Genomic DNA, 54,293 nt, shown 5'->3' with positions numbered 1-54,293 from the left:
CAGCAAACCGTGGGGCTGGATCGCGCCGGGAAAGCGGATCGGCTCGTCGGCGCAGTTGGCCAGCAACTCTTCAAAGGCTTCTTTGTCTTGCGGGGTCATACCAGAACCTCCTGGCTTTCGAGCCAGCGCTCGAAACAGCTGAATGTGGTGTGAGCGGCCGCCACGACGGCTTCACGCTCGTCGGCGTCCATCGGGCGGCTGCCCAGGTATTCGATGAAGTCGCGCCAGCGCCGGCCGGTGGCAGCGCCGTAGATGTCCAGAAATGCCGCGCCGTTGTCCGCGCCCAGGTTCAGCCGTGTGGCGATTTCCCGGCGCAGGATTTGCCCGCCGAGGGTCGCGCCTTCCAGCACGTACAGCACGCCCAGACCTGCAGCGGCGGAGTCGATGGCGGGCAACTGGCGGCAGATTGAGGAAACCTCCGGATTTGCGCCCAACGCTTGCAGATCGCGTTGCAGGGTCGGCGCCTTGAGGCGTGAAACCAGATCGAAATCGGCGGGGATCGCGCCGCTGTCCTGCAACGCGGCTTCCAGTGGCTCATAGAAGCCGTAATAGGCGCGCATCAATCGCTCGAAAGCGTGCAGATCAAGGGTGTCGGAGAAAAAAGGAAGGCGTTTTTCCAGGGCGATGTGCAGTTCGGCGGTGCCGGCGCGCAGGTCCTGCAACACCGGTGGCACATGAACCTCGCGGGCCTTTGCTTGCATGTAGTCGCTCGTACAGTGGGCCGCCTGGGGCCATTGGGGAATGAAAACGCATGGCGCGAAAGCTTACACGGCAATTGTCCTTTCTGACCCGGCAGATGATTTTTTCTGGCGGATTCATCACCCTGTGACGGTTTCAGAGTTGACGGGGCGGCGGAAAGTTCGAACGGATTCACGCCCGAAAATCGCTGTACCGCGACTCCGCAGCCTGACTGTACGGTTCCGGCCCGCCATCAGCATGATAAAAATAGCCGTCCCGCCACCGGAGCCCGCGCCATGGATCTCGCCACCCTTTCCCTGTTTCTGCCCGCCTGTTTCGCCTTGAACATGGCGCCCGGCCCGAACAACCTGCTGTCGGTCAGCAACGCCACCCGTTACGGCTATCGCCGCGCCTGCGTGGCCGGGGTCGGCCGATTGCTGGCGTTCGCCGGAATGATCGCCCTCGCGGCGGCGGGGCTGGCGGTGGTGCTGCAAACGTCCGAGCTGTTGTTCTATGGAATCAAGATTGTCGGCGCGGGGTATCTGCTGTATCTGGCGTGGCAGCTTTGGCGAGCCAATCCTGCCGCTGAAGACGCCGTTACGGCGCCGGCGAGTGGGTTGCTGGCACTGGCACGTCAGGAATTCCTGGTGGCCGCAGGAAATCCAAAAGCAATACTCATCTTCACCGCATTCTTGCCGCAGTTCGTCGACCCGAACCGCGCCATCACCCCGCAGTTCATGCTGCTGGGGGTGCTGTTCCTGCTGCTGGAATGGATCGCGATCAGCGCCTACGCCTACATGGGCCTGCACATGCGCCGCTGGTTCGCCGAGCCGCGCGGCAAGCGGATTTTCAATCGCTGCTGCGCGGGGCTGTTGTCGGCGGCGGCATCGGTGTTGTTGATGGCCAAGCGGGCCTAAGCTTCGGACGGGCCTTTGAGCTCGACCTGATTGCCGTCCGGGTCGAAGCAGTACAGCGACAGGCCGTTGCCCTCGGCGCCAAAACGGGTGGCGGCCTTGTCGACGGTCAGGCCACAGGATTGCAGATGGCTGATCAGCGCCGCTTCATCGAACGGCTCGATGCGCAGGCAGAAGTGATCGACATTGCGCCGTTCGCTGCCGGCAGCGGCGCCGCCCTTGCGGCCGATTTCGCCGTCGAGGTCGACCAGATCGATCATCGACGTGCCGGCGCGCAGGTGCACCAGACCGAATTTTTCGTTGCGCTTGACCACTTCGGCGCCGAAGACCCGGTCGTAGAAATCAATGCTGCGTTGCAGATCGGCGACGCGCAGCACGATGTGATCGATGTGGTGAATCGTGAACGGTGGCATACCTTCATTTCCCGAGTTGTAGCGACCCGATCACTGTAGTGCAGCGGCCCGAAAATTCACTGTCGATTTTTCGGTGGAGCCATCGAATAACTGGTTTTATCCTCGGCCCATGAACATACAGACCGCTGTCCTGCCCCCTCACGCCGAAATGGTTCGCGCCATGCTCGCAAGCGACACTGCCTATGAAGGCGTGTTCTTCACGGCGGTGAAAACCACCGGGATCTTTTGCCGCCCGACCTGCACGGCGCGCAAACCGAAACCGGAAAACGTCGAATTCTTCGCCCACGCTGACGACTGCCTGTCCGCCGGTTATCGCGCCTGCCTGCGCTGCAAGCCGCTGGACGCTGCCGCCATCGCCCCGGACTGGGTACAACGGCTATTGAAAGCCGTCGACGCCGATCCGGAGCTGCGCTGGAGCGATGCACAATTGCTCGCCGAAGGCATCGAGCCGCTGAAACTGCGGCGCTGGTTCAAGCAGCATTTCGGCATGACGTTTCATGCGTGGCTGCGCACCCGTCGGCTCGGCGTGGCCTTGGGCGGGATCAAGCAAGGCACCTCCATCGACCACGCGGCGTTCGACTCCGGTTATGAATCCCTCAGCGGCTTTCGCGATGCGTTCCAGAAGTCATTCCACATCACGCCAGGCCGTGCGGCGACCAGCGAACCGCTGCTGTTCACCCGCCTGACCACGCCGTTGGGGCCGATGATCGCCATGGCCGAACGACGCGGACTGGTGCTGCTGGAGTTTCTCGACCGCCCGGCGCTGACCCGGGAAGTCGAAGAACTGCAGAACCGCTACGGCTACGTGGTCGCGCCGGGACACAACGCGCATTTGCAGCAGATCGAAAACGAACTGACGCTGTACTTCGCCGGCAAACTGAGCGAATTCAGTGTGCCGCTGCACCTGCCCGGCAGCGAGTTTGCCCGTCAGGTCTGGGCCGAACTGCGGCAAATCCCCTACGGCCACACCAGCACCTACGGCAGCATCGCGGCGCGGTTGGGCAAACCCGGCGCCAGTCGCGCGGTGGGTCTGGCCAACGGGCACAATCGGCTGTCGATCGTGGTGCCGTGCCATCGGGTGATCGGTGCGGACGGCTCGCTGACCGGCTATGGTGGTGGGCAACCGCGCAAGGCGTTTCTGCTCAGGCTGGAAAACGCTGCCGTGCAACTGACGCAACCGCTGGCTTTCTGAACGACGACAAGAAGGGATTTCGATGAACGCGCTCGACACACAGTTTCACCAGTTGCACCACGATGGCCTGCTGATCCTGACCAACGTCGCCGACGCCACCGGCGCGCGGCTGGTCGAGCAGCTTGGTGGCAAAGCCGTCGCCACCAGCAGTGCCGCCGTGGCCTGGGCCCATGGTTACCCGGATGGCAACACCCTGCCGCTGGAGCGTTTGATCAACACCGTGGAATCGATTGCCCGTGTCATCAAGGTGCCGCTGAGCGTGGACATCGAGGCCGGTTATTCCGATGACCTTGACCGGGTCGCTAAAGTGATCGACGCGGTGGTCGCGGCAGGCGCAGTCGGGATCAATATCGAAGACGGCAGCGGCACGCCGGAACTGCTGGCGCGCAAGATCGAAGTGGCGCGCAAGATTGCCGACAAACGCGATGTGAAACTGTTCATCAATGCCCGCACCGACGTTTATCTGAAAAGTCTGGTGCCGGCCGAGGATCGCGTCGCCGAAACCCTGCACCGCGCCGCGCTGTATCAGGCGGCCGGGGCCGATGGACTGTTCGCCGCCGGGGTGACGTCCGCCTACGAAATCGAAGCGATCTGCAAGGGCACGATCCTGCCGGTCAACGTTCTCGGCTTCGCCGGCCTGCCCTCCCCCGACGAACTGAAATCCCTCGGCGTACGCCGCTTGAGTGCCGGCTCCGGCATCGCCGAGTTCATGTACGGCGCCATGGGTTCGCTGGTGAAAAGCTTCCTCGCCAGCGGCAAGCTCGATACCCACGACCTCAAGGCCTTCACCTATGGCGAAGTCAACAGTCTGCTGAAGTAAGCCATGCCCGATCCTTATCAACCGGCCAGCGAGTTTCTGGCCAGCCTCGACGCCGACTGGCAGCGCCACATCGCTGCGGTCGGCCCATGTCTGCATCAACCACATCCGGCGCGGGATCCTTATGAATCGCTGGTGCGGGCGATTGCCTATCAGCAACTGCACGCCAAGGCTGGCGATGCGATTGTCGGGCGGCTGGTGGGGCTGTTTCCCGGGCAGACGTTTCCGCGTCCGAAGCAGATTCTGGCGACGGACTTTGATCGGCTGCGCAGTTGCGGGTTTTCGGCGGGCAAGATTGCGACGATTCAGGGGATTGCCCGGGCGACACTGGATGGTGTGGTGCCGGATTATTTGACTGCGCTGGCGATGGAGGATGAGGCGCTGATTGAGCGGTTGGTCAGTTTGCGCGGGGTTGGGCGCTGGACTGTCGAAATGTTGCTGATTTATAGCCTGGAGCGGCCGGATATTTTGCCGGCGGATGACTTTGGCGTGCGTGAGGGGTATCGGCGGTTGAAGGGGCTGGAGATGCAGCCTGCGCGCAGGCAGATGGTTGAGATCGGGTTGGGGTGGAGTCCGTATCGCACCGTGGCGGCTTGGTATTTGTGGCGGGTGCCAAAAGCGCCCTCACCCTAGCCCTCTCCCGGAGGGAGAGGGGACCGATCGGGGGATATTGCCGAAGTCAACCGAGCTGAAACAGCAACTGTGAATCCAGCATCGCCAAGACTTTTTTGAATTCATAATCGACTCGATTTTTCAGGTCGATGTATAACCCGAGACACCTCGGTCAGCTCCCTCTCCCTTTGGGAGAGGGCTGGGGTGAGGGTTGACTTTTCAGAGACCAGACTTCAGCTTACTGAACGCCCGAATCAAAGCCCGGTTGAACACCTTCCCATTATCATTCTTGCTATACAACGAAGCCCTCACCGCCTCCGGCGGATAAGTCCCCGGATCATTGCGAATCGCCGGATCAATCAACCCGTCCGCCGCCGTGATCGCGTTGGCATAGTGAATGGTGTCGGTGATCGGCGCGATCACCTCAGGCGTCATCAAATAATCCATCAATGCCAGGCCAGCCTCAGGATGCGGTGCATCCTTGGGAATCACCATGGCATCAAACCAGATCAACGTGCCCTCCTTCGGAATCCGGTAATTCAACTTGAACGGCTTTTTCGCCGCTTCGGCCTGCCCCGCTGCAATGGCAACGTTGCCGTTCCACGACATCGCCACGCAGGTGTTGCCGTTGGCCAGGTCGCTGATGTTCAGGTCGTTGTCAAAGTAGCGGATGTACGGGCGGATCTTCGCCAGTTGCTGTTCGGCGAGTTTCAGGTCATCGAGGCTCTGGCGATTAATGTCCAGGCCCATGTACTTCATGACCGCCGCGAACACTTCGTTCGGATCGTTGAGCAGGCTCACCCCGCAATCGGCGAATTTCGACACCACTGCCGGATCGAACAGCATCGCCCAGCTGTCCCGTGGCGCCTCCGGCAGGCGCTGCTTCACGGCCTCCTCCTGATAGCCGACGCCGGTGGTGCCCCAGGCGTAAATCCCGGCGTAGCGGTTGCCCGGATCGAACACCGCCATGTGCTGACGGAACTCTTCACCCACACCGGCGAAATGCGGGAGCTGCTGCTTGTTCAGGGTCTGGATCGCGCCGCTCTCGATGGCCCGCGACAGGTGCTGGCCGGCGCTCAGCACCAGGTCGTAGCCGCTGCGGCCGGTGAGCAGTTTGGTCTCGACGGTTTCCAGTGAATCAAAGTGATCGGCGACCACCTGAATCCCGGTTTTCGCCTCGAAATTCTTCAGGGTATCCGGGGCCAGGTACTCGCCCCAGATATACAGATTGACCACCGGTTTCGCCGGCTCGGCGGCCTGCACACACAGGGGTGCAAGCACCAGCAATAACGCTTTACTCAGTTTGTGCAGGCCCATGCTCAGGCTCCTTTTTTCTGGCCGGCGTATTGCGGCATGGTGATGCACGCGACGTTGCCGCCACCGAGCAGGATTTCCCGGGAGTTTTCGATGCCGACGATCTTGTGCTGCGGGAACAGTTCGGCGAGGGTCGCCAGCGCCACCTGATCGTTGCGATCACCGAACAGCGGCACCACGATCGAGCTGTTGCCGGCGTAGTAGTTGATATACGACGCGCAGATTTTGGTGCCGGCCTGACGGGTGTGGGTACTGTCCTGCTGATCGAGGCCTTCGGCTTCTTCGGCGGTCCACTCCAGCACGTCCGGTTGCGGCAGTTTGTGCACGATCAGTTCGCGGCCACGGCTGTCGCGGGCGCTGCGCAGGATGTCGTAGGCCTCTTGGTAGATTTCCCATTGCGGATCGTCGCGGTTGTCGGTCCATTGCAGCACCACTTCACCGGGACGCACGAAGCACGCGAGGTCGTCGACATGGCCGTCGGTTTCGTCGAACTTGCAACCCCGTGGCAACCAGATCACTTGCTCGGCGCCGAGGTAATCGGTGAGCCGGCGGGTGACTTCGTCCTTGCCCAGATGCTGGTTGCGATTGCGGTTGAGCAGGCACTGCTCGGTGGTGAGGATGCTGCCCTGGCCGTCGCTCTGGATGCCGCCGAGTTCGGCGATCAACGGCGCGCGATAGCGGTCGAAACGCTCGATTTCGAGGATCTTGCTGGCGATCTGATCGTCCTTGTCCCACGGGTAGTAGAGCCCGCCATCGAGGCCGCCGTAGGCGTTGAATTCAAAATCGACGCCACGCACTTCACCACTCTGATCGCTGACCACGAAGCACGGGCCGCTGTCGCGGAACCAGGTGTCGTTGCAGGTCATCTCGACTACCCGCACTTGCGGCGGCAACTGGCGGCGGGCGGTGGCGAACTGGGCCGCCGAAGCGCAGACCGTCACCGGTTCGCTATGGGAGATCGCGGTGACGATCTGCACCCAGACTTTCTGTGCAGGCTTGGCGCCGTTGCGCCAGACGTCGGTGCGCTCCGGCCAGCCGAGCCAGCAACCGGACTTGGCTTCGAATTCGCCGGGCAGACGGAAGCCGTCCTGTTTCGGGGTGGTGTCGAGCAAACGTGCCATGGTCAAACCTCGTCATCGGGATAGGAATGACCTCAGGCTACGGTCGCGGGCGGTCGCGCCGCCAACGATGATTATTTCGGAACAGTTGAATTCAACTCATCAATCCGCCAGTTGATCGTTGAACCATTCCAGCATCTGCGCCACCGCCGGACGCTCCAGCCGCACCCGCTCGCAGACCAGCGCGTATTGGCCCAGCGCGGTCATGCTGGAGGTGAACGGGCGCACCAGACGCCCGTTCTGCAAGTCTTCCTGCGCCGTGAGGTTGTCGCCCATCGCCACGCCCTGCCCTTGCGCCGCCGCCTCCAGCGCCAGGCCGGCGTGGGCGAAATACAACTGGCGTTCCGGGCGCAGGTCGCCGGCATGGCTGGTCAGCCACGCGGTCCAGGTCTTGCCGTCCTGATCGTCGTGCAGCAGGCAATGCCGGGCCAGGTCCTTCGGGGTTTTCAGGTTGCCCTGGTTGAACAGGCCGGGGCTGCACACCGGGAAGAACTGCAACGCCGGCAACGGGCGAACGAAATACGCACTGCTGTCCACCGGACCGGTGCCGTAGGTGATCGCCAGATCGATGTCTTCGCCGGGTGCGGTGGCGTCGATCGGCTGTTCGTAGAGGTGCAAGGTGATGTGCGGATAACGCGCATAGAAATCGGTGAGGCGGTTCATCAACCACTTCTGCGCCAGCTCCGCCGTGACCGCCAGCCGCAACACGGCGAGCGAGGACGGATCGCGCAACTCGTCGCAGGCATCGCCGATCAGTTCGAAAGCCTGTTGCAGGCTTTGCATCAGGCGCCCGGCGGCGATGGTCGGGCGAATCTGCCGGCCCTCGCGGATGAACAACGACACGCCCAGTTGCTCTTCGAGCTGGCGGATCTGATGACTGACGGCGCTGTCGGTGACGCACAGCTCGGCGGCGGCGCGGCCGAAATGTGCGTGGCGGGCGGCGCACTCAAAAGTTCGCAGGGCGGCCAGAGAAGGTAGTCGGCGCATGGGGTGATTCCCTTTTTTTGCGGACATGCTGACCGGGCTTTTCGTGGTCGTCCAGTTGTGCCGCGAATGCAGCGGCACAGGCGCAACATCTCTTCTAGGCTGAACCGCATCGACAACACCAAACCGGAGGCCACCATGCACCTCGAAGGCTCCTGCCACTGCGGCGCGGTTTCATTCTCTCTCGACAGCGCACACCCTTACCCTTATCAGCGCTGCTACTGTTCGATCTGCCGCAAGACCCAGGGTGGTGGCGGCTATGCGATCAACCTCGGCGGCGACGCGGCCAGCCTCAAGGTGCGCGGGCGCAAGCACATCACGATCTACCACGCGAAGATGAAAGACGAAGGCGATGCCCGCGCCCATCGCAGCACCGCCGAACGACACTTCTGCTCGTTGTGCGGCAGCGGACTGTGGCTGTTCAGCCCGGAATGGCCGGAGCTGATCCACCCGTTCGCCTCGGCCATCGACACACCGTTGCCGGTGCCGCCGGAGCACACCCACCTGATGCTCGGCTCGAAAGCGCCATGGGTCGAAGTGCAGGTGAGCGCGAAGGACCGGCAATTCGAGGTCTACCCCGAAGAATCCATCGCCCAATGGCACGAACGGCTGGGATTGAGCCGATAGCCGCCTTCACAGTCTTTGACAGTTTCCCGACAAAGCTGCCAAAGATTGCCGAACGGCACCCGCCTAGCATGGCGCATCTATCTTCCCCATCGGGTGCCCCATGCCGGTTTCGCTCCGTACGTTCTCGCTGTCCCTGACCTCCCTTTGCCTGCTGCTGCCCGGCGACTCGCTGCGCGCAGAGGACTGGCACACCACCCTGCGCGCCGGGGCGGCCAGTGCGCCGCGCTACAGCGGCAGTGATGAACGGGTGATGGCGCCGTTGGTGGGCGTTGAAATCGTCAGCCCCTACGGCGTGTTCCTCGACACCAGCCGAGGTCTGGGCTGGGGTTTCGATGAAGAGGATTTCGGCCTCAGCGTGTACATCGGCGCCAGCGACGTGCGCAAGGATCGCAAGACAGGATTCAAAGGCTCGGACGAACTCAACGGCATGGGTTCGATCAAGTCGCGCCCGGTGATCGGGCTCGACGGAACGTATCACCTGGGCCCGCTCATTCTCGGCGCGAGTTTCGAACATGCGCTGGAAAAGGACGACGATGACCACGACACCGGCTCCTCGTGGAACCGCCTCAAGCTGAGCATCAGCGCGCCGCTCTACGAAGGACGTTTCGGCAAGGTAACCGGCGGGCTCAGCAGCCAGTTCGGCGACAGCAACTACATGCGCACCTGGTACGGCGTCAGCGATGCCCAGGCTTCGCGCAGCCAGTTCCGCACGTACAAGGCCCGGGCCGGGTTGATCAGCCGTGGTGCAGACCTGACGTGGTCATTGCCGCTGGACAAACAGTGGAGCGTATCGACGGTGCTGGCGGTGCAGTACCTGAATCACGAAGCCGCCGACAGCCCGATTGTCGAGCGTCGGCTGCAAACGTCCCTTGCCGGGCAAGTGGTCTACACCTTTTGATCGCCCTCAGAACAGCTCGCTGAACGGAATGAAGCGCAGCGGATCGCCCATTCGCAGCGTGCTGTTCTCCGGGATTTCCACCAGCCCGTCGGCCCAGGTCGCGCCGAGCAGTACGCCGGAACTCTGGTTCGGATACAGCGCCGCCTGACCGCCCTCCAGACGCACCCGCAGGTACTCGCGACGGCTGCCGGGTTTCGCCCAGTCGAACCCGGCGTTGACGGTGAGGCTCAACGGCATCACCTCTTCCACGCCTTGAATGCGCAGCAGGTACGGGCGCGTCAGCAGGCCGAAGGTCACCAGCGCCGAGGTCGGATTGCCCGGCAGGCCGATCACCGGCACCGTGCCGAAATGGCCGACCGTCAGCGGTTTGCCGGGTTTGATCGCAAGCTTCCACAGCAGCGGTTTGCCGTTGTCGCGCAGCACCTGGCCGAGGCAATCGGCATCGCCGGCAGACACGCCGCCCGTGGTCAGAATCAGGTCGGCCGCCACTTGCAGTTGCTCAAGCTTGAGCCGGGTCTGCGCCGGGCGATCGGGAAGAATCCCGGCGTCGATCACCTCGCAACCGAGTTCGCGCAACCAGTGGTCGAGCAAAGTGCGGTTGCTGTTGTAGATGCTGCCGGGACGCAATGGCTGACCCGGTTCCACCAGCTCGTCACCGGTAGAGAGCAATGCCACGCGCGGACGACGGACCACCGGCAAATGGGTCATGCCCTGCCCCGCCGCCACCGCCAGTTCGAACGGACCGAGGCGTTTGCCGGCGCGCAGCAGAGTGTCACCGACGCGGTTCTCCTGGCCTTGGGCGCGGATGTTCTGGCCGACTTTCAGCGGTTGCAGGAAACGTATGCGACCGTCCTCCAGCACCTCGGTGTTTTCCTGCATTTCCACGCAATTGGCGCCATTGGGCAATGGCGCGCCAGTGAAGATCCGCGCGCAAGTGCCGGGCAGCAGGGCGTCCGGCGCCAATCCGGCGTAGACCCGTTGCGACACGCTCAGCGGCTGGCGATGCAGATCGGCGAGGTTCAAGGCGTAACCGTCCATGGCACTGTTCGGCCATGGCGGCAGGTCGAGAGTCGCCACCAGATCGCTGGCCAGCACTCGGCCGCGCGCCTCATTGAGCAGCACCGGTTCGCTGTCCGGCAGGCGTTGTTCGTTGGCCATTGTCAGCAACTGGTCGAGTGCGTCCTCGACCGGCATCAATCCGGGCTTGCTCATCCCCGTGGCCCGCAGGCTTGCACCGGTTTGAGGTGCGGGACGAAGTTGCACGGGCGATGACGGTTGTCCAGTTGCTCGGCAAGGATGCCTTCCCACGCCGTGCGGCACGCGCCGGTGGAACCCGGCAGGCAGCACACCAGCGTGCCGTTGGACAGGCCTGCCAGCGCGCGGCTTTGGACGGTCGAGGTGCCGATGTCGAGAATCGAGATGGCGCGGAACAGTTCGCCAAAGCCGTCGATCTGCTTGTCCAGCAGGCAAGCCACGGCTTCCGGAGTGCTGTCGCGGCCAGTGAAACCGGTGCCGCCGGTAATCAGCACCACTTGAATGCCGTCGTCGGCGATCCACTGCGCGACCTGGGCGCGGATCTTGTACAGGTCGTCCTTGAGCAGGTTGCGTTCACTCAAGGTGTGGCCGGCTTCGAGCAAGCGGCTGACCAGCAACTGGCCGGAGGTATCGCTGGCGTAATCGCGGGTATCGCTGACCGTCAGCACGGCAATATTCAAGGGAACAAACAGGGCATCCGCTTTAACACTCATGGCACTCTCCGGCCTTCGCCAATTCAATTGGGCCAGAGCCTAAGTGCCACTTATCAGGACTGTCTAATCACTCTAACCAACCACATTATCGAGCCGCTCTATCGGCTGTTTTTTATCGGGCGGCGCTCACTGATCGAGCCAATGAAACCGGCCATGATTGAATCCCTCGATAGCCTCTTCAACGCTTCCGATTGGACGTAAAACGCGATCAGTGGGATCGTCGCCACCTGCGCTTTTCGTGCGCCGTACGCATCTGCGTCAATACTCAATCCAAATTTCCCTTCGAGCAGGTGCCATCGTGGACATCAAACAACTCAAGTTCCTGATTGCGCTGGACGAAACCCGCCACTTCGGCCAGGCCGCCGCGCGCTGCCACATCACCCAGCCGACCCTGTCGATGCGCCTGCGCAATCTGGAAGACGAGCTGGATCTGGTGCTGGTCAATCGCGGCCAACGCTTCGAAGGTTTCACCCAAGCCGGCGAACGCGTACTGGCCTGGGCCCGCACCCTGCTGGCCGCCCACGACGGGCTGTTCGCCGAAGCTGCCGCCTGCCGCGGGCAACTGGTCGGCAGCCTGCGTCTGGGGCTGGTGCCGCTGAGCAACTTCAATCCGGTCAATTACATTCAGGGTTTGTCGGGAATATTTCCCGAGCTGAAATACAGCCTGTCGTCCCTGAGTTCGGACGAGATCATCGAGGGTCTGGGCAACAATCAACTGGATCTTGGCGTGTGTTATCTGGACCACGTCAACCCGAACTATTTCGATTTCTTCGAGATCGGCGAAACCCGCGTCGGCCTGCTTTACGACACCCGCCACTTCCATTTCGAAGGCCCGGAAATGAGCTGGGAAGACGCCGCCGAACTGCCGCTGGGGATGATCACCACCGGCATGCACTACCGCAAATCCATCGACCTGAGTTTCCGCAGTCGCGGGCTGAATCCGCAGCCGATCATGGAAAGCGATTCGACCTATCAACTGTTGCAGGCGATTCACCAGGGTTTCTGCTGCTCGATCATGCCGCTGGACAGCGGTCTGGAAGAACCGATCGAGCACCTTGCCTTCATCAACCTGCCGGATGCCAGCGTGCTCGCGCCGTTGGGGCTGGTGATGCGCAAGACTGAACCGCGTTCGGCGATTGCCGAGAAGTGCTTTGCCGAGGCGCGCAAAATGTTCGGGATCGAGGCGCCTGCCGTTTAACGCCTTCAGTGATCGACCAATCCAATCACTGCATCGGAACAAGCGATTGGACGCACTTTTCCCTGCCCCGTAGCCTGAACCCACTTCAGCGCTTCGGGGATTTTCAAGATGCTGTGCCAGGTTGAACAACTCATCGAATCGGGCGATGCCAACGCCCCCGCGCCACAACCGGCGCAAGTGGCTTATCGCGAATACCTCGACGACGCGCCGCTGTCCCACGCGGCCCTCGCGGCGGAAATTGCATTGGCCATCAGCTACAACGGCCTGAATCAAGCCGTGATGATGGTCTCGCCCGGCAACATCGAGGACTTCATTCGCGGCTTCAGCCTGAGTAACGCCATCGTCGACAGCCTCGATGATATTCATGACATCCGACTGACCCATTTCGACCAGGCCTGCCAGGCCGACGTGCAGATTTCCAGTCGCGCGTTCTGGGCCCTGAAAGATCATCGCCGGCAGATGGCGGGCACCAGCGGTTGCGGCCTCTGCGGTGTGGAGGCCCTTGAGCAGGCCCTTGCCGCAACTGGAGATCCTGACGCCGACACCGTTGCCACTCGCCGCGCATTTCGACGGTATCCGCCAACGCATCGAACAGGCCCAGCAACTGGCCCGCAGCAGCGGTGCCCTGCATGCGGCGCTTTACTTCGACGCCGACGGCGAAGCGCTGCTGTGCCGCGAAGACATCGGCCGCCACAACGCCCTCGACAAGCTGATCGGCGCCCTGCAATTCGAAGGCCTCGATGCGCGTCAGGGCTTCGTCGTGGTCACCAGCCGTTGCAGTCTTGAACTGATCCACAAAGCCGTGCGCGCCCGCCTCGGCACCCTCGTCAGCCTGTCCGCCCCCACCGCGTTGACCGTGCGCTGGGCGCTCAAACACCACTTGAACCTGATCCACGTCCCGCACCGCAACGCCCCCCGAATCTACAGCCCGATCCAGGAGCCAACCGCATGAGCGACACCCTCACCCACCTCGACGATCAGGGCCGCGCCAACATGGTCGACGTCAGTGACAAAGCTGCGACCCGCCGTGAAGCCACCGCGCAAGCCTGGGTGCAGATGCGTCCGGAAACCCTGCAAATGATCCAGTCCAACGGCCACCCCAAGGGCGACGTGTTCGCCGTGGCGCGGATCGCCGGGATTCAGGCCGCCAAGCGCACCCACGAGTTGATTCCCCTGTGTCACGCGCTGCTGCTCAGTTCGATCCATGTCGAGCTCAAGGCTTGCGAACCGGACCGTGTGCAGATCACCAGCACCTGCCGCCTCACCGGCCAGACCGGCGTCGAACTCGAAGCCCTGACCGCCGCCAGCGTCGCCGCGCTGACCATCTACGACATGTGCAAAGCGGTGGACCGGGCGATGGTCATCGGCGACATCCGCCTGCTGAGCAAACAGGGCGGCCGCTCAGGACACTTCCAATGGGAGAACCCGCAATGATTCTGATCAACTACTTCGCCAGCTACCGTGACCGGCTCAATCTTGGGGGGAAAAGATTCCGGCCAGCAGCGCCCTCGCGTGTGTCGAAGATGTGCGGCAGATGCTGATGCAGCGTGGTGATCTGTGGCGTGAAGTGCTCGGCGCCGGCAACCTGATGTGTGCGGTGAACCAGGAGCTGTGCCAACCGGATCAGGCGATCGAGGATTTCGACGAGATTGCGTTTTTCCCGCCGGTCACGGGAGGTTGAACCATGGGGGTTCGAGTCCAGCGTAAAGGCTTCGATGCCGGTCAGTTGATTGCGAATCTGCATGCGCGCAATCCACGGGTGGGCGCGGTGGTGAATTTCATTGGTTATGTGCGGGATCTGAACGTCGGGCAGTCGGTGACCGAGCTGTTTCTGGAGCACTATCCGGGCATGACCGAAAAGGCTCTGGAGCAGATTGCCGAACAGGCCCGCGAACGCTGGCCGTTGCTGGCGGTGGAGATTGTGCATCGGGTCGGCGCGCTGTCGGTGAGCGAGCCGATCGTGTTTGTTGGCGTCAGCAGCAAGCATCGGCATGCGGCGTTCGAGGCCTGTGCTTTCATCATGGATGTGCTGAAGACCCGTACGCCGTTCTGGAAACGTGAGACTACGCCGGAGGGTTCGCATTGGGTCGAAGCGCGGGAGAGTGATCAGAATGCGGCGTTTCGCTGGAGTCTGGCGCATGCCTGACGATCGCCCCCTCACCCTAGCCCTCTCCCGGAGGGAGAGGGAACCGATTGGGGGATATTTCAGAAAAACGCCGACCTGAACGTATAGCGTTGAATCCGAATGCCGGTCTGAGGGCGGTGTGCCGAATCCATAATCGACTCGGACTTTCAGGTCGATGTTTGACGCAAGACACCTCGGTCGGCCCCCTCTCCCTCCGGGAGAGGGTTGGGTTGGGGTGAGGGCAAGGCAGACGCCACAAATTCACAAAAGCCTGATTAGATAGCATCTCCGACAAAACCAACCTTGGAGCCTCGTTTGAGCACTACGCCCAACGACTTGCCCAAACCAGATGCCATCCCCCTGCGCCAAACCTGGCCCTTCTGGCTAAAACTCGGCTGCATCGGCTTCGGCGGCCCCGCCGGGCAGATCGCGATCATGCATCAGGAGTTGGTGGAGCGCCGGCGCTGGATTTCCGAGCGGCGCTTCCTGCACGCACTCAACTACTGCATGTTGCTGCCCGGCCCCGAGGCCCAGCAACTGGCGACCTACATTGGCTGGCTGCTGCACCGAACCCGTGGCGGCGTGCTGGCCGGGGCGCTGTTTGTGCTGCCGTCGCTGCTGATTCTGATTGCCCTGTCGTGGGTGTACATCGCGTTTGGCGACGTACCGGTGGTGGCCGGGGTGTTCTACGGAATCAAACCGGCGGTGACCGCGATTGTGTTGCACGCGGCCCATCGCATCGGCTCCCGGGCCTTGAAAAATGGCTGGTTGTGGGCAATTGCCGGAGCGGCGTTCGTGGCGATCTTCGCCTTCAACGTGCCATTCCCACTGATCGTGCTCGGTGCAGCATTGATCGGGTATTTCGGCGGACGCTGGGCGCCGCAGCGGTTCAACAATGGCGGTCATCGAGGCAGCGAAAAGTCCTTCGGCCCGGCGCTGATCGATGACGACACCCCACCACCCGAACATGCGCGGTTCAGCCTGCCGAGGCTGGTGCGTCTGGTGCTGATCGGTGCATTGCTGTGGTGCCTGCCGATGGCGCTGCTGACGATGTTGTTCGGCTGGGAAGGCACCTTCACCCAGATGGGCTGGTTCTTCACCAAAGCGGCGCTGCTGACCTTCGGCGGCGCTTACGCGGTGCTGCCCTACGTGTATCAGGGCGCGGTCGGGCATTACGGCTGGCTGACGCCGACGCAGATGATCGACGGCCTGGCCCTGGGCGAAACCACGCCGGGGCCGCTGATCATGGTGGTGGCGTTTGTCGGGTTCGTCGGCGCCTACTTGCAACCGAGGTTCGGTGCGGAACATGCGTTTGCCGCCGGTGCGCTGGCGGCGACGTTGGTGACCTGGTTCACCTTCCTGCCCTCGTTCCTGTTCATTCTCGCCGGCGGGCCGCTGGTCGAGTCGACCCACAACGAACTGAAGTTCACCGCACCGCTGACGGCGATCACCGCTGCCGTGGTCGGGGTGATCCTCAATCTCGCATGTTTCTTTGCTTACCACGTGTTCTGGCCCAAGGGTTTTGCCGCACAGCCTGATTTTTTTGCGCTGTTGCTCGCCCTCGCCGCCACCCTCGGGCTGTTTGTTTTCAAGCGCGGGGTGATCGAGGTGTTGATCGTTTGCGCCCTCGTCGGGCTGGGGTTTCATCTGCTGCGCTGAGCCGGTGGCTTGCCGCGCGCATCGGAATCAGGCGTTTACTTATCCCGGACTTCCCCCTTACTATCCAGCCACACCGGCATGGCGGGACACTCCCGCCGCCGACGTTTTCCGCCAACGGAAACACGCGTCATGAGCACGTCACTACAACAATCAGAATCGTTGAACGTCTCTGCACTGTGCGCCCTCCTTCACAGGGGCCGCGCATGAATCGCATCGTCAATCTCCCCATGGCCCTGAGCCGTTCCAAGCTGCGTCACTCCGCACGCCCGCCGGATATCTGCCTGCCCGTCTGATCGCGCCGTTAAAAACCGCGACAGCTCCCCTCTTTTTTCGATATCCCTGCCAGGACGCCCGCGCCTTTTGCCGAGCTGCGTCCGGCCCGAATCTGCGCGCCTGTGCGGCGCCATCGTGAGTGATTGATTATGAAATTCGCAGCCATTGAAGACGCACGTCATTTTCTCGATCAAAACCCCGACATCGACATGATCGAGCTGTTCATCCTCGACGCCAACGGCGTGCCGCGCGGCAAGCTGTTGCACCGCGAAGAACTGCTCGCCGTGTACGAAAGCGGTCGCCCGCTGCCAAGCACCATCCTCGGCCTGACCGTGCACGGCGAGGACGTGGAAAACTCCGGTCTGGTGTGGGACGTCGGCGACATCGACTGCCGCGCCTACCCGCTGGAAGGCAGTCTGGTGCGCCTGCCGTGGCGGCAGATTCCGACTGCGGCGGTGCAGGTCAGCATGCACCCGGAACAAGGCATGCCGGCGAGCATTGCCGATCCGCGTCACCTGCTGATCAAGGTCATCGACGCCCTCAAGGCCGAGGGTTACCACCCGGTGATGGCCTGCGAGTTGGAGTTCTATCTACTCGACGCGAAACGCGATCACAACGGCCGCCCGCAACCGGCGCTGGATGCCGACGGGGGCCGACCGAGGCACACGCAGGTCTATGGTTTGCGTGAGCTGGAGCAGATCGAACCGTTCCTCGCCGACCTCTACAGCGCCTGCAAACTGCACGGCATTCCGGCGCGCACGGCGATCTCGGAATACGCGCCGGGCCAGGTGGAAATCACCCTTGAACACGGCGATGCGCTGGAAGCGATGGACCAGGCCGTGCGCTACAAACGGCTGGTCAAAGCCGTGGCGCACAAGCACGGCATGCAGGCAACGTTCATGGCCAAACCCTTCGACGATCTGGCGGGCACCGGCATGCACATGCACGTCAGCCTCGCCGATGCCGAGGGGCGAAATCTGTTTGCCTCCGAAGATCCGGCCGGCACCCCGCTGCTGCGCACGGCGATTGGCGGGATGCTCGCCTCGTTGCTCGATTCGCTGCTGCTGTTCTGCCCCAACGCCAACTCCTACCGCCGCTTCCAGGCCAACAGCTACGCGCCGCTGGCACCGACCTGGGGCGTCGACAACCGCACCGTCAGCCTGCGCGTGCCCGGCGGCCCGGCCAACACCCGGCACATCGAACACCGCATCTGCGGCGCCGATGCCAACCCGTATCTGGCGGCCGCGGCGATTCTCGCGGGCATTCATCGCGGCATAAAAGAAGACATCGATCCGGGCGAACCGGTGCAAGGCAATGGCTATGCGCAGGCGAAGGAATTGCTGCCGACTGACTGGCTGACCTCTCTCATCGCACTGGAAAAATCGGCCTGGGCACGGGATGCGCTGGGGCAGGAGTTTCTCGGGGTGTATCTGGCGGTGAAGCGTGCGGAATACCGGCAGTTCATGGCTGAAGTGGGTGAGCAGGACTGGCGCTGGTACCTGACCGAAGCCTGATCCTTTTTTCCTCTTTTTGCCTTGGATACCGACATGACTGAACGCAGCAATTCCTACTACACCGCCACCCTCAACCGCGACACCGACTACCCGACCCTGCAAGGCCGGCACAAGGTCGATGTGGTGATCATCGGCGGCGGTTTCACCGGTGTCGCCACGGCCGTCGAACTGGCGGAAAAAGGCCTGAAAGTCGCCATCGTCGAAAGCCACAAGATCGGCTGGGGCGCTACCGGGCGCAATGGCGGACAGGTCACCGGCAGCCTGTCCGGCGACGGCGCGATGCGCAAACAGATGCGCAACACCTTGGGCGATGAGGTCGACGACTTCATCTGGCACCTGCGCTGGCGCGGCCACGAAATCATCAAGCAGCGGGTCGAGAAATACGCCATCGATTGCGACCTCAAACACGGCCACTTGCACGCGGCCTACAAGCCGAGCCACATGGCCGGTTTGCGCAGCGATTACGACGAAGCCGTGCGTCGCGGCATGGGCGATGAAGTCAGCCTGCTCGACCGCAGCCAGGTGCGCGATCTGCTGCAAAGCGACCTCTATCACGGCGCGATCAAGAACACCCGCAACATGCATCTGCACCCGCTCAACCTGTGCATCGGCGAGGCGCGGGCGGCGGAAAGCCTGGGCGCGCTGATCTTCGAAAACAGCGAAGTACTGGAGATCATCCACGGCGACAGTCCGGGCGTGCGCACGGCCCATGGCCGGATCGACGCCAATCAGGTGCTGCTGGCCGGCGACGTCTACCACAAGCTCGAACCTGGCCAGCTCAAGGGCAAGATCTTCCCGGCCATGGGCGGCATCGTCACCACCGAACCGCTGGGGGATCTGGCCCGGCAGATCAACCCCGAAGACCTCGCCGTTTACGACTGCCGTTTCGTCCTCGACTACTACCGCCTCACCGCCGACGGCCGCCTGCTGTTCGGCGGCGGCGCCAACTACAGCGGCAAGGACTCACGGGACATCGCCGGCGAACTGCGGCCGTGCATCGAACAGACCTTCCCGGCGCTCAAAGGGGTGAAAATCGATTACCAGTGGAGCTGCGCGATGGGCATCGTCATCAACCGCATCCCGCAATTGGGCAAGCTCTCGGACAACATCTGGTATTGCCAGGGCTACTCCGGCCATGGCATCGCCACGACCCACATCATGGGCGAAATCATGAGCCGGGCGATCACCGGGCAGATACAGCAGTTCGACACGTTCGCCGCGTGCTCGCACATTCGCGTGCCGATGGGGGATCTGCTGGGGAATCCGATGCTGGCGGCGGGCATGTGGTACTACCAGATGCTGGAAAAACTGCGCTGATTGAACGGGCCCCATCGCGAGCGGTGGGGTCTTTTTTCGCTCCAAAACGTCAGTCCTGCAACTGTTCAACCTCAATCCCCAACCGCCGATAATCCTCGGCACTGCCCGACGCCAGATGCCGCTCGGTGATCAACGTCTGCACCCGGCTGCACGGCGCCACCACAAACGGCTCCACCGCCCCCAGCTTGTCCGCCGTGGTCACGGCAATCACCTGCGCCGCACTGTCGAACAACGCCTGTTTCACCGGCACCTCATCGAAATACAGCGAACTCAACCCCACCTCCGGATGAATCGCACACACCCCGGTAAACAACACGTCAGCCTTGATGCTTTGCAGCAGTCGCACCGTCTCGTGGCCACTGACCGACATCGTCGCCAGATTCAGTTGCCCGCCCGCCAGAATCACCTTGATCCCCTTGTATTCAGCCAGGGTGATCGCCGTCATCGGTGACGTGGTCACGGCGGTGATCGAAATGTCCGAGGGCAACGAACGGGCGATCTGCAACGTGGTGGTGCCGGAATCGAACAGCACGATCTGGCCATCCTTCACCCTTCCCGCCGCCAGCTGCGCAAGGCTGGTTTTCACCTCATCGGTTTCACTGATCCGCGTGAAATAATCCTTGCCGGTGTCCTTCGGTCGCGGCAACGCCCCGCCGTGCACCCGCTGCACCAGCCCGGCGTTGTCCAGCTCGGCCAGATCGCGGCGGATGGTGTCTTCGGACACCGCAAAATGCTGGCTCAACTCTGAAGCCATGACCTTGCCGTCTCGTTCGAGGATCAGCAGGATTTTCTGCCGACGCAGGGAGGGAAGCTCGGAAGCGGAATGATCGTGCATGGTTTTGCCTGTTTGTGCTTGTAGTTGCAGGTTTGGCGAGCCTAACCAATGCCTCTGCCAAACACAAACCGGCTGATATCAATTGTTTCGATCTTTGAAATCATGAAGCCGAATTTTTTCTTTGCTTTCAGCCTGTTCACAATGGCACCACTTCAATAAAGCTCAGGATGAACAGCTCATGAATCTCAATTTTGCGTTTGCATGCATGATCGTCGTGTCGTTTGCGATTGCCCTTGGACACGCGTGATTCAGTGGCACGCTCCCGCACAGCAGGTTCGGGAGCACAAACGGATCAAACCTCTTCCCGCGCCCGACGCACCTGCACCAACAACGCCGGCGCAAAGTGCAGCAGCACCATCCTCACCAGATGGTGAGTGAGGATGAACACCACGTTCAACCCGCCACCAAACGCCACAATGGCAATGGTCTCAATCGCCCCCGGCATGTAGGCCAGCCACAGCGACAACGCATCACTCCCCAACAACCGCGCCGCCACTTCGGCGAACCCCGCCGCGACCAGAATCATCAAACCCACCGACACCAGTGCCGTGCGGCCATGACGTCCCAGTTCCGCGAGTCCAAGGCCCTGGAAGCGTGAGCCGATCCGCACACCGAGAATCAACGCCGCCAGATTCAGGCTCCAGTCCGGCATGTGAAAGCCGTGTAGCCATCCCGATTTCAAGAACACGGCCGTCAGGATAATCGCCGTCAACATGAACGGCGCCGGCACACCAATCGCCAGCAGCAAACGCCCGACCACAATGCTCGAAATGATCAACGAAAACACGGTCAACGCCATGCCCGTGGACAGCGGATCGACCTCGGCCACCGCGACCGCCGCCTGACCGGGAATCAGCAAACTCACCAGCACCGTGATCAGCAGCAGCCGCATCAGGTGCACGATGATGACCTTGCTCGATGCCTGATGCGATTCCAGCAAATCAAACACCGCCGCCAACGCCCCCGGATACACCGCCAGCAAGGCGTCGGTACGATTCCACCCTGCCCCGCGCGCCAGCCACCAGGCGGACAGCGCCACTTGTACTGTCAGGCACAGCAGCAACAGCCCGAGGCTTGGCAACATCGTCGAGACGGTCGCACTGTCCCAGGCCTCGAACATCAAGCCTGTGGCGATGCCGAGGGTGACCTGGATGTAACCCAAGCCGTAAGGAGTTCTGGGCGCGAAGCCAAATTTGGTGGCAGCCAGTGCGGTGACAAGGATCGAGCCCAACAGCAAGCCGTGAGGCACGCCTTCGAACTGCAACAGCGCGCCGAATCCGGCAGCGATCAACAGACACAGAATGGATTTCATGGTCGCCTTCCTGGCTATTCAAATGACGTCAGGCGCGCAACCGTCCAATCGCCCGCCGATACTTTTCGACCCGCTCCAGATCCTCCCAACTCGGGGAAGCAATCCGCGACAGATCGCTGTTCTCTTCCAGATCCGCCAGTTTCACCACCCGTCCGATCGAGTTCTGCGCGGCGCGCTCGACGAAGTCCTCGTAGGACTCGCCGGGCACTTTGGTCACCGACTCGATGGCCGACAAAACCTCTTCGCTGAAGCCTTCCTTACGCAAATCATCCAGGCTGATGCCGCTATCCTCGACCACATCGTGCAGCACCGCGACGATGCGTTCTTCCAGACTGCTCATGCGCAACATGACTTTCAGCGGATGCAAAATGTACGGCGCACCACCCTTGTCCACCTGCCCGGCATGGGCCGTGGCGGCTATGGCAATGGCGCGTTCCAGAGTCTGAGTCATGGGCGTTTCCTCGGGTCAGACGCCGTACCGGCCGCCAATATAGAAATGACGCTTGAACCAGCGCCCGATCGCCCGCAAACGCCCGGTCGGCTGCGCCGGCTCGGCGTAGCGCTGGAGAATCAGCGAAACCAGATCAGCCTGACTCTCCCCGGATGCGCATCCAGCAACTCGGCCACCCAGGCGCAATTGGCCTTCTTCAAATGCTCGCGCCACTCCCCGGGCCAGCCATCCAGCTCATCCAGCGCCAGCCACCGCGCACCACCCTGCTCGACATGCCCGCCGCCAATCGATTGCTCGAAACAGAACGGCGTCGCCGGGCGGGACAGGTCGATGCTGAAGATGTAGATGTCCTGGGTCTTGTGCTGCGGCGTGGGGGCGTTGTTGCGATGGCCGATCTGAATCATGCGCGGTTCCGTCCGTGGGAGAGGCGTTACAACTTGTTTCGCAGTCTACGACGTGGTGCCGATGGGGGAAACCTTTGGCGATGAGCCGGGTTGTGGCAAGTGAAAAGGTTGACTGGGTGGTCCGGAAGGTCCATTTCAGTCGCCCATAAAAAAGGGACACCGTTGGGTATCCCTGTTTGCGTTTGGAATCAGGCCGATGGATCAGCGTTTCATCGCCTCACACCGCGCGCGCAAATCATGGTTGTCGATATTCCCGCAACTACTGCCGCCCGTCGTGGCATTGCAGTAGGCACGCTGGTCGTGGTCATCGATATTGCCGCAGGAACTGCCACCCTGCTCTGCGTTGCACCGTGCACGCAGGTCATGATCATCGATGTTGCCGCAACTGCTGCCGCTCTTTTTGGCGTTGCAGTAGGCGCGCTGGTCATGGTCGTCAATGTTGCCGCAGGAACTGCCGCCCATCTCCGCATTACACGCCGCCCGCAGATCGTGATTATCGATGTTGCCGCAACTGCTGCCGCTCTCCCTTGCATTGCAATAGGCACGCTGATCGTGGTCATCAATGTTGCCGCAACTGGCAAAGCTGTAGCCGCTCAACATCAACAACATTGCGAGTAATAGTCTCATCACACACTTCCATGGTTGACCAGGAACCAGCCTGGCACTGCTTGAGCCGATGAATGAGCGTCGCGACACGCCATCAAATTGACATCGGTTTTGGGGAAAGTTCCTGGGCGGGGGATGTGTGATGATTTTTTGATCTGAAAACGCCGTAGGAAATTACTCCGCGTGGTGAGGGAGCTTGTTCTTGTGGGGCTGCGAAGTGGTTACAAACCCGGCGAGTCATTTTCCCCTGTTACTCCACAGCCCTTGATTTACGCCGGCTGCGCCGCCGAGCCGGAGCGAACTCTCTGGCCAGAAGTAGTAATTTTGAGTCCTACAAGCTGATTGCGACGGTGGGAATCGGTGCCTAGAGTGGGTCTGTCGCCGAGCGAAATTGGCGATAGGGTTTCGCAGCCCTAGCGAGCTAAGTCCACACCCGGCACAATGCGGCCCGGCAACTTGCCTGTGCTTCATTTTCATGGCGGTTGTGCGTGGGAGACCTTCGGGTCTGCCGGGTCTTAGCTCCTCGGTCTGCGAACCCGCGCATAACTGCCACCCAACTCGTTTCGCAGCGAATGGTGGTAATTAACTTTCTGAGCTAAGGATTTTTACCCATGACAAGTAAGTCACCGCAGTGCAACTACGTCCCGATGTTCCACCCCGCCACTGACCATCCCGTCCTGTTCATCGATGCCAACGCCACACTGAGCGATCTTCACGCCTGCGTCAGCGAACGCCTCAGCGCAGTCCTCAAATACCTTGACCTCATGGCCTGCATCCGACTACCAGATCACGCCGAACAGGACATCAACACCGTTACCACCATTGCCAGAATCATCGTGCAGGACGTGAGTGATCTGTTTAGGGTGATTGAGAAGCGAAAATTTGATGTTCCGTAAATTTGCAACATCCGGTATGCGATCACTAGAGCACGAAATTTGCTATGCGCTAAAAGCGTGGCAAGCGCCGGAATATAGAGTCAATAATAAAACAGTATAAAAACTGTAACTTCTAACAGGTTCATCGAGAAGACAACCCCCCTACTCTCCCAGAACTGGAGATCTTGCGTCTCCTAATCGACCGAAAGAGGGCAGGAAAAATGGCAAACGACATTAGAGGTAATTACGATGGCGGCGACGGAAACATCTATCGCTTGGTGATCGATACTCAAAATGAGTCAAAGGGTAAATTTAGCGGCTATTTCAATAACAGTCAGACCAACCAATGGGAAAAAGTCAGTGGAGACTATCATTTTTTCTCCGATGGTCAGGACGAGACCGTGCTCAAGGTAACGACCTCGGTCGGAAACTGGGAATGGACCTCGGACCACGTCAACGGTAGCCCATCCTTCCAAACATGGACCGCTAAACTAAACGGCATCCAAACGGGCGGATTTTATCGAGAGCAAAACACACCACCTAAAGCACCTACCATGGCAGAGTTGCAATAGGGCCAGTAGCACGTTCAAACAGACACTAGCGCTGATCTGGCGCCGTTGAAAACCAAACAACCATGCTTTGTTACACAAGGCATGGTTGCTTCATTTATTTAGAAAACAATAAAGATTACATCGCATTGCTGCGTCAAAAATTCGCCGGCGTATTCGCACTAATAATCTCAGCCTCATCCGCCCCGATATTCCGGAACTTATGCGGCAGCGTCGTCGGGAAGTAATACCCGTCCCCCGCACTCAACACGCTCACCTGCCCATCCACCGTCAACTCCACGGTGCCGCGCGTCACCAACCCACACTCTTCACCCTCCGCGTGAACGATCGGCTCTTCCCCGGAACTCGCGCCCGGTGCGTATTGCTCACGCAGCAGGCGCATCTGGCGGCTGGGGACCGAGGCGCCGATGAGCAGCAGGCGCAGGCCGTGGCGGCCGAGGTCGGGTTGTTCGTTGGCGCGGAAGACGTATTGGTGTTCGCGGGGGGCTGGTCGAAGGTGAAGAAGTCGGCCAGGGACATCGGGATGCCTTCGAGCAGCTTTTTCAGTGAGCTGACGGAAGGACTGACACGATTCTGTTCGATCAGGGAGATGGTGGCATTGGTCACGCCGCTACGCCGGGCCAGCTCACGCTGGGAGAGTTTGTAGCTTTCGCGTACTAGTTTGAGTCGAGAACCCGTATCCATGACAGCCTTATGTGAGAACGACTTAAGGGTAATGGGGGTGGGTGGCGGGTGCCGCGCAAGGCGCGCGGATCACGTTGCTCCCGTGTCCCGGAACCGTGAAAGGCGGCTATTAAATCACGTTTGTCGGTGTTGCTCAGCAGGTTCGATGGACGGCACATGAAAAAGCCGGCAGCGCCCTTTTTGGGGGCGTCGCCGGCGAGGTAAATCAGATGCCGAAACGGTCGCGCAGCGAGTAATACACCGCGCCGAGGGCGGTCAGCGGGGCCGAGAAGGTACGGCCGCCGATCATCGGCATGTGTGGCAGCGAGGCGAAGGCGTCGAAGCGTTCGGCGTCGCCACGGATCATCTCCGAGATCAGTTTGCCGGCCAGGTGCGAGCACGTGACGCCGTGGCCGCTGTAGCCCTGCATGTAGTAGGCGTTTTTCTCGATGCGGCCGAATTGCGGCATGCGGGACATGGTCAGCAGGAAGTTGCCGGTCCAGCGGTAGTCGATTTTCACGTCCTTGAGCTGCGGGAAGGTCTTGAGGATCTTCGGGCGGATCAGGGTTTCGATGTCGTCCGGTTCACGGGCGCCGTAGACCACGCCGCCGCCGTAGAGCAGACGGTTGTCGGCGGTGAGGCGGTAGTAGTCGAGCAGGTAGTTGCAGTCTTCGACGCAATAGTTGTTGGTGATCAGGCTGCGGGCCTGCTTTTCGGTCAGCGGTTCGGTGACGCAGATCTGCGAGCCGCACGGCATGCTCTTGGCGGTCACACGGTTGTCGAGACCTTGCGGCAGGTAGGCGTTGCCGGCGATCAGCATGTACTTGGCGCGGACCTGGCCTTTGGCGGTGCGCACGACGTTGGGCTCGCCGTACTTGATTTCCACCGCAGCGGATTGCTCGTAGATCTTGCCGCCCAGACGCACGATGGCCGCAGCTTCGCCGAGGGCCAGGTTCAGCGGATGAATGTGGCCGCCCTGCATGTCCAGCAGACCGCCGACGTAGGCGTCGGAGCCGACTTCGCGGCGGATGTCCGCAGCGTCGAGCATCTTCAGGTTTTTATTGCCGTAACGTTCCCAGCTGCGTTTTTGTTCGGCGAGGCCCTTGAGCTGCTTGTTGTTCATCGCCGCGAAAATGCCGCCCGGGCGGTAGTCGCACTTGATGTCGTATTCCTTGATGCGCGAACGGATGATGTCGGCGCCTTCGAAGATCATGCTGCCGAGGATTTCCGCGGTCTTGTCGCCGTAGCGCTCTTCGATCACGTCGACGTCGCGGCTGTAGGAGTTGACCAGTTGACCGCCGTTGCGACCGCTGGCGCCGTAGCCGACTTTCGCCGCTTCCAGCACCGTCACCTTGTAGCCGGCTTCGCTCAGGAACAGCGCCGAAGACAGGCCGGTGTAGCCGGCGCCGATGATGCAGACATCGCACTCCACCGACTCTTCGAGGACCGGGAAATCGATCACTTCGTTACGGGTGGCGGCGTAGTAGCTGTTCACGTGTTGTTGTTTCATTTTTTTGTTCTCCGAGGGTCGCCGGTTGCAGGCGACCACCGCTGTAAAAGAGTCAGAGCTTGATCCAGGTCGCTTTCAGCTCGGTGTACTTGTCGAATGCGTGCAGCGATTTGTCGCGACCGTTGCCCGACTGTTTGAAGCCACCGAACGGCGCGGTCATGTCGCCGCCGTCGTACTGGTTGACCCACACGCTGCCGGCGCGCAGGCCACGGGTGAAGGTGTGGGCCTTGCTCAGGTTGCTGGTCCAGACCCCGGCGGCGAGGCCGAAGATGCTGTCGTTGGCGATCTGCAGCGCTTCTTCAACGGTGTCGAAGGTGATCAGCGACAGCACCGGGCCAAAGATTTCTTCCTTGGCGATGGTCATCGCGTTGGTCACACCGTCGAAAATCGTCGGCTCGATGTAAGTGCCACCGGTTTCCTCGAGGGTGCGCTGGCCGCCGGCGATCAGCTCGGCGCCCTGCTCCCGACCGATGCTGATGTAGCGCAGCACATTGTCCAGTTGACGCTGATCGACCACGGCACCGACGGTGGTCGCCGGATCGAGGGCATGACCCGGTTTCCACGCTTGCAGCGCTTCCACCAGCAGCGGGATGAATTGTTCGCGGATCGAACGTTCCACCAGCAGGCGCGAGCCGGCGGTGCAGACTTCGCCCTGGTTGAACGCAATGGCGCCGGCCGCCGCTTGTGCTGCCGCGCGCAAGTCCGGTGCGTCGGCAAACACCACGTTCGGGCTCTTGCCCCCTGCTTCGAGCCAGACGCGTTTCATGTTGCTTTGGCCGGCATAAATCATCAGTTGCTTGGCAATCGCCGTGGAGCCGGTGAAGGCCAGCACATCGACGTCCATGTGCAGCGCCAGCGCCTTGCCGACGGTGTGGCCGAAGCCTGGCAGGACGTTGAACACGCCTTTCGGAATGCCCGCATCCAGTGCGAGCTGCGCAATGCGGATCGCGGTCAGTGGGGATTTTTCCGAAGGCTTGAGAATGAACGAGTTACCCGCCGCCAGCGCCGGGGCGAATTTCCAGCTGGCCATGATCAGCGGGAAGTTCCACGGCACGATGGCCGCGACTACGCCCGCTGGTTCGCGAGTGACCAGACCGAGCTGGTCGTGCGGGGTGGCGGCGACTTCGTCGTAGATCTTGTCGATGGCCTCGGCGCTCCAGCGGATCGCGTTGGCGGTCGCCGGGATGTCGATGCTCATCGAGTCGCTGATCGGTTTGCCCATGTCGAGGGTTTCGAGCAGCGCCAGTTCTTCCCGGTGTTGCAGGATCAGGTCGGCGAAGCGGATCAGGATGCGCTTGCGCTCGGCCGGGGCCTTGTTGGCCCACACGCCGGAGTTGAAGGATTGGCGCGCGACTTCGACGGCGAGGTTGGCGTCGGCTTCATCGGTGCTGGCGACGGAGGCCAGGAAACGGCCGTCGACGGGGCTCAGGCATTCGAAGGTGTCGCCGCTGATCGCCGGGCGGTATTCGCCGTTGATGAAGGCGCGGGATTCGAGGGTCAGGGACTGGAAGCGTTGTTCCCAGTCGTTGCGGGTCGTTGTCATGGTGGTGGCTCGACGCGGGGGAATTTGGGGGTGTCTGGGTCTGTGTTTGGCTTGAGATGGCTGCCCTCACCCTAGCCCTCTCCCGGAGGTAGAGGGGACCGACCGAAGTGTCTCGGGAGATGCACCGACCTGAACGACCGAGTCGAATATGGATTCGGTAAAAATCGTTCAGGTCGGCGGATTTTCCGAGCATCCCCCGGTCAGTCCCTCTCCCTTTGGGAGAGGGTTAGGGTGAGGGGCTTTTCAAAATCACACAGTATGCAGATACCAGTTGTACTCAAGGTCAGAGATCGAGTTTTCGAACTCGGCCAGCTCGCTTTCCTTGCACGCGACGAACACGTCGATGTACATCGGGTCGATGTAACGGGCCATGACTTCGCTGTCGTCCAGCTCACGCAGGGCGTCACGCAGGTTGTTCGGCAGGCTCTGTTCGTTCTGCTCGTAGCTGTTGCCTTCGACCGGGGCGCCCGGTTCGATCTGGTTGGTCAGGCCGTGGTGAATACCGGCCAGAACGGAAGCCATCAGCAGGTACGGGTTGGCGTCGGCGCCGGCGACACGGTGTTCGATGCGCACGGCGTCTGCCGAACCGGTCGGCACGCGGACGGCCACGGTGCGGTTGTCGATGCCCCAGCTCGGCGAGTTCGGCACGTAGAACTGCGCGCCGAAGCGACGGTACGAGTTGACGTTCGGACACAGGAAGGCCATTTGCGCAGGCAGGGTCTCCAGCACACCGCCGATCGCGTGGCGCAGCGCGGCGTTCTGCTCGGGATCCTCGCTGGCGAAGATGTTGTTGCCTTCCTTGTCCAGAATCGAAATGTGCACGTGCAGACCGTTGCCCGCCTGGCCCGGATACGGCTTGGCCATGAAGGTGGTGTCCATTTCGTGGTCGTAGGCGATGTTCTTCACCAGACGCTTGAGCAGGACGGCGTAGTCGCACGCTTTAACAGGATCGGAAACATGGTGCAGGTTGACTTCGAACTGCGCCGGGGCGCTTTCCTTGACGATGGCGTCGGCCGGGATGCCCTGCTCTTTCGCGCCTTCGAGGATGTCTTGCAGACAGTCGACGTATTCGTCGAGATCGTCGATCAGATAAACCTGAGTCGATACTGGACGCTTGCCCGACACCGGCGAACGGGGCGATTGCGGACGGCCGTTCACGTTGTCCTGGTCGATCAGGTAGAACTCGAGTTCGAACGCGGCGCAGATGGTCAGGCCCAGGTCGTCGAATTTGCGCACCACGTTGGCCAGCACTTCACGGGGGTCGGCGAAGAACGGCTCGCCTTCCAGTTCGTGCATGGTCATCAGCAGTTGAGCGGTCGGACGCTTCTGCCAGGGTTCGATGCTCAGGGTGCCGGGGATCGGGTAGCAGATACGGTCGGCGTCGCCGATGTCCAGGCCCAGACCGGTGCTTTCCACCGTGGAGCCATTGATGTCGAGGGCGAAAAGCGAGGCCGGCAGGTTGATGCCTTTTTCGTACACCTTATGAAGACTGGTGCGCTCGATGCGCTTGCCGCGCACCACACCGTTCATGTCTGCAATCAGAAGGTCGACGTACAAAACCTCAGGATGTTTCTTAAGGAATGCGTTTGCTTCGTTGAGTTGAACGGCACGCAGAGGGACCGACATGATGCACCTATTTAGCTGTTAATTATTATGTTCACTGCTGTTTCGCGGAGCCAGTCAACCCGAACGGCAAAGTGAAGTCAATAGCGAACACCTGGCCGTTCAGCGTTTATTTTTCGGGCTTTTTTTAACACTCTCGTGCCAACACAGGCGCCAGAGCCCCGGTCTTGATGACGATTTGATGAACGGCGTTTAGAATTTTTTACATGGGAGTTGTTAATTAAAATCAACGAGGCTAAGCTCCGGAAAAGCTCGTTCAAGTGTCAAACTTCGAGGTGAATAAAAATGGCATTCAAGCCATTGATCGGCGTTACTGCGTGCGTCAAACAGATTGGCCTGCACCCCTATCACATCAGCGGCGACAAGTACGTTCGCGCTGTCAGCGTTGCGGCGCTGGGGTTGCCCGTCGTCATTCCTTCCCTTGGCAAACTGACTGAAATCGAAGACCTGCTGGGTCAGCTCGACGGTCTGTTGCTGACCGGCTCGCCGTCCAACGTGGAACCCTTCCACTATCAGGGCCCGGCCAGCGCTCCCGGCACGGATCACGATCCGGCGCGGGATGCCACTACCCTTCCTCTATTGCGTGCAGCCATCGCGGCGGGCGTTCCGGTACTCGGCATCTGCCGGGGTTTCCAGGAAATGAACGTGGCGTTCGGCGGCAGCCTGCACCAGAAGGTGCATGAGCTGCCGGGCATGCTCGATCACCGCGAAGCCGACAGCCCGGATGTCGCCGTGCAGTACGCCCCGGCTCATGCCGTGTCGGTACTGCCCGGTGGCGTGTTCGAAGCGCTGGAGCTGCCGGGTGAATTCCAGGTCAACTCGATTCACAGTCAGGGCATCGACCACCTCGCTCCCGGCCTGCGCGCCGAAGCCGTGGCGCCGGACGGCCTGATCGAGGCGGTCTCGGTGGAGCACAGCCCGACCTTTGCCCTCGGCGTGCAATGGCACCCCGAATGGCAGGTGCTGGACAACCCGAACTACCTGCGGATTTTCCAGGCGTTCGGCGAGGCCTGCCGCCAGCGTGCGGCGCGACGCAACCAGCGCTGACGCCACCCAACGATTGCAAAACCATTTACTGCCCCCGCGGGGCTCGGCGGCTGCGCGTTTGCGCATCCGTCATCCGCGATCAGCAACACACCGCGAAAACAAAAAGCACCACCCGGCAGCCAGGACGGCGGCGCCGAACAACCCGCACGGTGCGGGTCTGCAATCCACTCTTAAGCCAGGCCGCGTTGGCCCGGCGACTGAAACCTGTTGGGAGTTTCACATGGCAAACGCCTCCAGCACTTACAGGAAGGCTCTTGAAGGTCATCAGCAACCGAAAAAGGTTCTGGTGAAAGTCGATCGAGTCACCAAGAAGTTCGACGAAACCACCGCTGTGGACGATGTGTCCCTGGAGATCCATCAGGGCGAAATCTTCGCCCTGCTCGGCGGCTCCGGCTCGGGCAAATCGACCCTGCTGCGCATGCTCGCCGGTTTCGAGCGGCCGACTGAAGGACGCATTCTGCTCGACGGTGTCGACATCACCGACATGCCGCCATACGAGCGGCCGATCAACATGATGTTCCAGTCCTACGCCCTGTTCCCGCACATGACGGTCGCGCAGAACATCGCCTTCGGCCTCAAGCAGGACCGTTTGCCGGCCAGCGAAATCGACGCCCGCGTCGAGGAGATGCTGCGCCTCGTACACATGACCCAATACGCCAAGCGCCGCCCGCATCAACTGTCCGGCGGCCAGCGTCAGCGCGTGGCCCTCGCCCGCTCCCTGGCCAAGCGTCCGAAGCTGTTGCTGCTCGACGAACCGATGGGCGCACTGGATAAAAAAGCTGCGTTCGCAGATGCAGCTGGAACTGGTGGAAATCATCGAGCGCGTCGGCGTGACCTGCGTGATGGTGACCCACGACCAGGAAGAGGCCATGACCATGGCCGAGCGCATCGCGATCATGCACCTGGGCTGGATCGCCCAGATCGGCAGCCCGGTCGACATCTATGAAGCACCGGTCAGCCGCATGGTCTGCGAATTCATCGGCAACGTGAACGCCTTCGACGGCACCGTGGTCGAGGACCTCGAAGGTCACGCGATCATTCACAGCCCGGACTTGCAGCAAAAGATCTACGTCGGTCATGGCGTCAGCACGTCGGTGCAGGACAAGTCGATCACCTACGCGATCCGCCCGGAAAAAATGCTGGTCAGCACGATCAAGCCGGAGACCCGCTACAACTGGTCCGAAGGCAAGGTGCATGACATCGCCTACCTCGGCGGCCACTCGGTGTTCTACGTCGAATTGCCGAGCGGCAAGATCGTCCAGTCGTTCATGGCCAACGCCGAACGCCGTGGCGCGCGGCCGACCTGGGACGACAAGGTCTACGTCTGGTGGGAAGACGACAGCGGCGTGGTACTGCGCTCATGAGAACCTTCAATCAGCAATTCCTGCGCCTGGTGCCCAGCGGGCGAAAGTTCGTCATCGGCATCCCGTTCATCTGGCTGTTCCTGTTCTTCATGCTGCCGTTCTTTCTGGTGATGAAGATCAGCTTCTCGGAAGCCGCGCTGTCGATCCCGCCGTACTCGGAGATCTACACCTACGCCGAACAGAAATTCCAGCTGTTCCTGAACATCGGCAACTACACCATGCTCGGCGAAGACGAGCTGTACCTGTCGGCCTACCTCGGTTCGCTGAAGGTCGCGGCACTGAGCACGATGATGTGCCTGGTGATCGGTTTCCCGATGGCTTACGCGATCACCAAGGCCAGCAAGGAAGCGCAAAACGTCCTGCTGCTGTTGATCATGATGCCGACCTGGACCGCAATCCTGATCCGCGTTTACGCGTGGATGGGCATCCTCAGCAACAACGGTTTACTCAACGCATTCCTGATGTGGACCGGGCTCACCGATCACCCGATCGAGATCCTCAACACCAACACCGCCGTGTATATCGGCGTGGTGTACGCCTATCTGCCATTCATGGTGCTGCCGCTCTACGCCAACCTGGTGAAGCACGACGGCAGCCTGCTGGAAGCCGCGCAGGATCTGGGCTCGAGCAACTTCAACAACTTCTGGAAAATCACCGTGCCGCTGGCCAAGAACGGCATCATCGCCGGCTGCATGCTGGTGTTCATTCCGGTGGTGGGCGAGTTCGTGATTCCGGAACTGTTGGGTGGCCCGGAGACCCTGATGATCGGTCGCGTGCTGTGGCAAGAGTTCTTCAATAACCGCGACTGGCCGGTGGCGTCCGCCCTGGCGGTGGTGATGCTGTTGATCCTGATTGTGCCGATCCTGCTGTTCAACCGCAGCCAGGCCAAAGAGATGGAGGGACGGGGATGAAACGCTTCGGATTTTCAAAGTTCATGCTGATCTTCGGCCTGATGTTCATCTATCTGCCGATGCTGATTCTGGTGATCTACTCGTTCAACGCCTCCAAACTGGTGACGGTCTGGGGCGGCTGGTCGGTGAAGTGGTACGTCGGCCTGCTCGACAACACGCAACTGATGGGCTCGGTGGTGCGCTCGCTGGAAATCGCCTGCTACACCGCCGTCGCGGCGGTAGCGCTGGGCACCCTCGCCGCGTTCGTGCTGACCCGCGTGACGCGCTTCAAGGGTCGTACATTGTTCGGTGGTCTGGTGACCGCGCCGCTGGTGATGCCTGAGGTAATTACCGGTCTGTCGCTGTTGCTGCTGTTCGTGGCGATGGCGCAACTGATCGGCTGGCCGCAGGAGCGTGGCATCGTCACGATCTGGATCGCCCACACCACGTTTTGTGCCGCTTATGTGGCGGTGGTAGTCTCCGCCCGCTTGCGTGAGCTGGACCTGTCGATCGAAGAAGCGGCGATGGATCTGGGCGCGAAACCGTTCAAGGTGTTTTTCCTGATCACCATCCCGATGATCGCGCCGTCGCTGGCAGCGGGCGGCATGATGTCGTTCGCCCTGTCGCTGGACGATCTGGTGCTGGCGAGCTTCGTGTCGGGGCCTGGTTCCACCACCCTGCCGATGGAAGTGTTCTCGGCCGTGCGTCTGGGCGTGAAGCCCGAGATCAACGCCGTGGCCAGCCTGATTCTGCTGGCGGTGTCGCTGGTGACCTTCCTCGTCTGGTACTTCGGCCGCAAGGCAGAAGCCAACCGCAAGCGGGCGATTCAGGAAGCGATGGATCAGACCGCCAACGAATCGTGGCAGCAACCGCAACCTCAACGAGTGGCAGCGACAGCCTGAGTACCGGGTGGCGAGGGAGGCTCTCCCTCGCCACCGATTCACTGAAATTCCGCTTTGTGTTTTTGAATAAAGCTTTTGAATAAAAAGAATGGAGTTGTACCGATGAAAATGTTTGGCAGGACTCTGCTGACACTGTCCTTATTGGGCGTAATCGCCACGGGCGCCCAGGCCAACGACAAGGTGCTGCGCGTTTACAACTGGTCGGACTACATCGCCCCGGACACCGTCAAGAAGTTCGAAGACGAGACCGGCATCCGCGTGACCTACGATGTGTTCGACAGCAATGAAACCCTCGAAGCGCGTCTGCTCGCGGGCAAGTCAGGCTACGACATCGTGGTGCCGTCCAACAGTTTCCTGGCCAAGCAGATCAAGGCCGGGGTCTACCAGACCCTGGACAAATCGAAGCTGCCGAACTGGAAGAATCTCAACCCGGTGCTGCTGAAAAACGCCTCCGCCAGTGATCCGGGCAACGCCCATGCGTTCCCGTACATGTGGGGCTCGATCGGCATCGGTTTCAACCCGGCCAAGGTCAAGGAAGTGCTCGGCAAGAACGCGCCGACCAATTCCTGGGACCTGTTGTTCAAACCGGAGAACGCCGAAAAGCTCAAGGCTTGCGGCATCAGTTTCCTCGACTCGCCGACCGAAATGATCCCGGCGGCCCTGCACTATCTGGGCTATCCGGTGAACGACAAGGACACCGCGCACATCAAGGAAGCCGAAGCGCTGTTCATGAAGATTCGCCCGAACGTGGCGTACTTCCATTCGTCGAAATACATCTCGGACCTGGCCAACGGCAACATCTGCGTGGCGGTCGGTTACTCCGGTGACGTGCTGCAGGCCAAGGCCCGCGCGGTGGAATCGGGCAACAACGTGGTGATCGACTACAGCATTCCGAAGGAAGGTGCCGGCAGCTTCTACGACATGGTCGCCATCCCCCGCGATGCGGCGAACGTCGAGAACGCTTACCTTTTCATGGACTTCCTGATGCGTCCGGACATCATCGCCGAGATCACCAACAGCAACGGCTACAGCAACGCCAACGCCGCCGCCACGCCACTGGTGGACGAAGCGATCCGCAACGACCCGGGCTCGTACCCGTCGCAGGAAGTGATGGCCACGCTGTACGCGGTGCCGGATCAGCCGATTGCCACGCAACGGATCATGACCCGGGGCTGGACCCGCGTAAAACTCGGCAAGTAAACACACATCGATTTCCCGTTCACGCAGCGCCTTACCACCGCTGCACCCTCGCTCTGAACGGCCTCACCTGGCCTCCCTCGGTTCAGGTGAATTCAGGCGCCCTCGGGCGCCTTTTTTTGTGGGCTCAGGTCAGCGGCCAATCCTGAATAATTCGATAACGGCCCTTGTGGGATTCGAACAGCGCAAAGCGTTCGGCCCGCAGGAAGAACTCCGGCGGCGTGGCGGATTCCGGCTCCGGCGCGCGATAGTCCCGGGCCAGCGTCAGGTGCGGACGATACTCACGCGTCGCCTCTTCAAAACCGAACGGCAGCATCGCCTGCTCCAGTCCGTAAACCAGCCGCAACAAACCCGCAGGTGCCTGCTCCGGCGCCAGCGCCAACACCCCGGCGCGCCGCCAGACCTGCAAGCGATCCAGCGAAATTTTCAGCGCCTCACCCGGCGTGCGCACTTTGGACGCTGCCTCACAGACTTCACCGATCTGCGCCAACGGCACCGCACCGAGAAACAGCAACGTCAGATGAAAGTTGTCCGCCGGCACCGGTTTGCCGGTGCGCAAACCCAGTTCGCTGCGCCATTGGGCAATCGCCTTGCGCTGTGCCGGCGGGCAGTCCAGGGCAAAGAACAGCCGCTTGAACGGTTGATCCCCGCGTGTTTCGTCCGTCATGGCCACGCTCCTTCGTTCGTCGAGATCCCTGGATTCTACACGCCCGTTTCTGGCGACTCCCGGCATGGGGGTTATAGTTCAACGATTGCCATCAACCGGAGGACGTCATGCGCGAGATCCTCAGCAAAGAACCCTGGTGGGCCCGACCGCCGAATCCCGGACAGGATGAGAAGGAACTGGAATGGGGCTGGCTGGTGCATTACAGCGAGGGAGAACCGCGTTTCGAATTCGTGCGCGAGCGGCCGACGGACGAGCAGATTCGCAACCGCAAAGGCTGCCGGATCACCCCGTCGGCGGAGTGATCCGGTTATTACAATTACGGAAATCGCTCTAATCTCTTTGAGATTTATCCTTACTTTTAAGAGTGCCATCCGCCCTCAAGGCATGCTCGGGTACTCCTCCTTGGAGATTTAAATCAACGCTAAGGATGTCAGCGTAAGCAAAGGTCTTATCTTTGCCATAAGTAACCCAGTCAATCGTGATACCTGTTTCACTTACACTTTTGAGCGTGCCGGTATGGGACCCTCTGGAGGCATCTCTAACAATAATAGAAGTGCCAACAGCAACGTTCGCAAACGAACTCTGTGAAAACGACATGATCATTGCTCCATCAGTGAGATGAAGTCGAATCCTGCGATATCCACACTCAACTAACACCTGTGGAAAATGACAGTTTTTAAGGCTATTTCGCTATTAACGTTTAGGCTATGTGCATAGTATTCAAAGTTCCACTAGATACTTGAAGCCACCAAAGATCATCCGCTGCCCATCGAAAGGCATCGGATTGACGTCCGGCTGCATGCGCGGATCTTCCATCATTTTGCCCATGCCAGCGTCGCGGGTGGCCTTGTCCGGCCAGACCAGCCAGCCGGCCGACACGGTTTCGCCTTCCTTGAGTTTCACCGCCATCGGGAATGAGGTGACCTTGCCGTCCGGCACGTCATCACCCCAGCCTTGAACCACCTCCAGGGCGCCGTATTCCTTGAACAGTTTCTCGGCGATTTCGCAGTGTTTTTTGTACTGTTCGCGATTGGCGTTCGGAACGGGTGCGACAAAAACATCGATGTAAGCCATGGTCGTTCTCCTGCGGGTTTAGGGGTCGATCTGCTGAGTAGTCGACTCAGGCGGGCGCCATTCGACAGGTGTGGCGCCCAACCCGACCGACGGTTCCTCTGCTCCCCCGAGATTGCCTTCGACCTGCGCCGCCATGTGCAGCGTACCGGCCATTACGCCGGTCGTCGGGTTTTGCACCAGTTTCAGCCAGGCCTTGTCGAACGTGTTGCCCAAGCTGCTGCGGATCAGCGCTTCGCTGTCCGGGCGATCATTGGCCTGAAGGATGGCACGGATGCCCGCCACGCCTACCGAGATCACCCCGCCGACGAGTTTGCCGGCCGCCGCCGCAACCGCGCTGGCCGCGCCCCGGGGTGCCATCTCCGCCTCCATGCGCTGGCTGGCACGCTTGGCCACCGGGGCCATGCCGGCATCGGTCGAGGCGATGCCCTTGGCCCCGCCTTCGGTGTGGATCTTGTCGATCAGCGCGGCATAGGCCGGCAAGGTGTTCAGCGGCTCCGTGCTGACAACCTGATACAGCGAGGCATCCCGGCCGGCGGCGGCCCGAGGGCGATGGCGGGGATTTTCTGCAAGTGCCCGTTGAGCTGGGCGACGGGTACGCCGTAGCGCTGGGCGATGACCGGCATCTGCTGCGCCATCAGTTGCGCGTAGAACGCGGTGGACTGGGCGAGGATCGCGTCCGGGTCGATCTCCTGAGCCACGGGCACCAGCACCCGCTCCTGATATTGCTCCAGCAAATAGGCAGCCAGGCGCTTGGATGAGGCGTCCTGCTCGCCCCCGGCGCTGAGGGTGTACCAGCTGACTTTCATCGACAGCCATTCCTGGGTCCAGTAGCTGCTGAACCACGGGATGAATTTTTCTTCAGTTTGCTCGTAGACCCGAATGCGCCAATGTTCCATCGAACCGCGGGCAAAAGCCTTGACCTGTTCGGTGGACTGCCGGGAAGCCACAACGATATCCCGGTCGATCTGCTGCCAGGTGGCCGGCGAAACCACCACCGCCGGCGCGCTCGCCGGGCCCCGCGCCGAACTCGCGCAACCGGCCAGCAACATCAGTGCGGCGACGATCAGCGCACGCAGGTTCACGGTGGCGGTGTCCTTTGGTGGGTCAGATCTGGAGGTAACGACTTGAGTATAGGTGCGGGTTTCAGCCGTTTGTCCGGTTGTATCGATCCTCGATCCGGGCGCGGGATTTCAGCTTTTGTTCCAACCATCACTGACGTCGATGATCACCATTACGACGATTGCCTTCCGCATCAGACGCGTCCGGCGCAGGATTCACCCATCCGAGACACACACCACGAGGAGTTCACATCATGAGTCGTACCGTCACCCTCGCCGTGAGCTTCCCGGTCTTCGGCAACAACTATTACGACCAGCAAGTGGTGTCGCTGAAGACACAGGCGCTGGTGTTCAACGAAGATTTCGAAGATCTGCTGATGCCCGCCGCGAGCAATTATTTCAGCAATGAAGTGGTGGGCCTCAACGATCAGTTCCGTTTTCTGAGCGACATACTCGCCACCCATTTGCTGGACATCGAGGCCTCCGTGCCTGCGCGATCCAGCGTCCGGGCGAACGCTCATTTTTAATGCCAAGGGGCGCTCCCGTGAGGGAACGCCCCTTTTTTGCTCATTACTGGTCGTCGTTATCGCCGCGATGATAGCGACGCCCGTCGCGACGGTCGTAGTCGCGATCATCCCAGCGCCGGTCATGGTCGTAATAACGGCCATGATCGCGGTCGTAATGCCGGCCATGGCGGTAGTCATCATCAAAGTCCGCCACACAACCGCCCAGCAGTACGGCGGCAGAAACAGTCAGCAACAGGCTCGTTGCACGCATCATTCAGAATTTCCCTAAAACCAAGGTCTTGACGACGGAAGTGGTCAGCGCAATGCGCGCAGCCGCGGTTTCGACCGGGGAAAACACCGATGATTCACTGACGGTCCATGACCGTTGATCGCCTCGTTAGCCTCAACGTGGCGGGCCTGATGCCCGAACAAAAATCCGACAAAACCTTTTCCTCTCCCTCGCGGTCACTCCTAGAACAGACCAAGACTGGCAACCACGCCGGCGTGCACGTGCGGGTCATTTGCAACCCGCCGACCTGATCAGAGGAAGCCCAGCCATGAACGATCATCCGCCATCGGGGATGTCCCGACGCCGGTTCCTGATTCTCGGCGCCGTGACAGCGACAGCCTTTGCACTGCCGCCCTTCATCAGCCTCAAGGCCTACGCGGCCAGTCTGGAGCAACCGGCCATGAGCAAAGTGACGCTTGAAGTCAACGGCACGCCGCAGGCCCTTGATATCGATACCCGCACCACGCTGCTCGACGCTCTGCGCGAACACCTGCACCTGACCGGCAGCAAAAAAGGCTGCGACCACGGCCAGTGCGGCGCCTGCACGGTGATCGTCGATGGCCGGCGGATCAATTCGTGCCTGACCCTGGCGGTGATGCAGGACGGCGCCAAGGTCACCACCATCGAAGGTCTCGGCATGCCGGACCGGTTGCATCCGATGCAGGCCGCGTTCATCAAGCATGACGGTTATCAGTGCGGCTATTGCACGCCGGGGCAGATCTGCTCGGCGGTGGCGGTGCTCAAGGAAATTCGCGACGGCATTCCCAGCCACGCCAGCCCAAGCCTGACCGAGCCGCCGCAACTGATCGCCAGCGAGTTGCAGGAACGCATGAGCGGCAACATCTGCCGTTGCGGCGCCTACTCCAACATCATCGAAGCCATCAGCGAAGTCGCGGAGGTCTCGGCATGAGAGCGTTCAATTACAGTCGCGCCGACTCCCCCGCCGCAGCCGCTGCACAAGCGGCGCAGGTGGCAGGCGCGCGGTTCATCGCCGGCGGCACCAACCTGCTGGACCTGATGAAACTCGACATCGAAACGCCGCCGCACCTGATCGACGTCAATCACTTGGGGCTCGACCAGATCGAAGCCATTCCCGAGGGCGGCTTGCGCATCGGCGCGCTGGTACGCAACACCGACCTGGCCGCCGACCCGCGTGTGCGCAAAGACTACGGCCTGCTCTCCCGGGCCTTGCTGGCCGGGGCCTCGGGGCAGTTGCGCAACATGGCAACCACCGCCGGCAATCTGCTGCAACGCACCCGCTGCCCTTATTTCTACGACACCAACCAGGCCTGCAACAAACGCAATCCCGGCAGTGGCTGCGCGGCGATTGGCGGGGTCACCCGGCAACTGGGGATCATCGGTGTCAGCGACGCGTGCATCGCCACGCACCCCAGCGACATGGCGATTGCCCTGCGGGCGCTGGATGCGCAGATCGAAACCCTCCAACCCGATGGCAGCACCCGGCGCATCGCCATGGCCGATTTCCACGCGTTGCCCGGCAGCACACCGCACATCGAAACCGCGCTCACGCCCGGGGAATTGATCACTGGCGTTACCCTGCCCGCCCCGGTTGGCGGCACCCAGGTCTATCACAAGGTGCGGGATCGCTCGTCCTACGCGTTTGCGCTGGTGTCTGTCGGGTTGATCCTGCAAAAGGACGGCAGCGGCCGCATCGCCGTCGGTGGAGTTGCCCCGAAACCCTGGCGTGTCGAAGCCGCAGAAGCGCTGCTGCCCCAAGGCGCAAAAGCCGTCAGTGCACGTCTGCTCGACGGCGCCACGCCAACCCATGACAACCAGTTCAAGGTAACGCTGGTGGAGCGCACGCTCGCCTCGGTGCTGGCCCAAGCGAGGGACGAAGCATGAAATTCGACACGCCCGCCGCGACCAATCCGATTGACCAGTTGAAGGTCATCGGCAAACCCACCGACCGCATTGAAGGCCCGCTGAAGACCAGCGGTCAGGCGCCTTACGCTTACGAACAACACGAAGCGGCAAAAAATCAGGCTTACGGCGTCATGGTCGGTGCGGCCATCGCCAAGGGGCGCATCACCCGCATGGATCTGGACGAGGCCCACGCCGCCCCTGGCGTGCTGGCCATCGTCACCGCTGCCAATGCCGGCAAACTCGGCAAGGGCAAATACAACGCCGCGCATCTGCTCGCCGGGCCCGAGGTGCAGCACTATCACCAGGCAGTGGCGCTGGTGGTCGCTGAAACCTTCGAACAGGCACGCGCCGCCGCGCAGCTTGTGCACGTCGAGTACGCGACGGATAAAGGCCAGTTCGATCTGGCCGCCGTACGCGATCAGGGCAAGGAGCCGAAGGAAGAACTGCCGGACGTCAGACACGGCGATTTCACCACGGCTTTCGCCGATGCCCCGGTGCAGTTCGACCAGACCTACAGCACCCCGGACCAGTCCCACGCGATGATGGAACCCCACGCGACACTCGCCGCGTGGCAAGGCGATCAACTGACCCTGTGGACCTCGAACCAGATGATCGCCTGGAGTGTCGGCGACGTCGCCACCACCCTCGGCCTGCCCAAAGAGAAAGTGCGATTGATTTCGCCCTACATCGGCGGCGGTTTCGGCGGCAAGCTGTTCATCCGCGCCGACTCGATCCTCGCCGCACTCGGCGCACGCCTGGCCAACCGCCCGGTGAAAGTCGCCCTCGCCCGCCCGCAAATCGCCAACAACACCACCCACCGCCCGGCCACCATCCAGCGCATTCGCATGGGCGCCACGGCGGACGGCAAACTCACCGCCATCGCCCACGAAGGCTGGTCGGGTAACCTGGCCGAGGGCAAGGTTGAAGTCGCCGCACAGCCCAGCCAGTTGCTCTATGCCGGGGAAAACCGCCTGGTGAGCATGCGCCTCGCACCGCTGGATCTGCCGGAAGGCAACGCCATGCGCGCCCCCGGCGAAACCCCGGGGTTGATGGTGCTGGAGATTGCCATGGACGAGATGGCGGAAAAGCTCAAACTCGATCCGATCCAGTTCCGCATCCTCAACGACACCCAGGTCGACCCGGTAAAAACCGAGCGCCCCTTCTCCCAACGGCGCCTGATCGAATGCCTGCAGACCGGCGCCGAACACTTCGGCTGGGACAAGCGCAATGCAACGCCCGGCTCCCGCCGCGAAGGTCGCTGGCTGATCGGCATGGGCGTGGCGGCGGCGATTCGCAACAATCTGCTGGTGAAATCCGGCGCAAGAGTTCGGCTGGAGCGTGACGGCAAGATCACCGTGGAAACCGACATGACCGATATCGGCACTGGCAGCTACACGATCATCGCCCAGACTGCCGCCGAGATGATGGGCGTGGGCCTGGATGATGTGGTGGTGCATCTGGGGGATTCGAGTTTTCCGGTGTCGTCCGGCTCCGGTGGCCAGTTCGGCGCCAATTGCTCGACCGCCGGGGTCTACGCCGCGTGCCTGAAACTGCGCGAAGCGGTGACGACGAAACTGGGCATGACCGAAGGTGACGCAGTGTTCGCCGATGGCCAGGTGCAGCTCGGCAACAAACAGGTGCCGTTGCGCAACGCCGCGCAAAACGGTGCGGTTGAAGCCGAGGACAGCATCGAATTCGCCGACCTCGCCAAGCAGTATCAGCAATCGACCTTCGGCGCGCATTTCGTCGAAGTCGCGGTCGATGCCGCCACCGGCGAAGTGCGCGTGCGGCGCATGCTCGCGGTCTGCGCTGCCGGGCGGATTCTCAACCCGAAATCCGCCCGCAGCCAGGTGATCGGCGCGATGACCATGGGTGTCGGTGCGGCATTGATGGAAGAGTTGGCGGTGGACAAACGGCTGGGCTTTTTCGTCAACCATGATCTGGCCGGCTACGAGGTGCCGGTACACGCCGACATCCCGCACCAGGAGGTGATTTTCCTCGATGAAACCGACCCGATCTCTTCGCCGATGAAGGCCAAGGGCGTGGGCGAACTGGGCATCTGCGGGGTCAGCGCGGCGGTGGCGAATGCGATCTACAACGCCACCGGGGCGCGAGTGCGGGAGTATCCGATTACCCTGGACAAGATTCTCGATTCGCTGCCGCCGATGATCTGAATCCGCTAGCGCACTAGCATGGGGTGCTAGGGGTCGAGTGTTCGAATCAGTCCGTCCCGACCATTATTCCTGATTAAAATTAGACAGTTAAGCCGATCAGCTGAATCGGCTTTTTTGTTCCTGCGCAAAACTTGCGTAAAACTACCCGGTGATTTCGCTGATATTCAGGTCTGGAATTGCCTCTGACCAGACGATTTCGGCGTGGTTCTTCTGGTAGTTTTTGGTCATGGTTTCGCTGGCGTGGTCGGCGATCTTCTGACCGTCTTTTCCGGCCTTCTTGTACAAGTGCAGCGATAGCGCACGCACTTCGTGAAAGCCCGACATTTCCTCTTCTTTCTATCCCTTGTAACAACCCGCCGCTTCCCGAGCCTCTTTGAAGGGTCGCGTCAAATATCGTTCTTCGATCTGCGTCCAGTGATCCTTCGCCTGCGCCTGCTTTTGCTTTTTGCGATCGGGCCGGCGGTGATCAGGTAAGGCGAAACGATGTCATCCCGGCGACGGCTTATCACGGCCTGGAGTTCTTCGGTCACCTTGAACCGGATCCACGCTGCATCGCTGGCCTTGACCGTCTTCTGCTGCACCACATACAGAAACCCGTCACGAACCCCGTCGAATCGCATGTTGAGAATGTCGGTGCGCCGCTGTGCGGTGATCAACGCCAGATCGATCGCGTTTTGCAACCAGACCGGCGACTTTTCCCGAATGGCTTTCAGGCCTTTGATGGTGCGCCGCTTGCGCTACTTCTTATCAATTCGGTTGATGTTGCTGGCCGCCGGGTTAACCGGACAAAGGCCTTTGGCCGCTGCGTGGTTGAAAATGTCGATTAGCAGGGCGCGGCACTGGTTGGCAATGCGCGGCGTGAGGGCGTCCACCATTTCGGCGATCATGCGGATAGTGATCTGGTCGACGGCTTTGCCTTCGAACTACTTTCGGAAACGGCGGAAGTGGGTGGCGTAAAGCACCGAGCGTGCCCTTGGCCAGTTCGCGCAGCGGCATTACTTCGCGCTCGTATGTGTCCAGGAAGCCGGCGAACGATTCGGATGTGCTGCCCATTACGGCGCCGATCAGGTCAGCGCCGCGCATGAACTTCAGGTTCAACTACTTCGCAGCATCGATCGCTTTGATTCGATCGAATCCGAACTGGAACAACTTACCGTCAGTAGGCCGGCGGTAGCGATAGGTCGAGCGCCGCAAATCGAAGTACAGATTCTGCGGGAGGCTCTTGTTCGCCTTGTTGCGCGGCCGTGGGACCATCTTGCAGCTCCTTTTAATACCATTGCGACCAGGCCGTTCCCTGCCGACTTGCTGAACGCCTGCGAGCGATAAGGAATCGCCTTGGCCACTCTCAAGGCGATCGCGTCAAAGCACGCCATCAAGTTCCAGGTTCGACAGAAAATCGGCACGGTGCCGAACAAGGCCACGCCTGAACTGGAGGCTCGACTGGTCCTACAGATCAAGGATTGCATCGCTGGCAGCATGAACCGGAGCCAGTGCTGCAAGGTACTGGCGATCAGTTACAACATGCCCGACCGGATTGTCCGGGATTACAAGATCGACCTCCCAAAGCTGAAGCCTGCATTTCGATGAAACGAACCACAAACCGGGCGGCCACGCGTCGCCGACAGACGTGGCTGGACTTGCCGGCCAGTGGAATTGAAGAGGTAGGCCATGGCCAAGATTGGGCAGGAGCGATCGACGAAGGCCACGCTGAAACGGATGGAATTCGACGAGAAGGAGCTGCGGCACGGGCGCCGGCTCGGAACGCGGCAGAAGCTGGAAGTGCTCATGGCCTGGAACGAAGATACCGAGCAGGCTTCAGTGATTGAGGGTTGTCTACGGTATGTAGACCCGCCTGGACCTGAAAGCGCTCTTGAGGCTCTGAAGTCGCGCCACGAAATCGAGATTAGCGAACATGTGGCGCTTGAGTTTCGGAATCAAAGCTTAGCCGAAGCTAAGCGAGACGCGGGTGACGAAATCGTTATTCCTTACAACTCTCTAGCACTTAACCAAGAGAGTTTTTTTCATCAAGGCAATGTCTATCAAATACATCCAGAGCTACTTTATTTTTTCCGAATGAAACTCTAGACACTCTTAGCAAATCTTTTTGATCAATCAATATGTTGATATCCAAATTATCAAACAATGCGTACTCTTCTGCATATTTTTTGAAATTTTCTCCCGAGAGCTCATGCAATTATAAAGAATTATAGCCAACTCATAATCGGACAACAGCGACCTAATCACAACCCCCAACTTCGCCTTATCCTGGTACTCACTTTCAGATAAAAACTTCAAAAGACTATATAGGGATCTAAAATATAAGCCAAGATCACTGTGAAAATTAACCCAGACCCAGTCATACCAATAGTCGATCTTGGTCTTCTGATCAGTCCTTTTCGTGTCACCCAAACATCTTTCCGACATACTTTTATAAATTTGCTTCAAGCAATCCCTACCAGTCGCTACAGTTTGTTTCGACTCTTTGTTTACCAAATCCAGTCGATCCACAATATTTTGCTGCAAAGATAGCCTGCTATAAAAATGAGATTCAAATTGCTGCCGGTCTGCTTTTTCGTGTGTCTGCTTCAGATCACGCCTCTGCAGCAGAAGTGTTGCCACGACGCCACAACAGGCAAGCGCGGAAAAAAGCGCATTTAATGTACCGAAAGCATCACCAAATGTACCCGCTCTCACCCCAACTAACCCTTGCTGATTTGCTTCAGAAAATCCTTGAACTAAAAAATAGTAATAACATCCGTACAGCCCCAAAATGGCTAGAACAGCAATAAGTATTAAGAATCCAACACCAGATATTTTATTCAATTCAATTTCCTTGATAGGTTTTTATAAACGTATTACCAATACCTTAAACCAAATTGCCACGACCGGTCACGGAGGGCGGCGGTCACCCTTGTATTTCTTCTGCGGTTGGTCGTGGTGCGCCAGTAGAGGCCGCCGACTCACAAGCCAGCGCGGCGATAGCAAGATGATCTTTAATCTCAGAAAGCATCACGACCCACCTTTCATAGTGAACCTTTCGCCGCCCGCTATCGCTCCACGAATGGTGTGAAATTGTCGCAACTGCATCGGCGGAAAAACTTTGGATTAGCCCTAGCGCTCGCGCTGATCTTTTGGCGGCATGACTTTTCAAAAGTAGTAACGGATATAGATCGTCGATCGAAATGGCGTTGGCCATGACATCAAGCTCTTGTATGCCCCGCAGGGCATTCATATGTCCGTCAGCTGGCTCCTCGTCATTGAAGCAAAACCAGGCGAATAGGTAAGAAGCTTTTTGCTCTAGTGCCGTGATCGGACTCAGCATCCTAGCAGCGACCAGTTCGGCGCGATCCTTGTCCGCCCGTCGGCTTACGTAAGCCGCGTGCCCAGAAACGCCCAAGGCAACAGCAACGGCGGCCAAGGTGCCGATAGCCGACCACATATCCCAAGGCGAATCCGCCATCTGAATCTCCTCTTCCGACTCCATGCCGGGCCGAACACGAATACCGCAAATACCGGCGTTGCGCCAGCTCAGGCAAAGCTCGGCGGCTCAACGATTCGATGCCACGACGCCATGTAGCCGGCTAGGTCGATGACCTTCCGAAGGAACACGGCCATCTCCAGCTTCGCTGCGTCGTCCGGTAGCCCTATCCGTTTCAGCATAGCTTTTAGCGTCCTATTCGATAGCCGCTAGCGCATCCACACCGCTTTGCAACCTCATGTCAGCCTCCTGCCAGTGTGAGTTGAAAGATAAATACATCAGTTGACAACTTGCTGGCCAGCGGGATTAAGAAGTAGGCCATGGCCGAAGAGCTGGAACTGACAGCGGGAGCCATCAAGCAGCGCAAGAAGCGCGAGAAGGCAGCTGCGAAGAACGCTGCATTGGGCGTCGAGAAGTTTACGGTTGAGGTCGCCGGCGTGTTCAAGCCAGACCTCAAGCGAGTCATGGCCGCCCACTGCTTCAACAACCAGCAGGAGGTGTATCAGAACTTGCTGCGGAACCTGATCGCAGCCGACTTCGAAACCTAGGCCAAAATGCTAAAGTGTGTCACGACACCTTTTGTTGTTACTGAAAAGGTGTCGCGCATGATTCGGGCCGCAGGCATGAAGTCGCTCGCCGACGATCCGCCAGAGCCTGACGACGAGGTAGTTACACCTCTTTAGCACCCTTCCCTAGCACGATGTCGAGCCAAGTTTTTGCCCAATCTTGAGCAGCCGCCAAGGCTTCCTCTCGTGTTTTCCAAGGACCGCGCAGACGATGGAATCTTGTTTCTTCCGTGTCTTCCGGAAGAACCCCGTCGATATCGACCTGGGCCACATGATCTGCGCCAGCATCTAAAAGATAAGTAAAGCGGACCGGGACATTTCGATACCGAAAGGCGTTAGTGGGACCGTCTTGACCATATGGTTCGAACATCTGCTACCTCCTTGAGCCGGCCCCATGCCGGTCACCCGTAATACCCCAACCCAAACCAAGTTTCCACCACCAGTCACGGAGGGTGGCGCCTGACTGGAGAAATATTCGACGATGTTTATCTAGTCTTACCGACATCTCTCTTAATGTCAGTCCATGCATCTTCAAGCTCAACCCTAAGAAGTGACTTTAATTTATTAATATTATCAATCACAGACTGACTGTCATCGCCAAGCTTCATAGCAAAAAGCATTTGCGCAGTCACTTCATCTAAATTTCTAATTTTTGTTGCATCTTCGTCATCTCTTGTGAGAAGCAACTCAAACTTTAAACCTAACGAATTTACTTGCCGATAAGCCTGAAAGTGCTCTCCTGAATTATAAAACTTCGGATCCATTTCAGTCTTTACGGCCATATCAAGCATCGCCATCAGATATTCTGATCCGCACGTTCGTAGCTCGCTCATCCATTGATTTCTAAAGCCACTGAGGTTCGCTTTAATCTGATTTTTCTGCACTCTTACTGTGAGCCAAGCAACAATTATTGCGACCACTACACCAGCAATTGAAGGTGAAACGGTTGCCCAGTCGGTATCGGATTGAGTGAATACGTAAAGTGGCTGCTCTTTTGATCCGAATTGAGCTTCAACCTTAGGATCATCGGTTAAGCGATGGCCGCTAAAGCTTAACCCCTTTGCGTCTAGCTCGAATTTATCAAATATTTCCATCACGCCTCCCTTTTGGCGAAGGATACAACATATGGCCATCACTTACGGCTCGGTCTGCGCCGGCATCGAGGCGGCAACACTTGCATGGAAGCCGCTAGGCATGCGGGCGACCTCGTTCGCCGAGATCTAAGCCTTCCCCGGCGCGGTACTGGCCCACCACTACCCGAATACGCCGAACCTCGGCGATATGACCAAACTCGGCGCCCAGGTGCTGGCCGGCAAGATCGCCGCACCGGACATCCTCGTCGGCGGCCCCCATGCCAGGCGTTCAGCGTGGTCGGAATGCGCGAAGGCCTCGCCGACTCGCGCGGCGCCCTCACAATCAAATACGTGGAGCTTGCAGATGCAGTTGACTATGTTCGCGCCGGCCAGCGAAAACCCGCTTGCGTTGTCGTCTGGGAAAACTTCCCCGGTGTCCTCAGCGACAAAGGGAACGCCTTCGGATGCCTTCTTGGCGCTCTCGCTGGGGAGGACTGCGAACTACACCCTTCAGTTGCAGATTTTGCTATGTTTCCCTTTAAAATTAATAGCTTGTATCTGTTTAATGGTCACCTTGACATGGAGGTGCTCATTGAGGTCTGCGCGCCGACATCGCAGACTCATGAGCCATCGCGAATCGCTCTCACAGGCAAGGTGCTAGGGGCCCTTAACGGTCAGTGTGTGGATATGGGGAATGTCGGAACTGCGTGAAACTAAGATTCGATTTTCTCCTGGTTTCAGCGAAATCATCCCCTCATTAGAGTCAATACGATTGCCTTCAAACCAGCCTCCTGTTGAGGCGGCTGCAGCATTGCTCGAAATATTTTGCCCGTTTACGGTGATGGATATTGGTCGCGGATCCAAAGCTGCATAGCTAATCGTCAATTGATACTGGCCGCCGTCCTTCACACTAAATCTGTACTCGGCTGATGTGGGTATATTTCCCGGTCTCCTAGTGACAATGCAATCACCATAGCCATACGGTCCGCCAGATTCGACATTCTGATTGCTTACAAAATCCTGAGCTCGCACCACCACCGTCTCAGCGTGAGCGATGCCCATACTTAAAGCGGTAAAAAGAAAACCTGCGACAAATTTCATGATTTTTTCCTTTTCTTGTTTTGACCGATCTGGCTAACAAGCATAGGCGTTGTTTTGTAAGCGGGACTAGCTGCGCACGCGCGCTGATAGTTGTGCGCAAAACCTCCCCTGGGAGCCGCGTGTTCCGTTTCCGCTTGCATAAGCACAAAAAAACGGATGTTTTGCTAGGCCTTGAATGGGTCTATATTCTTGTAAAACAGGTAGTTAGATCGCTTCAGTCCCCAGCATGGGGGTGCTGGTGCGCGACTCACACCGGAACATGACTAACCCACCAACGCAATCAACTGCTGCCGCTGCGCATCCGTCAGCATCGGCCCGAACCCGGCGCCGGCGTTGTCGGCCATGTAACGCGGATTGCCGGTGCCGGGGATTACGCAAGTCACCGCCGTGTTCGAGAGCAAAAACTTCAGCGCCAGTTGCGGCCAGCTGTTGACCTGCACGTCCGAAACCCAGCCCGGCAGGGGTTTGCCCTTGAGCCGGGCCAACAGCCCGCCACCGCCAAACGGCCGATTGCAGATCACCGCCACACCCCGTTCACGACACAACGGCAGGATGCGTTTTTCCACGCCACGGTCATCGAGGGCGTAATTGATTTGCAGGAAGTCGAGCGGTTCGGCCTTCAACACCGCTTCCACTTCGTCGTAGGCCGAGGGCGTGTAATGGGTGATGCCGATGTAGCGGATGCGGCCCTGTTCCTTCCATTCCCGCAGGGTCGGCAGATGAGTCTGCCAGTCCAGCAGGTTGTGGATCTGCATCAGGTCGATGCGATCGGTGCGCAGCAGGCGAAAGGAGTTTTCCATCTGCGCGATGCCCTCCTCGCGTCCGCGGGTCCACACCTTGGTCGCCAGAAACGCCGGTGAACGGGGTTCGTGAATCGACAACAGTTCGCCGGTGGTTTCTTCGGCGCGGCCATACATGGGTGAACTGTCGATCAGCGTGCCGCCCTTCCTGAACAACTCGTCGAGCACCGCCGACAATTGTTTATAGGCCGGCTCGCCGGGCGCGACGTCGAAGCCGCGATAGGTGCCCAGCCCTACCAACGGCAGCAGCTCGGAGCTGGAAGGGATGGCGCGGGTCTGCATGGTCTGGCCTCCGGGGGCACTCGACGACGTGGCGGCAGCCAACGCCCGGTCAAACGTGAAAACGGTCGTTATCCCCGCTGCCAGTTCGAGCAGATGGCGGCGGGAATAGCCCTCAGTGTGGCTCATGCTGGCTTCTCTGTCGGGTGGATCTGTTGCACCTTGTGTGCGGCGGCGGTCACCGGAGAAGGCTCAACTACACTGCATGGGCGAACCCTCACGTCCCGTTAAAGTTAGCCGAATGTCCAGAATCCTGATGTCACTCGTCGCTTTGCTGCTGGCCCTGTACCTGATCCTGTGTGCAGCGCTGTTCGTGTTCCAGCGCTCGCTGATCTATTTCCCGCAGGCGGGCTCAGTGGATTCGGCGGAATCGCGGATGACTCTGACGATGCCCGATGCGGACATTCGCGTCAGTGTCCGCGAACATTCCGGGGCGCGGGCGTTGATTTATTTCGGTGGCAATGCCGAGGACGTTTCGCGCAATCTGCCGGCGTTTGCCGAGGCCTTCCCCGACCACGCGATCTACCTGCTGCACTATCGCGGTTTTGGCGGCAGCGGCGGTTCGCCGTCCGAGGAGGCGATTGCCCGGGATGCCCTGGGGTTGTTCGATCAGGTGTTTTCCAGGCATCCGCAGATCGCCCTGATCGGGCGCAGCCTCGGTTCCGGCGTCGCGGTGCGGCTGGCCAGTCAGCGGCCGGTTACCCGGCTGATTCTGGTCACGCCCTACAACAGCCTCCAGGAACTCGCCGTCCGGCATTACCCGTGGGTGCCGGTGAAATGGCTGCTCAAGGAGCGTTACGAATCCGGCAAATTCGCCGAGCATATCCGCGCGCCAACCCTGCTGCTGGCGGCGAGCGATGACGAGGTGGTGCCACGGGGCAGCAGTGAACGCCTGCTGCGCAATTTCCCGGATGGCGTGGCGACCCTGAAAGTGGTGCCGGAGGCGACGCACAATTCGATTTCCGAACGCCCGCAATACCTGCAATGGATGAAGGAAGTGTTGAACCGGTGAGCGGCCACTGCGCAGTTCGTCGGCGTCCGGACAAAGCCACGGGCGCCCCGTGAACCAAGTGCAGAAAGGCCAGTCCTACTCGCGCCGCATTCGCGGTTAACTCCCTGTCAGCGCTGTCTTTTTTCAGAGTCCTGCGTCCCATGCGCCACGCCGTTCGTTCGTCTCGCTTCGTATCGCTGTGCCTGTTGATCCTCTCTCCTCTGCTCGCCCCCTCCGCCCATGCCGGCGCGGAACGACAACTGGCGGCCGCCATCAATGACCTGCGCGCCCATCCCCAACGCTGTGACCGGCGTGCGGCACAACGCCTGGCGCCACTGGCGCTCAAACAGAACATTGCGTTGCCCATCGGCTATGGCTACGGCGGCGGGTTGCGCGAGCAGTTGAAGTCTTCCGGTTATGCGGCGGTGGCCGTGCGCAGCATCCGCATTGTCGGGGCCGAGGATGCCGAAGAGGCGTTCGATCAATTGCAGGATGAACATTGCAGCGCACTGATCGACGCGCAATACGCCGACATCGGTATCAGCCGCGCTCGCAGTGAATGGCAAGTAGTGTTGGCGCGGCCGGTGATCGACAGTCGCATGGGCGACAACCGCAGCGTCGGCAAGGCCCTGCTGGCGCAAGTCAACGCTGCCCGCGCCCGGCCCCGGATGTGCGGACGCCAGCGTTTCGCCGCTGCCCGCCCCTTGAGCTGGAACCCGTCCCTCGGCGCCGCCGCCCAGGGCCACAGCAAGGCCATGGCCTACGGCAACTACTTCGCTCACCAGGACCCGGACGGCGACATGCCGGCCGACCGTGCCCGATCCGCCGGTTACCGTGGCCGGCAGATCGGCGAGAACATCGCCGCCGGGCAAAGCTCTCCCGGCAGCGCGATGGCCGGCTGGCTCGCCAGCCCGGGGCACTGCGCCAACCTGATGAACCCGATGTTTACCCAGGTCGGCGCCGGTTTTGCCAGTGATGCCCGCAGTGACAACGGTGTGTACTGGACGATGCTGTTCGGCGCGCCCTGACTCACTTCGGCCGGCGCACCGCCCGGACGCTGCTGGTGTCCCCGCCGCCACAGTAGAAACGTTCACCGCCATCGGCCTCCAGTCCAGAGACGCCGATGCCGCTGGGCAACGCGAGGCTTTCCAGCACCTCGCCGTTGCCCGGATCGACACGCCGGATCTCGCTTTCATCGCCCTCCCACGTCCCATGCCACAGCGCACCGTCAACCCAGGTCACGCCGGTGACAAAGCGGTTGGACTCCAGCGTGCGAAGAATCTTGCCGGTTTCCGGGTCGATCTGATGGATCTTGCGTTCGCGATACTGCCCGACCCACAACGTGCCCTCGGCCCAGGCCATGCCCGAATCGCCACCACCGCCGGGAGCCGCGATGGTATGGAGCACTTTGCCGGTGGCCGGATCGATCTTGTGAATACGGCGGTCGGCAATCTGATACAGATGCTTGCCGTCGAATGCGGTACCGCCATCCGCACCGACCTTGATAGTGCGCACGGTTTCACCGCTGGCCGGGTCCAGTGCATTGAGCTGGCCGTCGCTGGCGAACCAGACCTGCTGGCCGTCGAAGGTCACACCATGGACGCCGTGGATGCCTTCGAACGGGCCGTATTCACGAAGAATTTCTGCGTTTGCCTGTTTCATGCCGGTTGCCTCGTTGAGTGGTGAGTCCAGCCTAGCCATTGCCCAACGACACCGGGAGTAACAAGATCGTCGCGAAACCCGGCACCGGCGGGGTCAACCAGCGTCGCGCACGGCCGACACCGAATGCCTGGACCTTGCCTTGCGCGGCCAGGGTTTCCAGTGCCCGTTGTATCTGGCGCTGACTGCTGCCCAGCGCAAGCGCCAGTGCCGAACTCGACCATGCCTCACCGTCCGCAAGCAGGGCCAGCAGTGCTGCGTGCTTGTCTTCAAGGGGTAACGTCAGCAGCGCCACGTCTTGCGCGACCAGCGCATAGCCACGGGACGTCGCAGTGATTCCGGCCAACGGCTTCAGTGCGGCGCGCAGCCGGCCGATCTCGACCCGCAAACGGACGCGGTGGGATTCATCATCGAGTTTCAAACGAAAGGCCTTGGCGATCAGCGTCTCTCGCGGGACATCCCCCGGCCATGCTTCGGCGAGCAGTTGCAGCAGATTGAACAACACCGGTCGGGTTGCCAGCGCCACCGTCATGCCGGCACCGCGCACGCTGTAGCGACAGGCATCCACCACCAGCGTCGCAGACACAAACAAGGCTTCGACCTGTGCGAGTGTCACCGTTTTCACTTCACCGGCAATGCGCAATCGGGCGGCGGGAGCGTCGAGGGTTTGCCGGGCGTGTGCGATCTCCGCCAGCAGCGCCGGAATGTCGGCCAACTGCGCCGCCCGCTGCGCACGCTCCAGCGCCGATTGCGCCTTGTGCGCCTTGTGCGCCTGCACACGCCGCAGCGCGATCCCGGCTGACATCAGTTCATGGGCGGCGCGCAAGGCCGGGGGTAATGGTGCAGGGTCCTGTTCATCGAGCAGCGCGTCAGCCTCATTCAACTGCCCGATCAACAACAACCGACGAATCTGCAGATAGCGTGCGTGCGCCGCGTTGAGCCGGTCACCGTGATCCTGCAAGACCTGCCGCGCCGCCTCCAGCGCCTTCACCGGCCAGCCCAGATCCCGCGCCGCCAGCGCCACTTCGGCCTCGGCCACCACGCAGCGCGCCCGGGACAAGGGCTCGTTGGCACCGAACGCTTTCACTGCCCGTTGCAGCAATGCCTTGGCCCGCGCCATGTCGCCGAGCTGGGCCATGGCGATTCCGCGCAAGGCCAGGGCGGGAGGGTCTTCGCGCAGAGCCACAAAATTCAGCGCCGCCAACGGGTCACCCGCCGCCAGGGCGCGGCCGGCGGCGTTGATCAGCGAGTCCATGACACAGGCGCCACGGTGGGTACTCCAGTGAAGGGATACCCCGGTTTAGTCCAGATCCTGTACAGGCACCAGTCTCGGCCTGCGAAAAACAAACTGACTCGGGACGGCTCAGACCGGTGAAATCGTCGCCAGAACGCCGATCATGATGGTCAACACGAGAAAGCCGCCGAGGAAAAACGCCATCTTAGCCATGAAGGACTCCTGAATACTGAATGTCCGGCGCACCGGGTGCTTCGGAATGAAGCGC

The 54,293-nt window shown here is 60.5% G+C and carries 55 protein-coding genes and 8 pseudogenes (1 of these 63 only partly in view); 32 read left to right on the top strand and 31 right to left on the bottom strand.

The window, feature by feature from the left end; all coding sequences use genetic code 11:
- Together R1A29_RS10475 and R1A29_RS10470 are read right to left on the bottom strand one after the other, a co-directional pair.
- Positions 1-99: the beginning of an ATP-binding protein gene (locus R1A29_RS10475; protein ID WP_438301394.1), read on the bottom strand. The gene continues 2,139 nt to the left of window position 1, outside the view; the window shows 99 of its 2,238 coding nt (coding positions 1-99); the start codon lies at positions 97-99; its stop codon lies beyond the left edge, outside the window.
- Positions 96-701, bottom strand: coding sequence for a biliverdin-producing heme oxygenase (locus R1A29_RS10470; protein ID WP_438301393.1), 606 nt, complete (start codon positions 699-701; stop codon positions 96-98). The genes R1A29_RS10475 and R1A29_RS10470 overlap by 4 nt, the downstream gene beginning before the upstream one ends.
- A gap of 273 nt (positions 702-974) precedes the next feature.
- Between R1A29_RS10470 and R1A29_RS10465 the strand changes: the two genes are divergently transcribed.
- Complete coding sequence (locus R1A29_RS10465; RefSeq protein ID WP_192560445.1) at positions 975-1,595, top strand: LysE family translocator; 621 nt, start codon at positions 975-977, stop codon at positions 1,593-1,595.
- Here the strand turns inward: R1A29_RS10465 and R1A29_RS10460 are convergent.
- Complete coding sequence (locus tag R1A29_RS10460) at positions 1,592-2,005, bottom strand: VOC family protein (RefSeq protein WP_085733099.1); 414 nt, start codon at positions 2,003-2,005, stop codon at positions 1,592-1,594. The genes R1A29_RS10465 and R1A29_RS10460 overlap by 4 nt on opposite strands.
- Before the next feature lie 109 nt (positions 2,006-2,114).
- Between R1A29_RS10460 and R1A29_RS10455 the strand changes: the two genes are divergently transcribed.
- The 3 genes from R1A29_RS10455 to R1A29_RS10445 are packed head-to-tail and all read left to right on the top strand — an operon-like array spanning position 2,115 to position 4,647.
- On the top strand, positions 2,115-3,197 hold the full coding sequence (locus R1A29_RS10455; RefSeq protein ID WP_438301392.1) for a bifunctional transcriptional activator/DNA repair enzyme AdaA: 1,083 nt from the start codon (positions 2,115-2,117) through the stop codon (positions 3,195-3,197).
- A gap of 22 nt (positions 3,198-3,219) precedes the next feature.
- On the top strand, positions 3,220-4,017 hold the full coding sequence (locus R1A29_RS10450) for an isocitrate lyase/PEP mutase family protein (RefSeq protein WP_438301391.1): 798 nt from the start codon (positions 3,220-3,222) through the stop codon (positions 4,015-4,017).
- Positions 4,018-4,020: 3 nt separating this feature from the next.
- Complete coding sequence (locus R1A29_RS10445; RefSeq protein ID WP_438301390.1) at positions 4,021-4,647, top strand: DNA-3-methyladenine glycosylase family protein; 627 nt, start codon at positions 4,021-4,023, stop codon at positions 4,645-4,647.
- Positions 4,648-4,845: 198 nt separating this feature from the next.
- Here the strand turns inward: R1A29_RS10445 and R1A29_RS10440 are convergent, their stop codons facing one another.
- The 3 genes from R1A29_RS10440 to R1A29_RS10430 all read right to left on the bottom strand — a co-directional run bounded on the left by R1A29_RS10440 (position 4,846) and on the right by R1A29_RS10430 (position 8,045).
- Entirely contained in the window at positions 4,846-5,943 is a 1,098-nt protein-coding gene (locus R1A29_RS10440; protein ID WP_438301389.1) for an extracellular solute-binding protein, read from the bottom strand.
- 2 nt (positions 5,944-5,945) lie between these two features.
- A complete protein-coding gene (aguA, locus tag R1A29_RS10435) occupies positions 5,946-7,061 on the bottom strand; it encodes an agmatine deiminase (RefSeq protein ID WP_438301388.1) in 1,116 nt (371 codons plus the stop codon).
- 99 nt (positions 7,062-7,160) lie between these two features.
- Positions 7,161-8,045, bottom strand: coding sequence for a LysR substrate-binding domain-containing protein (locus R1A29_RS10430; protein WP_085608994.1), 885 nt, complete (start codon positions 8,043-8,045; stop codon positions 7,161-7,163).
- 135 nt (positions 8,046-8,180) lie between these two features.
- Between R1A29_RS10430 and R1A29_RS10425 the strand changes: the two genes are divergently transcribed.
- Positions 8,181-8,669 carry a GFA family protein gene (locus R1A29_RS10425; protein ID WP_438302028.1) on the top strand — a complete coding sequence of 163 codons (489 nt, stop codon included), beginning with the start codon at positions 8,181-8,183 and terminating at the stop codon, positions 8,667-8,669.
- Between the two features lie 100 nt (positions 8,670-8,769).
- On the top strand, positions 8,770-9,567 hold the full coding sequence (locus R1A29_RS10420) for a MipA/OmpV family protein (RefSeq protein ID WP_438301387.1): 798 nt from the start codon (positions 8,770-8,772) through the stop codon (positions 9,565-9,567).
- Between the two features lie 6 nt (positions 9,568-9,573).
- Here R1A29_RS10420 and R1A29_RS10415 read toward each other — a convergent pair whose 3' ends face one another.
- Entirely contained in the window at positions 9,574-10,779 is a 1,206-nt protein-coding gene (locus R1A29_RS10415) for a molybdopterin molybdotransferase MoeA (RefSeq protein WP_438301386.1), read from the bottom strand.
- A complete protein-coding gene (gene moaB, locus R1A29_RS10410) occupies positions 10,776-11,315 on the bottom strand; it encodes a molybdenum cofactor biosynthesis protein B (protein WP_085733108.1) in 540 nt (179 codons plus the stop codon). The genes R1A29_RS10415 and moaB overlap by 4 nt, the downstream gene beginning before the upstream one ends.
- Positions 11,316-11,613: 298 nt before the next feature.
- Between moaB and R1A29_RS10405 the strand changes: the two genes are divergently transcribed.
- The 8 genes and pseudogenes from R1A29_RS10405 to R1A29_RS10370 all read left to right on the top strand — a co-directional run bounded on the left by R1A29_RS10405 (position 11,614) and on the right by R1A29_RS10370 (position 19,401).
- Positions 11,614-12,513: a LysR family transcriptional regulator gene (locus R1A29_RS10405; protein WP_438301385.1), complete on the top strand. Its 900-nt coding sequence runs from the start codon at positions 11,614-11,616 to the stop codon at positions 12,511-12,513.
- 108 nt (positions 12,514-12,621) lie between these two features.
- Positions 12,622-13,465 (top strand): annotated as a pseudogene (gene fdhD / locus R1A29_RS10400) (formate dehydrogenase accessory sulfurtransferase FdhD).
- Complete coding sequence (gene moaC, locus R1A29_RS10395; protein WP_085698780.1) at positions 13,462-13,947, top strand: cyclic pyranopterin monophosphate synthase MoaC; 486 nt, start codon at positions 13,462-13,464, stop codon at positions 13,945-13,947. Before fdhD ends, moaC begins: the two are co-directional and overlap by 4 nt.
- A pseudogene (locus R1A29_RS10390) lies at positions 13,944-14,194 on the top strand (MoaD/ThiS family protein). The gene moaC and the pseudogene R1A29_RS10390 overlap by 4 nt, the downstream one beginning before the upstream one ends.
- A gap of 3 nt (positions 14,195-14,197) precedes the next feature.
- A complete protein-coding gene (gene moaE, locus R1A29_RS10385; protein WP_438301384.1) occupies positions 14,198-14,659 on the top strand; it encodes a molybdopterin synthase catalytic subunit MoaE in 462 nt (153 codons plus the stop codon).
- Between the two features lie 294 nt (positions 14,660-14,953).
- On the top strand, positions 14,954-16,297 hold the full coding sequence (gene chrA, locus R1A29_RS10380) for a chromate efflux transporter (RefSeq protein WP_438301383.1): 1,344 nt from the start codon (positions 14,954-14,956) through the stop codon (positions 16,295-16,297).
- Between the two features lie 422 nt (positions 16,298-16,719).
- Positions 16,720-18,084 carry a glutamine synthetase family protein gene (locus tag R1A29_RS10375; protein WP_438301382.1) on the top strand — a complete coding sequence of 455 codons (1,365 nt, stop codon included), beginning with the start codon at positions 16,720-16,722 and terminating at the stop codon, positions 18,082-18,084.
- 33 nt (positions 18,085-18,117) lie between these two features.
- Positions 18,118-19,401: an NAD(P)/FAD-dependent oxidoreductase gene (locus R1A29_RS10370; protein WP_438301381.1), complete on the top strand. Its 1,284-nt coding sequence runs from the start codon at positions 18,118-18,120 to the stop codon at positions 19,399-19,401.
- A 49-nt stretch (positions 19,402-19,450) separates the two neighbouring features.
- Here the strand turns inward: R1A29_RS10370 and R1A29_RS10365 are convergent, their stop codons facing one another.
- From R1A29_RS10365 to R1A29_RS10345, 5 genes and pseudogenes are all read right to left on the bottom strand, one after another.
- Complete coding sequence (locus tag R1A29_RS10365) at positions 19,451-20,236, bottom strand: DeoR/GlpR family DNA-binding transcription regulator (protein WP_438301380.1); 786 nt, start codon at positions 20,234-20,236, stop codon at positions 19,451-19,453.
- Between the two features lie 292 nt (positions 20,237-20,528).
- The gene (locus tag R1A29_RS10360; RefSeq protein WP_438301379.1) at positions 20,529-21,548 is read right to left on the bottom strand and encodes an AbrB family transcriptional regulator; all 1,020 of its coding nucleotides are present in this window, start codon (positions 21,546-21,548) and stop codon (positions 20,529-20,531) included.
- Positions 21,549-21,576: 28 nt separating this feature from the next.
- Positions 21,577-21,999: an HD domain-containing protein gene (locus R1A29_RS10355; RefSeq protein ID WP_438301378.1), complete on the bottom strand. Its 423-nt coding sequence runs from the start codon at positions 21,997-21,999 to the stop codon at positions 21,577-21,579.
- A gap of 15 nt (positions 22,000-22,014) precedes the next feature.
- Positions 22,015-22,403 (bottom strand): annotated as a pseudogene (locus R1A29_RS10350) (hypothetical protein).
- Positions 22,404-22,604: 201 nt separating this feature from the next.
- A complete protein-coding gene (locus R1A29_RS10345; protein ID WP_248738941.1) occupies positions 22,605-23,030 on the bottom strand; it encodes a hypothetical protein in 426 nt (141 codons plus the stop codon).
- Positions 23,031-23,620: 590 nt separating this feature from the next.
- Between R1A29_RS10345 and R1A29_RS10340 the strand changes: the two genes are divergently transcribed.
- Together R1A29_RS10340 and R1A29_RS10335 are read left to right on the top strand one after the other, a co-directional pair.
- Complete coding sequence (locus R1A29_RS10340) at positions 23,621-23,905, top strand: fructose-bisphosphate aldolase (protein WP_438301377.1); 285 nt, start codon at positions 23,621-23,623, stop codon at positions 23,903-23,905.
- Between the two features lie 200 nt (positions 23,906-24,105).
- Entirely contained in the window at positions 24,106-24,456 is a 351-nt protein-coding gene (locus R1A29_RS10335) for a hypothetical protein (protein ID WP_438301376.1), read from the top strand.
- Between the two features lie 133 nt (positions 24,457-24,589).
- Here R1A29_RS10335 and R1A29_RS10330 read toward each other — a convergent pair.
- From R1A29_RS10330 to R1A29_RS10315, 4 genes and pseudogenes are all read right to left on the bottom strand, one after another.
- Positions 24,590-25,137, bottom strand: a pseudogene (locus R1A29_RS10330) (cupin domain-containing protein).
- A 205-nt stretch (positions 25,138-25,342) separates the two neighbouring features.
- The gene (locus tag R1A29_RS10325; RefSeq protein ID WP_438301375.1) at positions 25,343-26,626 is read right to left on the bottom strand and encodes an NAD(P)/FAD-dependent oxidoreductase; all 1,284 of its coding nucleotides are present in this window, start codon (positions 26,624-26,626) and stop codon (positions 25,343-25,345) included.
- 52 nt (positions 26,627-26,678) lie between these two features.
- Entirely contained in the window at positions 26,679-28,169 is a 1,491-nt protein-coding gene (locus tag R1A29_RS10320; protein WP_438301374.1) for an aldehyde dehydrogenase, read from the bottom strand.
- A gap of 249 nt (positions 28,170-28,418) precedes the next feature.
- Entirely contained in the window at positions 28,419-29,795 is a 1,377-nt protein-coding gene (locus R1A29_RS10315; protein WP_438301373.1) for a glutamine synthetase family protein, read from the bottom strand.
- A 282-nt stretch (positions 29,796-30,077) separates the two neighbouring features.
- On the opposite strand from R1A29_RS10315, the gene R1A29_RS10310 reads away from it, so the two are divergent.
- The 5 genes and pseudogenes from R1A29_RS10310 (at position 30,078) to R1A29_RS10290 (ending at position 35,195) form a co-directional block, all read left to right on the top strand.
- On the top strand, positions 30,078-30,839 hold the full coding sequence (locus tag R1A29_RS10310) for a gamma-glutamyl-gamma-aminobutyrate hydrolase family protein (protein ID WP_438301372.1): 762 nt from the start codon (positions 30,078-30,080) through the stop codon (positions 30,837-30,839).
- 220 nt (positions 30,840-31,059) lie between these two features.
- Positions 31,060-32,203: pseudogene (gene potA, locus R1A29_RS10305) on the top strand (polyamine ABC transporter ATP-binding protein).
- A gap of 29 nt (positions 32,204-32,232) precedes the next feature.
- Positions 32,233-33,114 (top strand): ABC transporter permease subunit, encoded by an 882-nt coding sequence (locus R1A29_RS10300; protein WP_371321054.1) that lies wholly within the window; start codon positions 32,233-32,235, stop codon positions 33,112-33,114.
- The gene (locus R1A29_RS10295) at positions 33,111-33,995 is read left to right on the top strand and encodes an ABC transporter permease subunit (RefSeq protein WP_085708655.1); all 885 of its coding nucleotides are present in this window, start codon (positions 33,111-33,113) and stop codon (positions 33,993-33,995) included. The genes R1A29_RS10300 and R1A29_RS10295 overlap by 4 nt, the downstream gene beginning before the upstream one ends.
- A 102-nt stretch (positions 33,996-34,097) precedes the next feature.
- The gene (locus R1A29_RS10290) at positions 34,098-35,195 is read left to right on the top strand and encodes a polyamine ABC transporter substrate-binding protein (protein WP_438301371.1); all 1,098 of its coding nucleotides are present in this window, start codon (positions 34,098-34,100) and stop codon (positions 35,193-35,195) included.
- Positions 35,196-35,319: 124 nt separating this feature from the next.
- Here the strand turns inward: R1A29_RS10290 and thpR are convergent, their stop codons facing one another.
- The gene (thpR, locus tag R1A29_RS10285) at positions 35,320-35,859 is read right to left on the bottom strand and encodes an RNA 2',3'-cyclic phosphodiesterase (protein ID WP_438301369.1); all 540 of its coding nucleotides are present in this window, start codon (positions 35,857-35,859) and stop codon (positions 35,320-35,322) included.
- Positions 35,860-35,966: 107 nt separating this feature from the next.
- Here thpR and R1A29_RS10280 point away from each other — a divergent pair, with 107 nt between their 5' ends.
- Complete coding sequence (locus R1A29_RS10280; RefSeq protein WP_438301367.1) at positions 35,967-36,161, top strand: hypothetical protein; 195 nt, start codon at positions 35,967-35,969, stop codon at positions 36,159-36,161.
- Positions 36,162-36,189: 28 nt separating this feature from the next.
- Here R1A29_RS10280 and R1A29_RS10275 read toward each other — a convergent pair whose 3' ends face one another.
- The 3 genes and pseudogenes from R1A29_RS10275 to R1A29_RS10265 form a co-directional block, all read right to left on the bottom strand.
- Positions 36,190-36,456: a hypothetical protein gene (locus tag R1A29_RS10275; protein WP_438301366.1), complete on the bottom strand. Its 267-nt coding sequence runs from the start codon at positions 36,454-36,456 to the stop codon at positions 36,190-36,192.
- A 123-nt stretch (positions 36,457-36,579) separates the two neighbouring features.
- Positions 36,580-36,933, bottom strand: coding sequence for a DUF1428 domain-containing protein (locus R1A29_RS10270; protein ID WP_438301364.1), 354 nt, complete (start codon positions 36,931-36,933; stop codon positions 36,580-36,582).
- A gap of 18 nt (positions 36,934-36,951) precedes the next feature.
- A pseudogene (locus tag R1A29_RS10265) lies at positions 36,952-38,015 on the bottom strand (hypothetical protein).
- A 230-nt stretch (positions 38,016-38,245) separates the two neighbouring features.
- Here R1A29_RS10265 and R1A29_RS10260 point away from each other — a divergent pair.
- Complete coding sequence (locus R1A29_RS10260; RefSeq protein WP_438301362.1) at positions 38,246-38,518, top strand: hypothetical protein; 273 nt, start codon at positions 38,246-38,248, stop codon at positions 38,516-38,518.
- Between the two features lie 43 nt (positions 38,519-38,561).
- On the opposite strand, the gene R1A29_RS10255 is transcribed toward R1A29_RS10260, so the two are convergent.
- A complete protein-coding gene (locus R1A29_RS10255) occupies positions 38,562-38,771 on the bottom strand; it encodes a hypothetical protein (protein WP_085708661.1) in 210 nt (69 codons plus the stop codon).
- Between the two features lie 283 nt (positions 38,772-39,054).
- On the opposite strand from R1A29_RS10255, the gene paoA reads away from it, so the two are divergent.
- From paoA to paoC, 3 genes are read left to right on the top strand one after another with little or no spacing between them, the layout of a single operon-like run.
- Positions 39,055-39,696, top strand: a complete 642-nt coding sequence (paoA, locus tag R1A29_RS10250; protein ID WP_423205357.1) for an aldehyde dehydrogenase iron-sulfur subunit PaoA — start codon at positions 39,055-39,057, stop codon at positions 39,694-39,696.
- The gene (locus R1A29_RS10245; RefSeq protein ID WP_438301361.1) at positions 39,693-40,649 is read left to right on the top strand and encodes an FAD binding domain-containing protein; all 957 of its coding nucleotides are present in this window, start codon (positions 39,693-39,695) and stop codon (positions 40,647-40,649) included. Before paoA ends, R1A29_RS10245 begins: the two co-directional genes overlap by 4 nt.
- Positions 40,646-42,844, top strand: coding sequence for an aldehyde oxidoreductase molybdenum-binding subunit PaoC (gene paoC, locus R1A29_RS10240; protein ID WP_438301360.1), 2,199 nt, complete (start codon positions 40,646-40,648; stop codon positions 42,842-42,844). The genes R1A29_RS10245 and paoC overlap by 4 nt, the downstream gene beginning before the upstream one ends.
- Before the next feature lie 141 nt (positions 42,845-42,985).
- Here the strand turns inward: paoC and R1A29_RS10235 are convergent.
- Positions 42,986-44,098, bottom strand: a pseudogene (locus R1A29_RS10235) (tyrosine-type recombinase/integrase).
- An 81-nt stretch (positions 44,099-44,179) separates the two neighbouring features.
- On the opposite strand from R1A29_RS10235, the gene R1A29_RS10230 reads away from it, so the two are divergent.
- Positions 44,180-44,431 (top strand): hypothetical protein, encoded by a 252-nt coding sequence (locus R1A29_RS10230; RefSeq protein ID WP_438301359.1) that lies wholly within the window; start codon positions 44,180-44,182, stop codon positions 44,429-44,431.
- An 81-nt stretch (positions 44,432-44,512) separates the two neighbouring features.
- On the top strand, positions 44,513-44,929 hold the full coding sequence (locus R1A29_RS10225; RefSeq protein ID WP_438301358.1) for a hypothetical protein: 417 nt from the start codon (positions 44,513-44,515) through the stop codon (positions 44,927-44,929).
- Between the two features lie 27 nt (positions 44,930-44,956).
- Here R1A29_RS10225 and R1A29_RS10220 read toward each other — a convergent pair whose 3' ends face one another.
- Together R1A29_RS10220 and R1A29_RS10215 are read right to left on the bottom strand one after the other, a co-directional pair.
- The gene (locus R1A29_RS10220) at positions 44,957-45,667 is read right to left on the bottom strand and encodes a putative phage abortive infection protein (RefSeq protein WP_438301357.1); all 711 of its coding nucleotides are present in this window, start codon (positions 45,665-45,667) and stop codon (positions 44,957-44,959) included.
- 82 nt (positions 45,668-45,749) lie between these two features.
- Positions 45,750-46,304: a hypothetical protein gene (locus R1A29_RS10215; protein WP_438301356.1), complete on the bottom strand. Its 555-nt coding sequence runs from the start codon at positions 46,302-46,304 to the stop codon at positions 45,750-45,752.
- 338 nt (positions 46,305-46,642) lie between these two features.
- Here R1A29_RS10215 and R1A29_RS10210 point away from each other — a divergent pair, with 338 nt between their 5' ends.
- Positions 46,643-46,870, top strand: coding sequence for a hypothetical protein (locus R1A29_RS10210; protein ID WP_438301355.1), 228 nt, complete (start codon positions 46,643-46,645; stop codon positions 46,868-46,870).
- A gap of 121 nt (positions 46,871-46,991) precedes the next feature.
- Here R1A29_RS10210 and R1A29_RS10205 read toward each other — a convergent pair whose 3' ends face one another.
- Together R1A29_RS10205 and R1A29_RS10200 are read right to left on the bottom strand one after the other, a co-directional pair.
- The gene (locus tag R1A29_RS10205) at positions 46,992-47,258 is read right to left on the bottom strand and encodes a hypothetical protein (protein WP_438301354.1); all 267 of its coding nucleotides are present in this window, start codon (positions 47,256-47,258) and stop codon (positions 46,992-46,994) included.
- A 115-nt stretch (positions 47,259-47,373) separates the two neighbouring features.
- The gene (locus R1A29_RS10200) at positions 47,374-47,982 is read right to left on the bottom strand and encodes a hypothetical protein (RefSeq protein ID WP_438301353.1); all 609 of its coding nucleotides are present in this window, start codon (positions 47,980-47,982) and stop codon (positions 47,374-47,376) included.
- Positions 47,983-48,013: 31 nt separating this feature from the next.
- Between R1A29_RS10200 and R1A29_RS10195 the strand changes: the two are divergent.
- A pseudogene (locus R1A29_RS10195) lies at positions 48,014-48,471 on the top strand (DNA cytosine methyltransferase); the annotation flags it as partial.
- Positions 48,472-48,618: 147 nt separating this feature from the next.
- Here the strand turns inward: R1A29_RS10195 and R1A29_RS10190 are convergent.
- Together R1A29_RS10190 and R1A29_RS10185 are read right to left on the bottom strand one after the other, a co-directional pair.
- Positions 48,619-49,062, bottom strand: a complete 444-nt coding sequence (locus R1A29_RS10190) for a hypothetical protein (protein ID WP_438301352.1) — start codon at positions 49,060-49,062, stop codon at positions 48,619-48,621.
- Positions 49,063-49,325: 263 nt separating this feature from the next.
- Complete coding sequence (locus R1A29_RS10185) at positions 49,326-50,270, bottom strand: aldo/keto reductase (RefSeq protein ID WP_438301351.1); 945 nt, start codon at positions 50,268-50,270, stop codon at positions 49,326-49,328.
- Between the two features lie 112 nt (positions 50,271-50,382).
- Here R1A29_RS10185 and R1A29_RS10180 point away from each other — a divergent pair, with 112 nt between their 5' ends.
- A complete protein-coding gene (locus tag R1A29_RS10180; protein ID WP_438301350.1) occupies positions 50,383-51,153 on the top strand; it encodes an alpha/beta hydrolase in 771 nt (256 codons plus the stop codon).
- A gap of 140 nt (positions 51,154-51,293) precedes the next feature.
- Positions 51,294-52,160 (top strand): CAP domain-containing protein, encoded by an 867-nt coding sequence (locus R1A29_RS10175; protein WP_134827312.1) that lies wholly within the window; start codon positions 51,294-51,296, stop codon positions 52,158-52,160.
- Position 52,161: 1 nt separating this feature from the next.
- Here R1A29_RS10175 and R1A29_RS10170 read toward each other — a convergent pair whose 3' ends face one another.
- Entirely contained in the window at positions 52,162-52,794 is a 633-nt protein-coding gene (locus tag R1A29_RS10170; protein ID WP_305837845.1) for a Vgb family protein, read from the bottom strand.
- 31 nt (positions 52,795-52,825) lie between these two features.
- Entirely contained in the window at positions 52,826-54,046 is a 1,221-nt protein-coding gene (locus R1A29_RS10165) for a helix-turn-helix domain-containing protein (RefSeq protein ID WP_438301348.1), read from the bottom strand.
- Positions 54,047-54,293 lie beyond the last annotated feature (247 nt).

This window comes from Pseudomonas sp. NMS19W (assembly GCF_051554255.1).
Lineage (GTDB): Bacteria > Pseudomonadota > Gammaproteobacteria > Pseudomonadales > Pseudomonadaceae > Aquipseudomonas > Aquipseudomonas kribbensis.
The sequence above is the reverse complement of the archived record's forward strand: the minus strand, read 5'-3'. Positions and strand labels throughout refer to the sequence as shown.

What these genes read in the sequence shown, in the direction of transcription:
- R1A29_RS10470 (WP_438301393.1), bottom strand. Translation starts at nt 701, where the DNA reads ATGCAAGCAAAGGCCCGCGAGGTTCATGTGCCACCGGTGTTGCAGGAC.
- R1A29_RS10455 (WP_438301392.1), top strand. Translation starts at nt 2,115, where the DNA reads ATGAACATACAGACCGCTGTCCTGCCCCCTCACGCCGAAATGGTTCGC.
- paoA (WP_423205357.1), top strand. Translation starts at nt 39,055, where the DNA reads ATGAACGATCATCCGCCATCGGGGATGTCCCGACGCCGGTTCCTGATT.
- R1A29_RS10315 (WP_438301373.1), bottom strand. Translation starts at nt 29,795, where the DNA reads ATGTCGGTCCCTCTGCGTGCCGTTCAACTCAACGAAGCAAACGCATTC.
- R1A29_RS10295 (WP_085708655.1), top strand. Translation starts at nt 33,111, where the DNA reads ATGAAACGCTTCGGATTTTCAAAGTTCATGCTGATCTTCGGCCTGATG.
- R1A29_RS10320 (WP_438301374.1), bottom strand. Translation starts at nt 28,169, where the DNA reads ATGACAACGACCCGCAACGACTGGGAACAACGCTTCCAGTCCCTGACC.
- R1A29_RS10280 (WP_438301367.1), top strand. Translation starts at nt 35,967, where the DNA reads ATGCGCGAGATCCTCAGCAAAGAACCCTGGTGGGCCCGACCGCCGAAT.
- R1A29_RS10425 (WP_438302028.1), top strand. Translation starts at nt 8,181, where the DNA reads ATGCACCTCGAAGGCTCCTGCCACTGCGGCGCGGTTTCATTCTCTCTC.
- R1A29_RS10200 (WP_438301353.1), bottom strand. Translation starts at nt 47,982, where the DNA reads ATGGAAATATTTGATAAATTCGAGCTAGACGCAAAGGGGTTAAGCTTT.
- R1A29_RS10370 (WP_438301381.1), top strand. Translation starts at nt 18,118, where the DNA reads ATGACTGAACGCAGCAATTCCTACTACACCGCCACCCTCAACCGCGAC.
- R1A29_RS10170 (WP_305837845.1), bottom strand. Translation starts at nt 52,794, where the DNA reads ATGAAACAGGCAAACGCAGAAATTCTTCGTGAATACGGCCCGTTCGAA.
- moaC (WP_085698780.1), top strand. Translation starts at nt 13,462, where the DNA reads ATGAGCGACACCCTCACCCACCTCGACGATCAGGGCCGCGCCAACATG.
- R1A29_RS10245 (WP_438301361.1), top strand. Translation starts at nt 39,693, where the DNA reads ATGAGAGCGTTCAATTACAGTCGCGCCGACTCCCCCGCCGCAGCCGCT.
- R1A29_RS10445 (WP_438301390.1), top strand. Translation starts at nt 4,021, where the DNA reads ATGCCCGATCCTTATCAACCGGCCAGCGAGTTTCTGGCCAGCCTCGAC.
- R1A29_RS10465 (WP_192560445.1), top strand. Translation starts at nt 975, where the DNA reads ATGGATCTCGCCACCCTTTCCCTGTTTCTGCCCGCCTGTTTCGCCTTG.
- moaE (WP_438301384.1), top strand. Translation starts at nt 14,198, where the DNA reads ATGGGGGTTCGAGTCCAGCGTAAAGGCTTCGATGCCGGTCAGTTGATT.
- R1A29_RS10340 (WP_438301377.1), top strand. Translation starts at nt 23,621, where the DNA reads ATGACAAGTAAGTCACCGCAGTGCAACTACGTCCCGATGTTCCACCCC.
- R1A29_RS10325 (WP_438301375.1), bottom strand. Translation starts at nt 26,626, where the DNA reads ATGAAACAACAACACGTGAACAGCTACTACGCCGCCACCCGTAACGAA.
- R1A29_RS10185 (WP_438301351.1), bottom strand. Translation starts at nt 50,270, where the DNA reads ATGAGCCACACTGAGGGCTATTCCCGCCGCCATCTGCTCGAACTGGCA.
- thpR (WP_438301369.1), bottom strand. Translation starts at nt 35,859, where the DNA reads ATGACGGACGAAACACGCGGGGATCAACCGTTCAAGCGGCTGTTCTTT.
- R1A29_RS10290 (WP_438301371.1), top strand. Translation starts at nt 34,098, where the DNA reads ATGAAAATGTTTGGCAGGACTCTGCTGACACTGTCCTTATTGGGCGTA.
- R1A29_RS10270 (WP_438301364.1), bottom strand. Translation starts at nt 36,933, where the DNA reads ATGGCTTACATCGATGTTTTTGTCGCACCCGTTCCGAACGCCAATCGC.
- R1A29_RS10360 (WP_438301379.1), bottom strand. Translation starts at nt 21,548, where the DNA reads ATGAAATCCATTCTGTGTCTGTTGATCGCTGCCGGATTCGGCGCGCTG.
- R1A29_RS10415 (WP_438301386.1), bottom strand. Translation starts at nt 10,779, where the DNA reads ATGAGCAAGCCCGGATTGATGCCGGTCGAGGACGCACTCGACCAGTTG.
- R1A29_RS10430 (WP_085608994.1), bottom strand. Translation starts at nt 8,045, where the DNA reads ATGCGCCGACTACCTTCTCTGGCCGCCCTGCGAACTTTTGAGTGCGCC.
- R1A29_RS10225 (WP_438301358.1), top strand. Translation starts at nt 44,513, where the DNA reads ATGGCCAAGATTGGGCAGGAGCGATCGACGAAGGCCACGCTGAAACGG.
- R1A29_RS10450 (WP_438301391.1), top strand. Translation starts at nt 3,220, where the DNA reads ATGAACGCGCTCGACACACAGTTTCACCAGTTGCACCACGATGGCCTG.
- R1A29_RS10440 (WP_438301389.1), bottom strand. Translation starts at nt 5,943, where the DNA reads ATGGGCCTGCACAAACTGAGTAAAGCGTTATTGCTGGTGCTTGCACCC.
- R1A29_RS10345 (WP_248738941.1), bottom strand. Translation starts at nt 23,030, where the DNA reads ATGAGACTATTACTCGCAATGTTGTTGATGTTGAGCGGCTACAGCTTT.
- R1A29_RS10215 (WP_438301356.1), bottom strand. Translation starts at nt 46,304, where the DNA reads ATGGCGGATTCGCCTTGGGATATGTGGTCGGCTATCGGCACCTTGGCC.
- R1A29_RS10190 (WP_438301352.1), bottom strand. Translation starts at nt 49,062, where the DNA reads ATGAAATTTGTCGCAGGTTTTCTTTTTACCGCTTTAAGTATGGGCATC.
- R1A29_RS10175 (WP_134827312.1), top strand. Translation starts at nt 51,294, where the DNA reads ATGCGCCACGCCGTTCGTTCGTCTCGCTTCGTATCGCTGTGCCTGTTG.
- R1A29_RS10275 (WP_438301366.1), bottom strand. Translation starts at nt 36,456, where the DNA reads ATGTCGTTTTCACAGAGTTCGTTTGCGAACGTTGCTGTTGGCACTTCT.
- R1A29_RS10335 (WP_438301376.1), top strand. Translation starts at nt 24,106, where the DNA reads ATGGCAAACGACATTAGAGGTAATTACGATGGCGGCGACGGAAACATC.
- R1A29_RS10310 (WP_438301372.1), top strand. Translation starts at nt 30,078, where the DNA reads ATGGCATTCAAGCCATTGATCGGCGTTACTGCGTGCGTCAAACAGATT.
- R1A29_RS10375 (WP_438301382.1), top strand. Translation starts at nt 16,720, where the DNA reads ATGAAATTCGCAGCCATTGAAGACGCACGTCATTTTCTCGATCAAAAC.
- R1A29_RS10420 (WP_438301387.1), top strand. Translation starts at nt 8,770, where the DNA reads ATGCCGGTTTCGCTCCGTACGTTCTCGCTGTCCCTGACCTCCCTTTGC.
- R1A29_RS10180 (WP_438301350.1), top strand. Translation starts at nt 50,383, where the DNA reads ATGTCCAGAATCCTGATGTCACTCGTCGCTTTGCTGCTGGCCCTGTAC.
- R1A29_RS10205 (WP_438301354.1), bottom strand. Translation starts at nt 47,258, where the DNA reads ATGTTCGAACCATATGGTCAAGACGGTCCCACTAACGCCTTTCGGTAT.
- R1A29_RS10260 (WP_438301362.1), top strand. Translation starts at nt 38,246, where the DNA reads ATGAGTCGTACCGTCACCCTCGCCGTGAGCTTCCCGGTCTTCGGCAAC.
- R1A29_RS10460 (WP_085733099.1), bottom strand. Translation starts at nt 2,005, where the DNA reads ATGCCACCGTTCACGATTCACCACATCGATCACATCGTGCTGCGCGTC.
- paoC (WP_438301360.1), top strand. Translation starts at nt 40,646, where the DNA reads ATGAAATTCGACACGCCCGCCGCGACCAATCCGATTGACCAGTTGAAG.
- R1A29_RS10165 (WP_438301348.1), bottom strand. Translation starts at nt 54,046, where the DNA reads ATGGACTCGCTGATCAACGCCGCCGGCCGCGCCCTGGCGGCGGGTGAC.
- R1A29_RS10365 (WP_438301380.1), bottom strand. Translation starts at nt 20,236, where the DNA reads ATGCACGATCATTCCGCTTCCGAGCTTCCCTCCCTGCGTCGGCAGAAA.
- R1A29_RS10255 (WP_085708661.1), bottom strand. Translation starts at nt 38,771, where the DNA reads ATGATGCGTGCAACGAGCCTGTTGCTGACTGTTTCTGCCGCCGTACTG.
- R1A29_RS10210 (WP_438301355.1), top strand. Translation starts at nt 46,643, where the DNA reads ATGGCCGAAGAGCTGGAACTGACAGCGGGAGCCATCAAGCAGCGCAAG.
- moaB (WP_085733108.1), bottom strand. Translation starts at nt 11,315, where the DNA reads ATGAGTGTTAAAGCGGATGCCCTGTTTGTTCCCTTGAATATTGCCGTG.
- aguA (WP_438301388.1), bottom strand. Translation starts at nt 7,061, where the DNA reads ATGGCACGTTTGCTCGACACCACCCCGAAACAGGACGGCTTCCGTCTG.
- R1A29_RS10355 (WP_438301378.1), bottom strand. Translation starts at nt 21,999, where the DNA reads ATGACTCAGACTCTGGAACGCGCCATTGCCATAGCCGCCACGGCCCAT.